At 67.4% G+C, this 45,465-nt stretch carries 37 protein-coding genes, 2 tRNA genes and 8 pseudogenes; 35 read left to right on the top strand and 12 right to left on the bottom strand.

Features of this window, described 5'->3' with window-relative positions:
• The 3 genes and pseudogenes from murJ to TY51_RS08420 form a co-directional block, all read right to left on the bottom strand.
• Positions 1-448 (bottom strand): murein biosynthesis integral membrane protein MurJ (gene murJ / locus TY51_RS08430; RefSeq protein ID WP_304413099.1); only part of this gene is annotated, 448 nt, incomplete at its 3' end.
• Positions 445-3,197, bottom strand: a pseudogene (locus TY51_RS08425) ([protein-PII] uridylyltransferase). The gene murJ and the pseudogene TY51_RS08425, both read right to left, overlap by 4 nt.
• A 22-nt stretch (positions 3,198-3,219) precedes the next feature.
• Positions 3,220-4,425 (bottom strand): penicillin-binding protein activator, encoded by a 1,206-nt coding sequence (locus tag TY51_RS08420; RefSeq protein ID WP_042248281.1) that lies wholly within the window; start codon positions 4,423-4,425, stop codon positions 3,220-3,222.
• 111 nt (positions 4,426-4,536) lie between these two features.
• On the opposite strand from TY51_RS08420, the gene rsmI reads away from it, so the two are divergent.
• Genes rsmI through gshB form a run of 3 tightly spaced genes read left to right on the top strand, consistent with a single transcriptional unit; the run spans position 4,537 to position 6,847 of the window.
• Positions 4,537-5,463: a 16S rRNA (cytidine(1402)-2'-O)-methyltransferase gene (gene rsmI, locus TY51_RS08415; RefSeq protein ID WP_081994810.1), complete on the top strand. Its 927-nt coding sequence runs from the start codon at positions 4,537-4,539 to the stop codon at positions 5,461-5,463.
• 10 nt (positions 5,464-5,473) lie between these two features.
• Complete coding sequence (locus TY51_RS08410; RefSeq protein ID WP_042248278.1) at positions 5,474-5,836, top strand: YraN family protein; 363 nt, start codon at positions 5,474-5,476, stop codon at positions 5,834-5,836.
• Between the two features lie 60 nt (positions 5,837-5,896).
• Positions 5,897-6,847 (top strand): glutathione synthase, encoded by a 951-nt coding sequence (gene gshB, locus TY51_RS08405; RefSeq protein WP_042248275.1) that lies wholly within the window; start codon positions 5,897-5,899, stop codon positions 6,845-6,847.
• On the opposite strand, the pseudogene TY51_RS08400 reads toward gshB, so the two are convergent.
• Positions 6,844-8,354, bottom strand: a pseudogene (locus tag TY51_RS08400) (YifB family Mg chelatase-like AAA ATPase). The gene gshB and the pseudogene TY51_RS08400 overlap by 4 nt on opposite strands.
• A gap of 125 nt (positions 8,355-8,479) precedes the next feature.
• Between TY51_RS08400 and coaBC the strand changes: the two are divergent.
• The 10 genes and pseudogenes from coaBC to uvrB all read left to right on the top strand — a co-directional run bounded on the left by coaBC (position 8,480) and on the right by uvrB (position 20,267).
• Positions 8,480-9,663: pseudogene (coaBC, locus tag TY51_RS08395) on the top strand (bifunctional phosphopantothenoylcysteine decarboxylase/phosphopantothenate--cysteine ligase CoaBC).
• Positions 9,660-10,715, top strand: coding sequence for a cysteine desulfurase family protein (locus TY51_RS08390; RefSeq protein ID WP_042248270.1), 1,056 nt, complete (start codon positions 9,660-9,662; stop codon positions 10,713-10,715). Before coaBC ends, TY51_RS08390 begins: the two are co-directional and overlap by 4 nt.
• 16 nt (positions 10,716-10,731) lie before the next feature.
• A complete protein-coding gene (sufB, locus tag TY51_RS08385) occupies positions 10,732-12,252 on the top strand; it encodes a Fe-S cluster assembly protein SufB (protein WP_042248268.1) in 1,521 nt (506 codons plus the stop codon).
• Positions 12,253-12,328: 76 nt separating this feature from the next.
• Positions 12,329-13,084 (top strand): Fe-S cluster assembly ATPase SufC, encoded by a 756-nt coding sequence (gene sufC / locus TY51_RS08380; protein WP_042248266.1) that lies wholly within the window; start codon positions 12,329-12,331, stop codon positions 13,082-13,084.
• Positions 13,085-13,125: 41 nt separating this feature from the next.
• Positions 13,126-14,417 (top strand): annotated as a pseudogene (locus TY51_RS08375) (SufD family Fe-S cluster assembly protein).
• Positions 14,390-14,908 (top strand): hypothetical protein, encoded by a 519-nt coding sequence (locus TY51_RS08370; RefSeq protein WP_231558971.1) that lies wholly within the window; start codon positions 14,390-14,392, stop codon positions 14,906-14,908. The pseudogene TY51_RS08375 and the gene TY51_RS08370 overlap by 28 nt, the downstream one beginning before the upstream one ends.
• Entirely contained in the window at positions 14,905-15,498 is a 594-nt protein-coding gene (locus TY51_RS08365) for a Yip1 family protein (protein WP_042248264.1), read from the top strand. Before TY51_RS08370 ends, TY51_RS08365 begins: the two co-directional genes overlap by 4 nt.
• Positions 15,495-16,706, top strand: a complete 1,212-nt coding sequence (locus tag TY51_RS08360) for a cysteine desulfurase (RefSeq protein ID WP_042248261.1) — start codon at positions 15,495-15,497, stop codon at positions 16,704-16,706. Before TY51_RS08365 ends, TY51_RS08360 begins: the two co-directional genes overlap by 4 nt.
• Positions 16,707-16,807: 101 nt before the next feature.
• Positions 16,808-18,025 (top strand): FAD-binding oxidoreductase, encoded by a 1,218-nt coding sequence (locus TY51_RS08355; RefSeq protein WP_042248258.1) that lies wholly within the window; start codon positions 16,808-16,810, stop codon positions 18,023-18,025.
• Positions 18,026-18,080: 55 nt separating this feature from the next.
• Positions 18,081-20,267, top strand: coding sequence for an excinuclease ABC subunit UvrB (uvrB, locus tag TY51_RS08350; RefSeq protein WP_042248256.1), 2,187 nt, complete (start codon positions 18,081-18,083; stop codon positions 20,265-20,267).
• On the opposite strand, the gene TY51_RS08345 is transcribed toward uvrB, so the two are convergent.
• The gene (locus TY51_RS08345; protein ID WP_042248252.1) at positions 20,264-20,545 is read right to left on the bottom strand and encodes an I78 family peptidase inhibitor; all 282 of its coding nucleotides are present in this window, start codon (positions 20,543-20,545) and stop codon (positions 20,264-20,266) included. The two genes, uvrB and TY51_RS08345, sit on opposite strands and share 4 nt — an antisense overlap.
• 72 nt (positions 20,546-20,617) lie before the next feature.
• Here TY51_RS08345 and TY51_RS08340 point away from each other — a divergent pair, with 72 nt between their 5' ends.
• The 3 genes and pseudogenes from TY51_RS08340 to TY51_RS08330 all read left to right on the top strand — a co-directional run bounded on the left by TY51_RS08340 (position 20,618) and on the right by TY51_RS08330 (position 22,316).
• Entirely contained in the window at positions 20,618-20,932 is a 315-nt protein-coding gene (locus TY51_RS08340) for a hypothetical protein (RefSeq protein ID WP_042248249.1), read from the top strand.
• Positions 20,933-21,017: 85 nt separating this feature from the next.
• Positions 21,018-21,329, top strand: coding sequence for an ETC complex I subunit (locus tag TY51_RS08335; RefSeq protein WP_042248244.1), 312 nt, complete (start codon positions 21,018-21,020; stop codon positions 21,327-21,329).
• A gap of 73 nt (positions 21,330-21,402) precedes the next feature.
• A pseudogene (locus TY51_RS08330) lies at positions 21,403-22,316 on the top strand (MYG1 family protein).
• Between the two features lie 168 nt (positions 22,317-22,484).
• Here TY51_RS08330 and TY51_RS08325 read toward each other — a convergent pair.
• Both TY51_RS08325 and TY51_RS08320 read right to left on the bottom strand, forming a co-directional pair.
• Positions 22,485-22,559 (bottom strand) — tRNA-Asn (locus TY51_RS08325).
• A gap of 60 nt (positions 22,560-22,619) precedes the next feature.
• Complete coding sequence (locus tag TY51_RS08320; protein WP_042248242.1) at positions 22,620-23,480, bottom strand: MBL fold metallo-hydrolase; 861 nt, start codon at positions 23,478-23,480, stop codon at positions 22,620-22,622.
• Positions 23,481-23,514: 34 nt separating this feature from the next.
• Here TY51_RS08320 and TY51_RS08315 point away from each other — a divergent pair, with 34 nt between their 5' ends.
• The 5 genes from TY51_RS08315 to dusA all read left to right on the top strand — a co-directional run bounded on the left by TY51_RS08315 (position 23,515) and on the right by dusA (position 29,048).
• Positions 23,515-24,870 (top strand): ATP-binding protein, encoded by a 1,356-nt coding sequence (locus TY51_RS08315; protein ID WP_231558970.1) that lies wholly within the window; start codon positions 23,515-23,517, stop codon positions 24,868-24,870.
• Between the two features lie 122 nt (positions 24,871-24,992).
• Positions 24,993-27,410, top strand: a complete 2,418-nt coding sequence (gene lon, locus TY51_RS08310) for an endopeptidase La (RefSeq protein ID WP_042248239.1) — start codon at positions 24,993-24,995, stop codon at positions 27,408-27,410.
• A 123-nt stretch (positions 27,411-27,533) separates the two neighbouring features.
• Positions 27,534-27,851, top strand: a complete 318-nt coding sequence (locus TY51_RS08305) for a hypothetical protein (RefSeq protein WP_042248237.1) — start codon at positions 27,534-27,536, stop codon at positions 27,849-27,851.
• A 59-nt stretch (positions 27,852-27,910) separates the two neighbouring features.
• Positions 27,911-27,985: transfer RNA gene (locus TY51_RS08300), tRNA-Val, on the top strand.
• Between the two features lie 76 nt (positions 27,986-28,061).
• A complete protein-coding gene (gene dusA / locus TY51_RS08295) occupies positions 28,062-29,048 on the top strand; it encodes a tRNA dihydrouridine(20/20a) synthase DusA (RefSeq protein ID WP_042248235.1) in 987 nt (328 codons plus the stop codon).
• Here dusA and mazG read toward each other — a convergent pair.
• Positions 29,045-29,851, bottom strand: coding sequence for a nucleoside triphosphate pyrophosphohydrolase (gene mazG / locus TY51_RS08290; RefSeq protein ID WP_042248233.1), 807 nt, complete (start codon positions 29,849-29,851; stop codon positions 29,045-29,047). The two genes, dusA and mazG, sit on opposite strands and share 4 nt — an antisense overlap.
• Before the next feature lie 64 nt (positions 29,852-29,915).
• On the opposite strand from mazG, the gene TY51_RS08285 reads away from it, so the two are divergent.
• The 11 genes and pseudogenes from TY51_RS08285 to ggt all read left to right on the top strand — a co-directional run bounded on the left by TY51_RS08285 (position 29,916) and on the right by ggt (position 39,183).
• Positions 29,916-31,082 carry a M20 aminoacylase family protein gene (locus TY51_RS08285; protein WP_042248231.1) on the top strand — a complete coding sequence of 389 codons (1,167 nt, stop codon included), beginning with the start codon at positions 29,916-29,918 and terminating at the stop codon, positions 31,080-31,082.
• Between the two features lie 130 nt (positions 31,083-31,212).
• The gene (gene yajC / locus TY51_RS08280) at positions 31,213-31,545 is read left to right on the top strand and encodes a preprotein translocase subunit YajC (RefSeq protein ID WP_042248229.1); all 333 of its coding nucleotides are present in this window, start codon (positions 31,213-31,215) and stop codon (positions 31,543-31,545) included.
• 16 nt (positions 31,546-31,561) lie between these two features.
• Positions 31,562-33,226, top strand: a complete 1,665-nt coding sequence (secD, locus tag TY51_RS08275; RefSeq protein ID WP_042248226.1) for a protein translocase subunit SecD — start codon at positions 31,562-31,564, stop codon at positions 33,224-33,226.
• 13 nt (positions 33,227-33,239) lie between these two features.
• Positions 33,240-34,226, top strand: coding sequence for a protein translocase subunit SecF (secF, locus tag TY51_RS08270; RefSeq protein WP_042248223.1), 987 nt, complete (start codon positions 33,240-33,242; stop codon positions 34,224-34,226).
• 118 nt (positions 34,227-34,344) lie between these two features.
• Positions 34,345-34,581 carry an Mth938-like domain-containing protein gene (locus TY51_RS08265; protein WP_307535625.1) on the top strand — a complete coding sequence of 79 codons (237 nt, stop codon included), beginning with the start codon at positions 34,345-34,347 and terminating at the stop codon, positions 34,579-34,581.
• Positions 34,578-35,209: pseudogene (gene ccmA, locus TY51_RS08260) on the top strand (heme ABC exporter ATP-binding protein CcmA). Before TY51_RS08265 ends, ccmA begins: the two are co-directional and overlap by 4 nt.
• On the top strand, positions 35,206-35,862 hold the full coding sequence (gene ccmB, locus TY51_RS08255; RefSeq protein ID WP_042248221.1) for a heme exporter protein CcmB: 657 nt from the start codon (positions 35,206-35,208) through the stop codon (positions 35,860-35,862). Before ccmA ends, ccmB begins: the two are co-directional and overlap by 4 nt.
• A 43-nt stretch (positions 35,863-35,905) precedes the next feature.
• Positions 35,906-36,631 (top strand): heme ABC transporter permease, encoded by a 726-nt coding sequence (locus TY51_RS08250; RefSeq protein WP_042248218.1) that lies wholly within the window; start codon positions 35,906-35,908, stop codon positions 36,629-36,631.
• On the top strand, positions 36,628-36,771 hold the full coding sequence (gene ccmD / locus TY51_RS08245; RefSeq protein WP_042248216.1) for a heme exporter protein CcmD: 144 nt from the start codon (positions 36,628-36,630) through the stop codon (positions 36,769-36,771). Before TY51_RS08250 ends, ccmD begins: the two co-directional genes overlap by 4 nt.
• Entirely contained in the window at positions 36,764-37,306 is a 543-nt protein-coding gene (locus TY51_RS08240) for a DsbE family thiol:disulfide interchange protein (protein ID WP_231558969.1), read from the top strand. The genes ccmD and TY51_RS08240 overlap by 8 nt, the downstream gene beginning before the upstream one ends.
• 71 nt (positions 37,307-37,377) lie before the next feature.
• Positions 37,378-39,183, top strand: coding sequence for a gamma-glutamyltransferase (gene ggt, locus TY51_RS08235; protein ID WP_042248211.1), 1,806 nt, complete (start codon positions 37,378-37,380; stop codon positions 39,181-39,183).
• Positions 39,184-39,352: 169 nt separating this feature from the next.
• Here ggt and acnA read toward each other — a convergent pair.
• Positions 39,353-42,132, bottom strand: a pseudogene (gene acnA, locus TY51_RS08230) (aconitate hydratase AcnA).
• A gap of 234 nt (positions 42,133-42,366) precedes the next feature.
• Here acnA and TY51_RS08225 point away from each other — a divergent pair.
• Positions 42,367-43,344: a thioredoxin family protein gene (locus TY51_RS08225; protein ID WP_052649959.1), complete on the top strand. Its 978-nt coding sequence runs from the start codon at positions 42,367-42,369 to the stop codon at positions 43,342-43,344.
• Between the two features lie 36 nt (positions 43,345-43,380).
• Here the strand turns inward: TY51_RS08225 and TY51_RS24000 are convergent, their stop codons facing one another.
• Entirely contained in the window at positions 43,381-43,509 is a 129-nt protein-coding gene (locus TY51_RS24000; protein WP_255351395.1) for a hypothetical protein, read from the bottom strand.
• Between TY51_RS24000 and TY51_RS08220 the strand changes: the two are divergent.
• Positions 43,450-44,288 (top strand): annotated as a pseudogene (locus TY51_RS08220) (EamA family transporter). The gene TY51_RS24000 and the pseudogene TY51_RS08220 sit on opposite strands and share 60 nt — an antisense overlap.
• A 26-nt stretch (positions 44,289-44,314) precedes the next feature.
• Positions 44,315-44,920 (top strand): inner membrane-spanning protein YciB, encoded by a 606-nt coding sequence (locus TY51_RS08215; protein ID WP_042248208.1) that lies wholly within the window; start codon positions 44,315-44,317, stop codon positions 44,918-44,920.
• Here TY51_RS08215 and TY51_RS08210 read toward each other — a convergent pair.
• A complete protein-coding gene (locus TY51_RS08210; protein WP_052649957.1) occupies positions 44,917-45,291 on the bottom strand; it encodes a hypothetical protein in 375 nt (124 codons plus the stop codon). The genes TY51_RS08215 and TY51_RS08210 overlap by 4 nt on opposite strands.
• A partial coding sequence (locus TY51_RS20230) for an alpha/beta fold hydrolase (RefSeq protein ID WP_197054696.1) occupies positions 45,285-45,465 on the bottom strand: 181 nt, incomplete at its 5' end. The genes TY51_RS20230 and TY51_RS08210, both read right to left, overlap by 7 nt.

Genomic DNA, 45,465 nt, shown 5'->3' with positions numbered 1-45,465 from the left:
AGACGCCCGAGATCATCGAGGCCATCGAGATCAGCAGGATATAGGGGAACGTGATCCGGCCGTATTCGACCGCCAGGTCGAACCTTTCGTCCCCCGCGAACCCCGACGCCATCAGCCAGACCAGCCCCGGCATGAAGATCATCGCCACCGCCGACAGCGCCAGCACCGTCAGGAACAGCCCCGAGAACGCCTCGCGCGCGAAACGCTGCGCGTCGTCGGGGTCTTCCAGCTTTTTCGAGAACATCGGGATGAAGGCGGTGTTGAACGCGCCCTCGGCGAAGAACCGGCGGAACATGTTGGGCAGGGACAGCGCGATCAGGAACGCTTCGGCCACCGCGCCCGTGCCCAGCCAGGCGGCCATCAGGATGTCGCGCACGAAACCCGACGCGCGCGAGATCAGCGTCCATAGCCCGACGGAGAGAAACCCCCGCACCAATCCGGATTTCATGCCTGTTCAGCCTCGGCCCGTTTCACGCCGTCGGCGATCGCCGTGCGCAGTTTCTTTTCCAGCCCGTCGCGTTTCGCAGGCTGTGCAGCTTCAGGCCGAACATGTCCTTGACATAGAAGCTGTCGACCACCTGCGCCCCATAGGTCGCAATGACGGCGCTGACAATCTGGATGTGGTTCGCGGCCAGCGTCCGCGTCAGGTCGTACAGCAGGCCAGGGCGGTCGCGGGTGTCGACCTCGATGATGGTATAGATGTCGCTGCCTTCGTTGTCGAAGGTGATGTGGGTCGGGAACTTGAATTCGCGGTTGCGCTTTTTCGGCTTGTCGCGGCTGGCGAATGCCTCGCGGGCGACGATTTCCCCCGCCAGCGTGCGCAGGATGGTCTGGCGCAGCTTGGGCAGGCGATCTTCGGCAAAGGGGTGGCCTTCGCTGTCCTGGACCCAGAACACCGCGGTCGCATAGCCGTCGCGCGTGGTATAGGTCCGCGCGTCCACCACGTTCGCCCCGGTCAGCGTCAGCGCCCCGGCCAGCCGCGAAAAGATGCCCGGATGGTCCGACAGGACAAAGGCCGCGCGGGTCGCGTCGCGGTCGGGATCGGCGCGCAGGTCGATGCGGATCTCGTCCGCGCCAAGGCCCGACAGAAGGTCGGCAAAGACGGCTTGGGTCTGAGTCTGCAGGCCCGACCAATAGGCGTCGTAATGGCGCCCCAGTTCGGCACGAATGGTGCGGGCGTCCCAGCTCTTGGCGATCAGCAGATGGCGCAGGGACCGCTTGGCCTCGGTCTGGCGGCGGTCGCGGTTCAGCTCCTCCAGCCCGTTTTCCAGGGCGGCGGCGGTTTCCTGGTGCAACTGGCGCAGCAGGGCGGCCTTCCAGTTGTTCCAGGTGCCGGGGCCGACGCCGCGGATGTCGCAGACAGTCAGCACCAGCAGCATGTCCAGACGCTTGCGCGTCTTCACCGCCTTGGCGAAATCGCGCAGGGTGCGCGGGTCGCTGATATCGCGTTTCTGGGCGACGTCCGACATCAGCAGGTGATGGCGCACCAGCCATTCGACCGTGTCGATGTCGTCCTGCGCAAAGCCGAACCGCGCCGCGATCCGCCGGGCGATTCGGGCGCCCAGGATCGAATGATCCTCGGGGCGGCCCTTGCCGATGTCGTGCAGCAGGGTCGCCAGGTACAGGACGCGCCGGTTCACGCCCGCGTGGATGATCTCGGATGACAGGGGCAGGTCTTCGGGATGCTCGCCGCGTTCGATCTCGGCCAGGGCGGCGACGCATTGGATGGAATGTTCGTCGACGGTATAGTGGTGATACAGGTTGAACTGCATCATCGCCACGACGGGTTCGAATTCCGGGATGAAGGCGGCCAGCACGCCCAATTCGTTCATGCGGCGCAGCGCGCGTTCGGGGTTCCCGTGCCGCAGCAGCAGGTCCATGAAGATGCGGATCGCCTCGGGGTCGGACTGCACCTTGTCGTCGATGCGGTTCAGGTTCGCGGCCACCAGGCGCAGCGCCTCGGGGTGGATCAGCACGCCGGTGCGCAAAGCCTCCTCGAACAGGCGCAGGATGTTCAGCGGGTCGGCCAGGAACGTCGCTTCGGATTCGTAGGAGAGGCGTCCCTGCTGGTCGATGAACCCGTCGCGCATCTTTCGGCGCCTGCGGAAGATGCGGCCCAAGAATGGTGCGGTGCGGACGTGGCGCGTCTCCAGTTCCGTCAGGAACACGCGGGTCAGCTCTCCGACGCGGGTGGCGTGGCGGAAATAGTCCTGCATGAAATACTCGACCGCGCGCCGAGCGGTGGTGTCGACATATCCCATGCGGCGCGCCACCTCGACCTGCATGTCAAAGGACAGCACGTCCGACGGCCGCCCCGCGATCAGGTGCAGGTGGCTGCGCACGGCCCACAGGAAATCCTCGGCCTGCCAGAAGGCCAGATGCTCGTCGCGGGTGAAGACGCCCAGATCGACCAGCTCGACCGCGCGGTCCACGCGGTGGATGTATTTCGCGATCCAGTACAGCGTCTGCAGGTCGCGCAGGCCGCCCTTGCCCTCCTTGACGTTGGGTTCAAGGACATAGCGCTGGCCGCCCTGGCGGGTGTGGCGCGCGGCGCGTTCCTCCAGCTTGGCCTCGATGAATTCGGGGATTGTGCGTTCGAACAGCTCCGCCCACAGGCGGGTGCGCAGCTCTTCGGCCAGGGGGGCGTGGCCGGTGACCAGGCGGTGTTCCACCAGCGAGGTGCGGATCGTCATGTCGGCCGCGCCAAGGCGCAGGCAGTCGTCCACGCTGCGGATCGAATGGCCGATCTTCAGCTTCAGATCCCACATCATGTACAGCATTGATTCGACGACGCTTTCGGCCCAGGGGGTGATCTTCCACGGCGTCAGGAACAGCAGGTCCACGTCGGACGAGGGCGCCATTTCGGCTCGGCCATAGCCGCCGACGGCCAGCACGGCCAGGCGCTGCGTCTCGGACGACGACTGCTGGGGATGCAGGCGGGTGGTGGCGACGTGGTGGACCGCGGTGACCAGCGCGTCGGTCAGCATGGCGATGGCGCGCACCGTCTCGCGCGCGGCGCGGGGATGGGTGGCAAAGGCGGCCTCGATCACCTCCATCGTCACGGACCGCGTCAGGGTCAGCATCGCCACGGTCTGCGCGCGGATCTGACGGGGGTCGGTGGTCCCCGCCAGCTGCCGGTCCAGGCGGGCCAGCAGCTGGTCGGTGTCCAGGTCGGGTCGGGCCGCGACGATGGTCATCTGTCGGTGCGTCCGGCCTCGGTCACGACCCCAGCCCGCGCGAATTGCGCGGCGCGGGGTCCAGAACGACCAGCTGGCCGCCGCGGATGGTGGCGACCGCCAGCCCGCGCTGGACGGTGCCGTCGCGCTGCAGGCGGAAGATGCCGCCGACTCCGGTAAAGCCCGCGCGCTGCGTCAGGCCCGTCGTGGTCAGCGCATTGCGCTGTCCGTTGCGCACCAGAGAGGAGATCGCCGCCACACCGTCATAGGCCAGCGAGGCCAGCTGGTGCGGCGCCTCGCCATAGGCACCGGCATAGCGGGCCTCGAACTGACGCTGCAGGGTCTGGTCGGGGATCGCGAACCACCCCTCGGCCAGCTGCGGCATGCCGAGGCGCGACGACGGCTGGTCCCACCGGGTCAGGCCGATCATTTGCGTGCCGGGCGACCGGACCCCGGCCGCGGCCAGCTGTTCGGTCAGATAGGGCAGCACGGCCTGGTTGTTGGCGGTCATGAACACCGCGTCGATCGACCCCGACGTCGCGGCCTGGGTGATGCGCGGCACCACCCCGTCCACGCCCGAGATCGAGACCGGGTGATCCACCCGGCCCGCCATGCGGGCGCCGTTGCGGGCGATGGCGGCCTCGATCGCGCGGCCGCCCAACTGGCCCGCCACGTCGTTTTCCGCCACGACCAGCACGTTGCGCTTGTTCTGCGTCATGCCGTATCCGACCAGCCGGTCGGCCACGTTCTCGAAGCTGTTGCCCAGGATGAAGACGTTGCCGCCCGCGACCTGGGTGTTGTTGCTGAAGGTCAGCACGTTGATGTTGCGCGCCTTCATGGCATTGCCGACGGCATTGGCGCCTTCGGCGAACAGGGGGCCCAGCACGATCTGCGCGCCTGCGTCTGCGGCGGCATTGGCCTGCGCGACGGCGCTTTCGGTCGATGCGCCGCTGTCATAGACGCGCAGGTCGATGGTCGCGCCCTGCGCGTCGGCCGCGGCCATGCGGGCCGCGTTCTTGAGGCTGCGGGCCAGCCATTCCAGGTCCTGCGACCCGGTCCCGCCCGGCGCCAGCAGCGCCACGCGCACCGGTTCGGACGGGTCGATCAGGGGTCCGGTCTCAGGCCCGCTGGCCTGGTTGGCGCCGCCGGTCGGTTCGCATGCCGCCAGGAACAGGGCCGATGCGATGGTCGCCGCCTTCAGAAGGACATGGCGCAGACCCGCAGGCCGGGTTGTGGCGAAGGCTGACATGTGAAACTTCCCTGCTTTATGTTATGACGCGCGCGGATGGCGGCAGCCTATGTCCTGTCTTTGCGATTGGCAATCAGCGCCGGCCCCGTGCGGGCCGGAACCGGAGGCAGGATGACCGACCGCCGCGACACCCCAAACCCTGGGCCAAACCCCGCGCAGGAACCCGCCCGCCGGCTGACCGCCCATGTCGAGGCCGCGCGCCTGGACCCCGGCCTGTACCTGGTGGCGACCCCCATCGGGGCGGCCCGCGACATCACGCTGCGCGCTTTGGACGTGCTGAACAGCGCCGACATGCTGGCGGCCGAGGATACGCGCGTGCTGCGCCATCTGATGGACATCCACGGGGTGCCGCTGCGCGGGCGGCGGATCCTGTCCTATCACGACCACAACGGCGACCGGGCGCGTCCCGCCCTGCTGGCGGCGTTGTCCGAGGGGGCCAGCGTCGCCTATTGCTCGGACGCGGGCACGCCGCTGGTGGCCGATCCCGGCTATCGACTGGCGCTGGACGCGGCAGAGGCCGGGGCGCGGGTCCATGCGCTGCCGGGTCCGTCGTCGGCGCTGGCGGCACTGTCGCTGGCGGGGCTGCCAAGCGACCGGTTCCTGTTCCTGGGCTTTCCGCCGCCCACCCAGTCCGCCCGCCAGACCTGGCTGCGCCGCTGGATGGCGGTCGATTCGACGCTGATCCTGTTCGAGAGCCCGCGCCGCGTGTCCCGCACGCTGGAGGATCTGGCCCTGATCGACCCTGCCCGCATCACCGTCATCGCCCGCGAGCTGACCAAGAAGTTCGAGGAGGTGATCCGCGGCACCGCAGCCGACCTGTCCGCCGACCCGCGCATGGCCACGCTGAAGGGCGAGGTGGTGATGGTGCTGGACCGCCCATCCCCGGTCGAGATGGACGAGGACCGCGTGCGCGCCGTCCTGACCGCGCATATGCGCACCATGTCCGTCAAGGACGCCGCCCGCGAGGCCGCGCAGGAACTGGGCTTGCCACGCCGCGACGTCTATCAGCTGGCGCTTGGACTGGCCGATCGTGACTGAGCCGGGCGGCATGCGCGTGGGCCGGGGCCGCGTGGCCGACCTGTCCGGCCGCATGGCCGAGGAGGCGGTTCTGCGCCTGTACCTTCAGCGCGGCGTGCAGGTGCTGGCGACCCGCTGGCGCGGGCAGGGGGCCGAGATCGACCTGATCGTGCAGGACGGCCCTGATCTGGTCTTCGTCGAGGTCAAGGCGTCGCGCAGCCATGCTGACGCCGCCCTGCACCTGCTGCCCGCACAGATGCACCGGATCACCCAAGCCGCGCTGGAATACTGCGACCGCCACGGCATCGGAGAGGTCGCGATGCGTTTCGACGTGGCGCTGGTTGACGCCACGGGCCGGGTCGAGCTGATCCCCAACGCCTTCGGCGAGGTCTGACGCAGTCTTGCATCCGGCCCGGCGGCGGGCCACAACATCACCGAAATTCAGGAGGGCCCCATGAGCCTCTACGTCGCCTTGCAGATGGACCCGATCGAGGATGTCTCGATCCACGCCGACAGCACCTTCCGCATCGGCCTGGAGGCCGAGGCCCGCGGCCACCGGCTGTTCCAGTACACCGTCGATCAGCTGCGCTATGACGAGGGTCGCATCGTCGTGCGCGGCCGCCCCGTCACCCTGCGCCGGGCCGAGGGCGACCATGTCACCTTCGGTGACTGGACCGAGGTCGAGGCCGGCGATTTCGACGTGATCTGGCTGCGCCAGGACCCGCCCTTCGACATGGGTTACGTCACCTCGACGCATCTGCTGGACCGGGTGCACCCTGCCACGCTGGTGGTCAACGACCCGTTCTGGGTCAGGAACTGTCCCGAAAAGCTGATGGTGCTGGATTTTCCCGACCTGACGCCGCCCACGATGATTGCCCGCGACCCGGCCGCCTTCAAGGCGTTCCGGGCGCGGCACGGAGAGATCATCGTCAAGCCGCTGTACGGCAATGGCGGCGCGGGGGTGTTCCACCTCAAGCCCGGCGACCCGAACCTGTCGGCGTTGCTGGAGACCTTTGCGGGCATCAACCGTGAACCGATGATCGCGCAGAAATATCTGCCTGCCGTGGTCAAGGGCGACAAGCGCATCATCCTTGTCGACGGCGAACCCGTGGGCGCCATCAACCGCGTCCCGCAGGAGGGCGAGGCCCGGTCGAACATGCATGTCGGCGGGCGCGCCGAACAGATCGGCCTGACCGAGCGCGAATACGAGATCTGCACCCGGATCGCCCCCGTCCTGCGCGAAAAGGGCCTGATCTTCACTGGCATCGACGTCATCGACGGCTGGCTGACCGAGATCAACGTGACCTCTCCCACCGGCATCCAGGAGCTGGAGCGGTTCGACGGCATCAACGCCGCCGAGGCCATCTGGGAGGCGATCGAGCGGCGCGTGGCCGCCAAGGGCTAACCCCCCGCGACGAAGGGCAGGCGATAGCTGATCGCCTCGGCCAGGTGGCGGGTCAGGACGTGGTCCGACCCGTCCAGATCGGCGATGGTGCGCGCGCTGCGCAGGATGCGGTGATAGCCGCGCGCCGTCAGGCCAAGTTTCTCCGACGCTTGAGGATCAGCGCGCGCCCGTCCGCATCGGGCGCCGCGATCACGTCCAGCAGCGGCGGGGGCGCGTCGGCATTGACCGTCACGCCGGGATGGTCGCGAAACCGGTCCGCCTGCACCGCGCGTGCCGCCGCCACGCGGGCGGCGACGGTGGCAGACGTGTCGCCCGCCGGCAGGTCCAGATCATGCAGGCTGACGCCCGGCACCTCCAGCCGCAGGTCGAACCGGTCCATCAGCGGCCCTGATATCTTGCCCAGATAGCTGTCCCCACAGACCGGCGCGCGCGAACAGGCCCGGCCCGGATCGGCCAGATAGCCGCAGCGGCACGGGTTGGCCGCCGCGATCAGCAGGAACCGGCAGGGATAACGGATATGCGCGCTGGCCCGGCTGACGAAGACCTCTCCGGTCTCGACCGGCTGGCGCAGGCTTTCCAGGACCTTGCGGTCGAATTCCGGCAGCTCGTCCAGGAACAGCACGCCGTTATGGGCCAAGCTGATTTCGCCGGGCTTGGCCTTGGGGCCGCCGCCGACGATGGCCGGCGAGGATGCGGTGTGATGCGGGCTTTGGAACGGGGCACGGCGCGAGATCTGGCCGTTCTTCAGCAGGCCCGCCACCGAATGGACCATCGACGTCTCCAGCGCCTCGCGCGCGGTCAGGGGCGGCATCAGGCCGGGCAAGCGTGCCGACAGCATGGACTTCCCCGCGCCGGGCGGGCCGACCATCAGCAGGTGATGGCGCCCCGCTGCGGCGATCTCCAACGCGCGCTTGGCGCGTTCCTGGCCGCGCACGTCGGACAGGCACAGGGGGTGAGGACCGTCGACGACCTGGCCGGGGCGGGCGGGCGCGATGGGGGCGCGGTCGGTCAGGTGATCGACCACGGCGCGCAGGGTGTCGGCGGCCAGCACCGGGACCTGTTCGATCCACGCAGCCTCGGGTCCGCAGGCGCGGGGGCAGATGAGGGCACGGTCGTCATCCGCGGCGGCCACGCCGGCGGGCAGGGCGCCCGCGACCGCGACCAGCCGCCCGTCCAGCGCCAGTTCCCCAAGCGCCACGCAGCGCGCCAGTTCGTCCCGCGGCACGATGTCCAGCGCGGCCAGCACCGCCAGCGCGATGGGCAGGTCGAAATGCGACCCCTCCTTGGGCAGATCGGCGGGCGACAGGTTCACGGTCAGCCGCTTGTTCGGCAGGGCGATGGCCAGCGCGCCAAAGGCCGCGCGGACGCGTTCCTTGGCCTCGCTGACCGCCTTGTCGGGCAGGCCCACGATGGAAAAGCCGGGCAGGCCCGCGGCCACGGCGCATTGCACCTCGACCAGGCGGGCCTCGATGCCTTCGAAGGCCACGGAATAGGCGATGGCGACCATGTTACCCCTCGGTTGTCCCGGAATGGTTAACGGCAGCGGCGTTAAGGAAGGGTTAACGGGCGGGCTTTCCTTGCGGCAGCGGCCCCGCGTCGCTATCTGGGGCGCAGGACCGATGGGGGTGGCGCATGCAGGGCAAGCGGATATTGCTGATCGTGGGCGGCGGAATTGCGGCCTTCAAGGCGCCGGCGCTGATCCGGCTGCTGCGCGCTGCGGGCGCGTCGGTGACGCCCGTGCTGACATCTGCGGGCGCGCAGTTCACGACGCCCATGACCTTGTCCGTGCTGGCCGGAGAGCCGGTGCACGACACGCTGTGGGATCAGGGCGCCGAGGCCGAGATCGGCCATATTCAGCTGTCGCGGCAGGCTGATCTGGTGGTTGTGGCCCCTGCCACCGCTGACCTGATGGCCAAGATGGCCCACGGGCTGGCGGGTGATCTGGCATCGACCCTGCTGCTGGCAACCGACAAACGCGTCCTGATCGCGCCGGCGATGAACGTGCGGATGTGGGACCACCCCGCGACGCAGCGCAACCTGGCCACGCTGCGCGGGGACGGCGTGCTGATCTTGGGTCCGGACGAGGGCGACATGGCCTGCGGCGAATACGGACCCGGTCGGATGGCAGAGCCGGAGGCCATCGTGGCCGCGATCCGCGCTGCGCTGACAGGCGGGCCGTTGACGGGGCGGCATGTGATCGTGACCTCGGGGCCGACGCATGAACCGATCGACCCGGTGCGCTACATCGCCAACCGCTCCAGCGGGGCGCAGGGGGCGGCGATTGCCGCGGCCTTGCGCGACCTGGGGGCGCGGGTCAGCTTTGTCACCGGCCCGGCATCCGTGCCCGCGCCGCAGGGCGTGGACGTGATCGCGGTGGAAACGGCGCAGCAGATGCGGGATGCGGTCGCGGCGGCGCTGCCAGCGGATGCGGCGGTGATGGCGGCGGCGGTGGCCGATTGGCGCGTGCTGAACGGCAGCGACCAGAAGATCAAGAAGACGGGCGACCTGCCCAGCCTTCAGATGGCCGAGAACCCGGACATCCTTGCGTGGATCAGCCGCGACGCGCGCGCCCGCGCCTGGTCGTGGGGTTCGCTGCGGAAACGCAGGACGTGGTGGCGCATGCAACGGTCAAACGGTTGCGCAAGGGCTGCGACTGGATCGTGGCGAACGATGTCAGTCCCGCGACGGGCATCATGGGCGGCAGCCACAATACCGTCACGCTGATCACCGAAGGTGGCGCCGAGGACTGGCCGCGGATGGACAAGCACGCCGTGGCGGCCCTGTTGGCCGCGCGCATCGCAGAGGCACTGGCATGAGAACCTATCTGGACTGGAACGCCACCACGCCGCTGCGCCCCGAGGTCAAGGCCGCGATCACCGAGGCGCTGGAGATTTCGGGCAATCCGTCATCGGTCCATACCGAGGGGCGGGCGGCCAAGATGGCGCTGGAGCGTGCCCGCGAGCAGGTCGCCGTGGCCCTTGGCGCGGACGGGGCGGACGTGGTCTTTACCGCCGGCGCGACCGAGGCTGCGGCGATGGTGCTGGGACAGGGCGGGCATCACTGCGCGCCGGTGGAACACAGCGCCGTCAAGGTCTGGTGCGAGGCCGATCTGGCGGTCGACGGCGATGGCATCGTCACCGTCACCGACCCCGCGCGGACCAGCCTGCAGCTGGCCAACAACGAGACCGGCGTGATGCAGGACCTGCCGCAGGGGCTGCATAGCAGCGACCTGACGCAGGCCTTCGGCAAGGTGCCGATGGCGTTCAATTGGATGGGCGTGACGGCGGGCTTCGTCAGCGCGCACAAGCTGGGCGGGCCCAAGGGCATCGGCGCGCTGATCCTGAGGAAGGGCACCGACCTGCCGCCGCTGATCAAGGGCGGCGGGCAGGAACAGGGCCGCCGTGCGGGGACCGAGAACCTGATCGGCATCTTGGCCTTTGCTGCCGCCGCCACCGCCGCGCAGCGCGATCTGGACGCCGGGTTGTGGGATGCGGTCCGGGAACGGCGCGACGCGCTGGAGGCGCGGATCTGCGACATCGCGCCCGGCGCGGTGATCGTGGGAAAGGCAGCCCGCCGCTTGCCGAACACGACATGCCTTCTTACATCGGGTTGGAAGGGCGAAACCCAGGTCATGCAGATGGATCTGGCAGGCTTTGCGATCTCGGCGGGGTCCGCCTGTTCGTCCGGCAAGGTCCGGGCCAGCGGTGCCCTGCAGGCGATGGGATTTGACGATCAGCTTGCGCAATCGGCGATCCGGATCTCGATAAGCCCCGCTGTTGGGGACGATCAGATCAACCGATTTGCGGATGCCTGGGAAAAGGCGTATTCACGCTGGCGCGACAGGAATGGACCGACCGCGGCCATTTGAGGAAAAGGACTGAAGGATGACGGACATCACCGATCTTGACGTGCGCGAAGGCGTAGACCGGGAAACGGTCGAGACTGTCCAGAACATGGGCAGCTACAAATACGGCTGGAACACAGAGATCGAGATGGATTACGCCCCCAAGGGCGTGAACGAGGATATCGTCCGTCTGATCTCGAAGAAGAACCAGGAACCGGAATGGATGACCGAATGGCGGCTGGAAGCCTATCGCCGTTGGGTCACCATGACCGAGCCGAAATGGGCGATGCTGAATTATCCCGAGATCGACTATCAGGACCAGTATTACTACGCGCGCCCGAAGAGCATGGAAGAAAAGCCCAAGTCGCTGGACGACGTGGACCCCAAGCTGCTGGCGACCTATGACAAGCTGGGCATCCCGCTGCGCGAGCAGATGATCCTGGCCGGTGTCGAGGGCGCCGAGGACGCGCCCGCCGAGGGTCGCCGAGTGGCCGTGGACGCCGTCTTTGACAGCGTCAGCCTGGGCACGACCTTCAAGGACGAACTGGCCAAGGCCGGCGTGATCTTCTGTTCGATCAGCGAGGCGATCCGCGAGCATCCCGAACTGGTGCGCAAGTACCTGGGCTCGGTCGTGCCGCAGTCGGACAACTATTTCGCGACGCTCAATAGCGCCGTGTTCTCGGATGGATCGTTCGTCTACATCCCGCCCGGCGTGAAATGCCCGATGGAACTGTCGACCTATTTCCGCATCAATGCGGAAAACACCGGACAGTTCGAGCGCACCCTGATCATCGCCGACAAGGGCGCGCATGTCAGCTATCTGGAGGGCTGCACCGCCCCCAAGCGCGACACGACGCAGCTGCATGCCGCCGTCGTCGAGTTGGTGATCCTGGAAGACGCCGAGATCAAGTATTCGACCGTCCAGAACTGGTTCCCGGGCGACGAGAACGGCAAGGGCGGCATCTACAACTTCGTCACCAAGCGTGCCGATTGCCGGGGCGACCGGGCCAAGGTGATGTGGACGCAGGTCGAGACCGGATCGGCGATCACCTGGAAATACCCGTCCTGCATCCTGCGTGGGAACGAGAGCCAGGGCGAGTTCTATTCGATCGCCATCGCCAACAACTGGCAGCAGGCCGACACCGGCACCAAGATGATCCACCTGGGCAAGAACACCCGCTCGCGGATCGTGTCCAAGGGCATCTCGGCCGGTCAGGCGCAGAACACCTATCGCGGGCTGGTCACGATGCACCCGCGCGCCACGAACAGCCGCAACTATACCCAGTGCGACAGCCTGCTGATCGGCGACAAGTGCGGGGCGCATACCGTGCCCTATATCGAGGTCAAGAACAGCAGCAGCCGCGTGGAACACGAGGCCACGACCAGCAAGGTCGACGACGACCAGTTGTTCTATTGCCGGTCGCGCGGGATGGACGAGGAAGAGGCCGTGGCACTGGTCGTCAACGGGTTCTGCCGCGAAGTGCTGCAGGCGCTGCCCATGGAATTCGCCATGGAGGCGCAGGCGCTGGTCGCGATCTCGCTTGAAGGCTCGGTGGGCTGATCATTCCGGCCGGGCCAACGGGCCCGGCCACCATAGATGCGGCGCCCCGGTGGCGCCTTTGCCGTTTGAGGGAAATATGCTGAAAATCAACAACCTGCACGTCAAACTTGAAGACGAGGACAAGCAGATCCTGAAGGGTCTGACGCTGGAGGTTCCGGCCGGAGAGGTCCATGCGATCATGGGTCCGAACGGGTCGGGGAAATCCACGCTGTCCTATGTCCTGTCGGGCCGCGACGGCTATGAGGTCACCGACGGCAGCGCCACGCTGGACGGCGAGAGCCTGCTGGACATGGAGCCCGAGGAGCGTGCGGCCGCAGGCCTGTTTCTGGCGTTCCAGTACCCGGTCGAGATTCCGGGCGTCGGCAACATGACCTTCCTGCGCACCGCCGTGAACGCGCAGCGCAAGGCGCGCGGCGAGGCCGAACTGACCGCCGGAGAGTTCCTGAAGGTCGTGCGCGCCAAGGCGGCCGAGCTGCAGATCAGCCCCGACATGCTGAAGCGCCCCGTCAACGTGGGCTTTTCGGGCGGCGAGAAGAAGCGCAACGAGATCCTGCAGATGGCCATGCTGGAACCCCGCATGTGCATCATGGACGAGACCGATTCGGGTCTGGACGTGGACGCCATGCGCCTGGTGTCCGAGGGCGTGAACGCACTGCGCAGCGAGGGCCGCAGCTTTCTGGTCATCACCCACTATCAGCGCCTGCTGAACCACATCAAGCCGGACGTGGTCCATATCATGTCCAACGGCCGCATCATCAAGTCGGGCGGCCCGGAACTGGCGCTGGAAGTCGAAGAGAACGGCTATGGCGACCTGTTGGCGGAGGCCGGCTGATGTCCGAATCTGCCGTTCAGGAAATCCAGACCCCGCAGGTCATGGGCGCACCCAAGCCCGCCAACGCGCTGGACGCGCGGCTGGCCGCGCTTGACCTGCCCGCGGGCGGGTTCACCGCCGCCGCACGCGCCGATGCGCTGTCGCGGCTGCGGTCCACGGGCCTGCCTGGCCCCCGCGACGAATACTGGCGCTATACCGACCCGCGGCCGTTCAATGCGCCCGAGCCGCAGGCGCTGGCCATCGATGCCGGGGTGGAATCGCCCCTGTTCGCCGCACGCGACAAGCTGACGCTCGTCTTTGTCGACGGCGCGTTCGACGCTGCCGCATCGGACGACCTGTCGCTGGAGGGGATCGAGATCGCCACCCTCGCGCAGGCCGATCGCGCGGGCGACCATTGGGCCGCCGATCTGTACGGCACGCTGGAACTGGCGGGCCAGACCCCGGTCAAGCGTCCCTTCGCGGCGCTGAACACGGCCGTCGCGGCCGACGGCCTGCTGATCCGCGTGACCGGCAAGCCCTCGCGTCCGGTGCATGTGCTGCACCGTCGCGGGTCGGACAGCGCGGATGCCATCTGGCATCACGTCATCCGGATCGAATCGGGGGCCGAACTGACGCTTTTGGAAAGCGGCATGGTCGGCGCACGGTCCAACGGCATGATCGAGGTCGATCTGCTGCCGGGCGCCACGCTGCACCATATCACCGCCAAGCGCGCGATCGACCCCAAGGTCGGCCTGTCGCACCTGTTCGCCCGCGTGGGCGAGGGCGCGGTGCTGAAAAGCTTTGCGCTGGTCGTGAATGGCACCACCATGCGCCACGAGGCGATCGTGGACATGGTCGGCGACGACGCCGTGGCGCATGTCGCGGCGGCGGTTCTGGGCGACGGCAATGTCGGCCCGTTCCACCATGACGACACCGTCTTCGTGACCCATGGCGCGCTGCGCGGCGAAAGCGTCAGGTGTTCAAGAAGGTCCTGAAGAACGGCGCCACCGGTGTGTTCCAAGGTAAGATCCTGGTCAAGAACGGCGCGCAGAAGACCGACGGCTATCAGATCAGTCAGGCCTTGCTGCTGGACGAGGCCAGCCAGTTTCTGGCCAAGCCCGAGCTTGAGATCTATGCCGACGACGTCAAGTGTTCGCACGGGTCCACGACGGGCGCGATCGACGAGGGGGCGTTGTTCTATCTGCGTTCGCGCGGGGTGCCCTATGACCGGGCCATCGTGTTCCTGGTTCTGTCCTTCCTGGCCGACGCCCTGTCCGAGGTCGAGGACGAGAGCCTGCGCGAAGAGATCAACGAACGGCTGGATGCGTGGCTGACCGACCGCCCGAACGGATGACCGGTCCGCGCGGCGGGATGGTGCTGCGCGTGCTGGAAAGCTGGTGGGCCCCGCGCCGCGTGGTGCGGGGCCTGTCGGCCATGCCCGACAGCACGCTGCTGGTCGTGCTGATGCTGGCCATGCTGATCACGCTGGTCGGTCAGGCGCCGGGCCTGTCGCGTGCGGCGCAGCTGGACCCGTCGATCCCGCTGGACGCGCGGATCGGGGGTGCGGCCCTTGGCACCATGTTCATGATGCCGCTCGTGGCCTATGCCGTGGCAGGGTTGACCGGGCTTCTCAGCCGGGCGACCCCGTGGCGGCTGGACCCGCGCCATGCGCGGCTGGCGCTGTTCTGGGCGCTGCTGGCGGTGGCGCCCGCGACGCTGCTGGGCGGGATGGTGGCAGGGCTGATCGGCCCGTCCCCCGCGCTGACCCTGACCCGCACCGTGGCGGGCGCGGGATTCCTGTTCATCTGGGGCGCCGGGATCGCGGCGCTGGCGAGACGCAAATGACCTTCGACGACTTCAAGGCGCTGACGCGCCAGACCCTGCGCAATCCCGAACAGGCGGCCCGCTGGTTGATCGACCAGGGTTGGCCGATGCAGGTGCGCTGGATGGCGCTGGTGCTGGCGGTGTCGCTGTCGGGGCTGCTGGCCTATGCCTCGACCCTGCTGTTCCCGCTGCCCGCGGACGAGGGTGCGGCGGTCTTTTCGATCAGCCGACAGCCGCTGGTCCTGGCCGGGATGCAGCTGGTCGCGATCGTGGTTGGCGCGGGCCTGATGGCCGGCGTCGGGCGCATGTTCGGCGGCCATGGGCGGTTCGAGGACGCGCTGCTGCTGACGGTCTGGATCGAGGTGATGCTGCTGATCGTGCAGTTGGCACAGATCGTGCTGTCGCTGGCCCTGCCGGCACTGGCGGGGATCCTGGGGATCATCGCGGTCGCGCTGTTCCTGTGGCTGACGGTGCAGTTCACCAAGGCCCTGCACGGCTTCACCAGCGGCCCCAAGGTGCTGCTGGTCATGTTCGGCACGCTGCTGGTCATGGGATTCGTGCTGTCGTTCTTCATGGCCGCGCTTGGCCTCATGCCGGAGATGCCGCAATGACCTTTGACGTCAACGTCGTCCGCGCCGATTTCCCGATTTTGTCCACGACGGTGAACGGGCGGCCGCTGGTCTATCTGGACAACGGCGCCAGTGCGCAGAAACCCCGCGTCGTGATCGACGCAATCAGCCGCGCGTACGAGGGCGAATACGCCAACGTCCATCGCGGCCTGCATTACCTGTCGAACCTTGCGACCGACAATTACGAACGCGTCCGCGGCATCATCGCGCGGTTCCTGAACGCGCCCGCGGTCGACGAGGTGATCTTTACCAGCGGCTCGACCGAGGCGCTGAACCTGGTCAGCTATGGCTGGGCCGCGCCGCGCCTGCAGGCGGGCGACGAAATCGTGCTGTCCCTGCTGGAACACCACGCCAACATCGTGCCGTGGCATTTTCTGCGCGAACGCCAGGGCGTGGTGCTGAAATGGGTCGAACCCGATGCCGACGGCAGCCTGCCGCCGGAAAAGGTGCTGGCCGCGATCACGCCGCGCACGCGGATGCTGGCGCTGACGCATATGTCGAACGTGACCGGAACGGTCGTGGACATCGCCGCGATCCGTCGCGGCACCGATCTGCCGATGGTCGTGGACGGATCGCAGGCCGCGGTCCACATGCCGGTGGACCTGTCCACGCTTGGCGCCGATTTCTACTGCATCACCGGGCACAAGCTGTACGGCCCCTCCGGGTCGGGCGCGATCTGGATCCGCGCCGACCGTCAGGCCGAGATGCGGCCCTTCCTGGGCGGCGGCGACATGATCCGCACCGTCAGCCGCGACACCGTCACGTATAACGACCCGCCCCTGCGGTTCGAGGCGGGCACGCCCGGCATCGTCAACCAGATCGGCCTGGGCGTCGCGCTGGAATACATGATGGGCCTGGGGATGGAGAACATCGCCGCCCATGAACGTGCCCTGCGCGACCACGCCCGCGACCGCCTGCGCGAGTTGAACTGGCTGCAGGTGCAGGGCGATGCGCCGGGCAAGGGCGCGATCTTTTCCATGACGATGGACGGGGCGCATGCGCATGACATGTCGACCATCCTGGACAAGAAGGGGATCGCGGTCCGCGCCGGCAGCCATTGCGCCATGCCCCTGATGGAGCATCTGGGAATCAACGCCAGCGCCCGCGCCAGCTTTGCGATGTACAACACGCAGGCAGATGTGGACGCGCTGGTCGAAGGATTGATCTTCTGCCGCGAGCTTTTCGGCTGATTCTTGCAAAGATTTCCAAGGTGTCGAAGAATGCCCGATAAATCTTGCCGGACGCCGGGAATGTCTGCATCCCTGACCCATCATCAGCGATGGGGGCAGCAATGGCCGAGGTTCTGGTTCTGGGTGCGGGTATGGTGGGTGTCAGCACCGGGCTGGCCCTGCAGGCGCGCGGGCATGACGTCACCATCATCGAACGCGGCGTGCCGGGGCGGGAAACCAGCTATGGCAATGCAGGCCTGATCCAGACCGAGGCGGTCGAGCCCTATGCCATGCCTCTGTCGCCCGGCGCGCTGTTCCAGATCGCCCTGGGGCGCGGCTATGACGTGAAATGGACGCCGCAGGGGCTGTTGTCGCAGCTGGGCGCGGTGGCGACCTATGCGTTGAATTCGCGGCCAGCCGCACACAGGCGCGCATCGGTGACGTGGGGCAAGCTGATCCGCCAGTCGACAGACCGCCACGGCCCGCTGATCGCGGCCTCGGGCGCCGACAACATCATCCGCCGCAACGGCTATATCGAGATTCACCGCACCCCCGCCAAGATGGAGGTTGCCCGCAAGACCGCAGACCGTTTCGCGACCGAATTCGGCGTGCAGGCCCGCCTGATGACCGGCGCGGAGCTGCGCGCGATGGAGCCGTCCATCCGCATCGAGGTCGAGGGTGCGACCCATTGGTCAGACAGCTGGAACTGTGCCGATCCGGGCGGCCTGGTGGCCAGCTATGCCGCGCTGTTCCAGAAGAATGGCGGGCGCATCGTCAACGGCGACGCGGGCGATCTGCACCGTCACGGCGCGGGTTGGCGCGCGGACGAGGCCACGGGCGAACACGCGGTGATCGCGCTTGGGCCCTGGTCGCCGATGCTGACGCAGCGGTTCGGCCTCAAGGTGCCGATGGTGTTCAAGCGCGGCTATCACAAGCATTACCACATGGAGCTGCCGCCCCATCACCCGATCGCCGATTTCGGCAATTCGGTCGTGATGTCGCCCATGCGTCGCGGCCTGCGCATCGCCACCGCTGCCGAGCTGACCCCCCATCCGCGCCTGTCGCCGCCGCAGCTGCGCCACGGCGAAAAGGCCGCGCGCGAGCTGTTCGACATCGGCGCCGCGGTCGAGGCCGAGCCCTGGACCGGCCGCCGCCCCTGCATGCCCGACATGCTGCCCGTCGTGGGTCGCGTGCCGGACCAGCCGAACCTGTGGGCGCATTTCGGCCACGGGCACCAGGGCTTCACCCTCGGGCCCGTCACGGCGGAAATCCTGGCGGATGAGCTCTCGGGCGGCGAGGGCTGGGCGGAACTTCAGCCGGCGCGTCTCAAACGCGGTTGAAACCGGGGGGCTGCCATCACATCTTGAGGGCAACTCCGAACGGATCAGGAACCTCATGGGTCACAACAACACCAACGCGCCCGTGATGCGCGTTCCCGAAGTGACCCGCCCCAAGCTGGAGGGCGGGAAGCGCTTTGTGCTGAAAAGCGAATTTGAACCGGCGGGCGATCAGCCCACGGCCATTGCCGAACTGGTGGCCGGCGTCGGCGCGGGCGAACGCGACCAGGTGCTGTTGGGGGCCACGGGGACGGGCAAGACCTTCACCATGGCCAAGATCATCGAGGCGACGCAGCGCCCGGCGATCATCCTGGCGCCCAACAAGACGCTGGCGGCGCAGTTGTACGGCGAGTTCAAGGGGTTTTTTCCCGACAACGCGGTCGAATACTTCGTCAGCTACTACGATTACTATCAGCCCGAAGCCTATGTGGCCCGCAGCGATACCTATATCGAGAAGGAATCGCAGATCAACGAGGCCATCGACCGGATGCGCCACAGCGCCACGCGGGCGCTGCTGGAGCGCGATGACGTGATCATCGTGGCATCGGTCAGCTGCATCTATGGCATCGGCTCGGTCGAGACCTATTCGGCGATGACCCAGGACATGGTCGTGGGCGACAGCTATGACCAGCGCGAGTTCCTGGGCCAGCTGGTGGCGCAGCAATACAAGCGGCTGGATACCAGTTTCCAGCGCGGTGCCTTCCGCGTGCGCGGCGATCTGGTCGAGGTCTGGCCTGCCCACCTTGAGGACCGGGCCTGGCGGTTCGATTTCTTTGGCAACGAGCTGGAGGCGATCACCGAGTTCGATCCGCTGACCGGGGTCAAGACCGACAGCTTCAAGCAGATCCGCATCTATGCCAGCAGCCACTATGTGACGCCGCGCCCGACGCTGCAGCAGGCCATCAAGGGCATCAAGCAGGAACTGGCCATGCGCCTGAAGCAGCTGACCGAGGAGGGCAAGCTGCTGGAGGCGCAACGTCTGGAGCAGCGCACCGCATTCGACATCGAGATGCTGGAGGCCACCGGCGTCTGCAACGGCATCGAAAACTACAGCCGCTATCTGACCGGGCGCGCGCCGGGCGAACCACCCCCCACGCTGTTCGAGTTCATTCCGGACACCGCCATCGTCTTTGCCGACGAATCGCACGTGTCCGTGCCGCAGATCGGCGGCATGTATCGGGGCGACTTTCGGCGCAAGTTCACGCTGGCGGAACACGGGTTCCGCCTGCCGTCCTGCATGGACAACCGACCCCTCAAGTTCGAGGAATGGGACGCCATGCGGCCCCAGTCGGTGTTCGTGTCGGCCACGCCCGCGCAATGGGAGATGGACCAGACCGGCGGCGTCTTTGCCGAACAGATCATCCGTCCCACCGGCCTTCTGGACCCCAAGATCGAGATCCGGCCCGTCGAGATGCAGGTCGACGACCTGTTGGACGAGGTGCGCCGCGTCACCGCCGCCGGATACCGCACGCTGGTCACCACCCTGACCAAGCGCATGGCCGAGGATTTGACCGAATACCTGCACGAACAGGGCATCAAGATCCGCTATATGCACAGCGACATCGACACGATCGAGCGGATCGAGATCCTGCGCGATCTGCGCCTTGGCGCCTTCGACGTGCTGGTGGGCATCAACCTGCTGCGCGAGGGGTTGGACATTCCCGAATGCGGGCTGGTGGCGATTCTGGACGCCGACAAGGAGGGCTTCCTGCGGTCCGAGACGTCGCTGATCCAGACCATCGGCCGCGCCGCCCGGAACGAGGATGGCCGCGTCATCATGTATGCCGACCGCATCACGGGCAGCATGGAACGCGCGATGGCGGAAACGGAACGTCGTCGCGAAAAGCAGATCGCCTATAACGAGCTGCACGGTATCACCCCCCAGACCGTCCGCAAGAACGTCGAGGATGTGCTGGCCGGCCTGTGGCAGGGCGATACCGACCAGTCGCGCGTCACCACCCGCGTGGACAAGCCGATGGTGGGCGCGAATCTGGCCGCCCATCTGGACGCGATGCGGACCCAGATGCGCAAGGCCGCCGAGAACCTGGAGTTCGAGGAGGCCGCCCGCCTGCGCGACGAGGTCAAGCGGCTGGAGGCGGTGGACCTGGCGATCTCGGACGATCCGATGGCGCGGCAATCGGTGATCGAGGAGGCGGCCGAGGCCGCCGTCAAGTCATCGGGACGCTCGACCGCCGGGCGCGCGGGTCAGCGAGGCGGCAACAAGCGGTCCAAGCGCGGCCGCTAGCTGCATTCCACCCGGGCGATCCAGCCCTTGGCGTCCAGGAACATGGTCAGGCGCGCGGGATTGAAATCGCGCGTCATGACGCCTTGGGTATGCACCTCGCGCTTGCGCAGGTTCGGGGGCAGCAGCACTTCGCCGATGTTGCGCCCGACCAGGGCCTGGTGCTGGGACAGGTCGCACTGACGGGCGTCGACGTCATAGGGGCTGCCGGCGCAGGCCCCCAAGGCCAGCATCAGCAGCGACGCGCGAAGGGCCGGGTGGCGAAAGGGGGTCATGATCACGTCTCTCTCATGTGACAACGGCGTGTTGGAATGCCAACGTGGACCATGTTCAGTTGTTCCGGTGGCAAGAAAATGAAACATACGGTTCTGGTGGCGATGGTGGCATTCTGGCCGGCCATGGCGCAATCCTCGACGGACGAGGCATGGGCCGAATTACGTGACCGCACGGTTGCGGAATGCACGCGCGTTGCACAACATGCCGCGCCTGATGCCGATCTGTCCGTGACGCCGAACGAATACGGCACGGAAACCCACGCGCTGGCGCTGGTCGTCACGACGCTGCCGGACCTGCCTGCAGAGCTGTCGGTCTGCCTGCTGGACAAGCAAAGCGGCGCGGCCCAGCTGAGCGTGCCGTTTTCCGATCTGCCCGACGCCCTGCAGCCGTGAGCTGCGTCGGCGTGACCGGGGCAGGGGGCTTGATCCGCCGCCCGGATTTCGCGATACAGCGGACAGTCAATCCGAAGGATATTCCATGCCCGTGCGCATCTATCAGCCCGCCCGCACCGCGATGCAGTCCGGTACCGCCAAGACCAAGGGCTGGGTGCTGGAGTTTCCGCCCGCCGACGCGCGCGAGGTCGATCCGTTGATGGGCTGGACCAGCAGCGGCGACACGCAAAGCCAGGTGCGCCTGCGGTTCGACACCCGCAAGCAGGCCGAGGATTACGCCCGCGATCACGGCCTGGAATTCGTGGTGCAGGAACCGCACCGCCGCGGCACCAACATCCGCCCCCGCGGCTATGGCGAAAACTTCGCCACCGACCGCCGCGAGCCTTGGAGCCACTGAGGCCGCACCCGTCATCGACACGCATTTCCTGCTGACCGCCCCCGGGCGGTCATCTGCATTTGAGGGACATCCCATGACCGTCACGCATCTTGTCACCCATTCCGGCGGCTTCCACGCGACGAGGTCCTGTCCTCTGTCATCCTGACCCGGCTGCATCCGCAGGCGCGGATCCTGCGCACGCGCGACGCCGACTGGATCACGCCTGCGGAAGGGCGGATCATCTATGACGTGGGCCGCGATTTCGATGCCGCGCGGATGATCTTTGACCACCACCAGAAATCGCCGCCGCTGCGCGATGACGGCCAGCCTTACAGTTCGTTCGGGCTGATCTGGCGGCAGTTCGGGCGCGACTATCTGGCCGCGCTGCAGGTGCCCGCGTCGGATGTCGACGCGATCCATGCCGGTATCGACGCCGACCTGGTGCTGCCCATCGACCTGGTCGACAACGGCGCGCTGTCGCCGACCGGGCCGCTGGCCGACCTGTCCCTGCCGATGCTGCTGGAGAGCCTCAAGCCCGTCTTCGACGACCGTAGCGCTGATGCGGATGACCGTGCCTTTGCCGGCGCGGTGACCATCGCGCGCGCCTTTGTCGAGGCCGCGGTGGCCCGCAAGGCCGCCAAGCACCGTGCCGAGGCCGTGGTGATGGCCGCCATCGCCGCCGCCGGCGACGGCCGCGTGCTTGAGCTGCCGATGGGAATGCCGTTCCGATCGGCGATCACCGCGGCCGGTGCCGACCATCTGCTGTTCGTGATCCATCCCCGCGAGACGGACTGGGCCCTGACCGGCATCCGCCGCGACGCCGACGGCTTCACCCTGCGCGCTGATCTGCCCGAGGCCTGGGCCGGTCTGACCGACGCCGCGTTCGAGGCCGCATCCGGCGTCCCCGGCGCGCGCTTTTGCCACAATGCCCGCTTCATCGCCGTCGCCGCCGATCGCGAAGCGGCTTTGCGGCTGGCGGACCTTGCGGTGACGGCAAGCGCCGTGTGACTTTCAGGCGATACCTCGTCACCCTGCAGTTCGGTCACTGCGGGGTGGCGGGCGGCACGCAAAGCTGAAGAATGTCGCCTGCATGCGAATATCGAGTGGGGAGAATGGCGCGCCGTCTGTCCGGCGCCTGTGTGTTTATCCAAACCCCAGCAACGTCTTAGCTGGGTCTGGCTCCGGCGGTAGGGATCGAACCTACGACCAATTGATTAACAGTCAACTGCTCTACCGCTGAGCTACGCCGGAACACGGGGCGGATATAGCAACCTCGGTCAGGGGCGTCCAGTGGCGTTCTGGGGTTTTTTGTCATGCGGTCGAAAAAACCGTCTCGGCCGACAAAATACCGGGAAAATCAACGGCTCCGATCTGGGACAGGGCGATCAGATGGGCCAGGACGTTGCGCGTGGCGATGGGAAGGACCTGTTCCGGCACCGCATAGATGCGACGCGCCAAGCCCGCTGCGGAATCGGGGCGGGTGCGCAGGGCGGCCAGGATCTGGGCCGTGCGGTCGCGGCGGTGGCGTGCCAGTTCGTCGATGCGCTGCAGCGGCGCGGCGATCGCCGGCCCGTGGGTGGGCAGCAGGACACGCGGTGCCAGCGCGGCCAGCCGGTCCAGCGAGCGGAAATAGGCGCTCAGGTCCCCGTCGGGCGGAGAGATCAGCGTCGAAGACCACCCCATCACCAGATCGCCGCAAAAGATCCGGTCGCCCCATTGGAACGACAGGTGCCCCGCCGCATGGCCGGGCGTGTGCAGCGCGGTCAGCGTCCAGTCGGGCGTGGCGATGACCTGTCCGTCGCGCAGGTGCTGATCGGGAGCAAAGGCGTGGTCCAGACCCTCTCCCCCGCCAAGACCGTCATCGGCCAGGCGGGCCATCAGGGCCGACCGCCCGGCATGCGCGTCGCCGAATGCCAGAACCGGTGCGCCGGTCAGGCGGGACAGGCGAGCGGCCCCGGCGCTGTGGTCGCGATGCGCGTGGGTGATCAGGATATGGCCGATGCGATCGCGTCCGGCACGGGCGATGGCCTCGATATGGGCGGGATCGTCGGGGCCGGGGTCGATCACCGCGACATGGGCGTCGCCCAGCAGGAATGTCGTCGTGCCCGGCCCGGTCAGGGGGGACGGATTCGGGGCCAGGATCTGCAGCGGCTCTTTCGCAGGCGGGGTCATGGGGCTAGCCTAGCGCGCAACGCAGGAGGCCGCCATGTCGAACAATGCCGACGCCACGCAGATGCGAAAGCTGGTCCCGCGGGGCCTGTATGCGCGGGCGGCGCTGATCCTGTTCCTGCCGGTGGTGGTGGTCACGACCGTCGTCAGCGTGATGTTCCTGCAGCGCCATTTCGAGGGCGTCACCCGGCAGATGACCGCCAGCATGTCGCACGAGCTGACCTTTGTCGCGCGGCTGATCGACAGTGCCGCCACGCCCGATGCCGCGCGCCGCGCCGGGGTTTCGGTGGCTCGCCCTCTGGAATTGGAGCTGGCCCTGCCGGTCGATGCGCCGGCTGAGGATCAGCGGCTGTTCTATGATTTCTCGGGGCGGGTGGTGACGGAAGTGCTGCGCGACGCGCTGCCGCAGGTGATCTCGGTCGATCTGGCCAGCAACGACCGCCGGGTTTCGGTGGCGCTGGACGGGCCGCACGGCCCCTATGCGCTGAGCTTCGAGCGGCGGCGGGTCAGCGCGTCGAACCCGCACCAATTGCTGGTGCTGATGGTGTTCACGTCGTTGCTGATGACGGGGATCGCGATGATCTTTCTGCGCAACCAGCTGCGCCCGATCCGGCGGCTGGCCTATGCGGCCGAGGAATACGGCAAGGGGCGCATCGTGCCCTATCGCCCGTCAGGCGCGGTCGAGCTGCGCAGCGCAGGCACCGCGTTTCTGGACATGCGCAACCGGCTGGAACGCCAGAACGATCAGCGCAAGCTGATGATGTCGGGGATCAGCCACGACCTGCGCACGCCGCTGACGCGGATGCGGTTGGGCCTGTCGATGATCGGCCCCGACATGCCCCCCGAACCCGGCGACATCAGCGCGATGGAGGCCGACATTGCCGAGATGAACCGCATGGTCGACGGGTTTCTGGACTATGCCCGCGACGACGCACAGGAAAGCGCGCCTCAGCCCGTCGCCGCCGCCGGGTTCCTGGAGGGGCTGGTCGCGGATGCGCAGCGGGCGGGCCAGCAGGCCAGCCTGGTCCAGTTCGAGGGCGATCCCCAAGGGCTGGCGACCTTTCGCCCCGACATGTTGCGCCGCGCGCTGGAGAACCTGATCGGCAACGCCGTCCGCTATGGCAGCCGGGCCGAGATGGACGCGTCTCTTGGCCCGCGCAGCCTGCGGATCGGGATCGAGGATGACGGTCCGGGCATCCCCGAGGACAGCCTGGACGCGGCGATGCGCCCCTTTACCCGGCTGGACCCGTCGCGGCGCCGCAACAGCGCGCAGGGGGCGGGGCTGGGCCTGGCCATCGCCGCCGACGTGGCGCGCGCGCATGGCGGGCAATTGCGCCTTGGCCGAGGGCCCCGTCTGGGCGGTCTGCGGGCAGAGATCGTCATTCCGCGCTGATGAAATAGATGGCATTGTTGCGGTCATATTGAACGTGGGGGGCGACACCCCTAGATTGATCGCATGCAGAGGCCGCGCGTCGCCATGACGGGGCCGCGGCTTCGGGCAGAAAGGACAATACCATGACGGAATTCACCACCCAGACCTATCCGGTGCTGCCCCTGCGGGATATCGTCGTCTTCCCTCACATGATCGTTCCCCTGTTCGTCGGACGCGAGAAATCGGTTCGCGCGCTGGAGGCCGTGATGGAATCGGACAGCCCGATCCTGCTGGCTGCCCAGAAGGATGCGGCCATCGACGAGCCGACCGAGGACGGGATTTTCCGCGCCGGCGTTCTGGCCAACGTGCTGCAGCTGCTCAAGCTGCCGGACGGCACCGTGAAGGTGCTGGTCGAGGGCCGCGAGCGTGTCGAGATCACCGATTTCGTGCCCCATGACGACCATTTCATGGCCGAGGCACGCGTCCTGGACGAGACGATGGGCGACGAGGCCACGGTGGCTGCCCTTGTGCGCACCGTGACCGAGGAGTTCGAGCGTTACGTCAAGGTCCGCAAGAACATCCCCGAAGAGGTCGTGACCGCCGTGTCCGAGGCGTCCGAGCCCGGCAAGCTGGCCGATCTGGTCGCCGGCCACATGGGCATCGACCTGGAGCGCAAGCAGGACCTGCTGGACACGCTGGAAATCGCCGCGCGTCTGGAGAAGATCTATGGCCACATGCAGGGAGAGATGTCTGTCCTGCAGGTCGAGAAGAAGATCAAGTCGCGCGTCAAGACCCAGATGGAGAAGACGCAGCGCGAGTACTATCTGAACGAACAGATGAAGGCGATCCAGAAGGAACTGGGCGACGGCGAGGACGGCCAGAACGAGTTGGCCGAACTGGAGCAGAAGATCGCCGCCACCAAGTTCAGCAAGGAAGCCCGTGACAAGGCCGACAGCGAGCTGAAGAAGCTGAAGTCGATGTCGCCGATGTCGGCCGAGGCGACCGTCAGCCGCAACTATCTGGACTGGCTGCTGTCGCTTCCCTGGGGCGTCAAGTCGCGCACCCGCAAGGACCTTGGCCGCGCCGAGGCGATCCTGGACGCCGACCACTATGGTCTGGACAAGGTCAAGGAGCGCATCGTCGAGTATCTGGCCGTGCAGGCCCGCAGCCAGAAGCTGAAGGGCCCGATCCTGACGTTGGTCGGTCCTCCGGGCGTGGGAAAGACCTCGTTGGGGCGGTCGATCGCCAAGGCGACGGGACGCGAGTTCATCCGCATCAGCCTGGGCGGCGTGCGCGACGAATCCGAGATCCGCGGTCACCGTCGGACCTATATCGGGTCGATGCCCGGCAAGATCATCCAGGCGCTGAAGAAGGCCAAGACCACGAACCCGCTGATCCTGCTGGATGAGATCGACAAGATGGGCCAGGATTTCCGGGGCGATCCGGCATCCGCCATGCTGGAGGTGCTGGACCCGGAACAGAACTCGACCTTCGTGGACCACTATCTTGAGGTGGAGTACGATCTGTCGAACGTGATGTTCGTGACCACGGCCAACAGCTACAACATGCCGGGCCCGCTTTTGGACCGGATGGAGATCATCAGCCTGTCGGGCTATACCGAGGATGAAAAGCGCGAGATCGCCAAGGGCCACCTGCTGTCCAAGCAGATCGCCGCGAACGGTCTGCGCAAGGGAGAGTTCAGCGTCTCGGACGAGGCGCTGACCCACATGATCCGGTATTACACCCGCGAGGCCGGTGTCCGTTCGCTGGAGCGCGAGATCGCCAAGCTGGCCCGCAAGGCCGTGACCGAGATCCTCAAGGGCAAGGTCAAGTCGGTCGACGTGACCCCCGAGAAGGTCGAGGAATACCTGGGCGTGCGCCGCCATCGCTATGGCCTGGCCGAGAAGGAGGATCAGGTTGGCGTGGTGACGGGTCTTGCCTGGACATCGGTCGGCGGCGACCTGCTGCAGATCGAGGCGTTGCGCCTGCCGGGCAAGGGCCGGATGAAGACGACGGGGAAACTGGGCGACGTGATGAAGGAATCGATCGACGCGGCCTCCAGCTTCGTTCGATCGGTCGCGCCGGAGATCGGGGTCAGGCCCCCGGAATTCGACAAGCGCGACATCCACGTCCACGTCCCCGAGGGTGCGACACCCAAGGACGGTCCGTCCGCGGGCATCGCCATGGTGACATCGGTGGTGTCGGTGATGACCGGCATTCCGGTCCGCAAGGACATCGCCATGACCGGCGAGGTGACGCTGCGCGGCAACGTGCTGGCCATCGGCGGGCTCAAGGAAAAGCTGCTGGCGGCGCTGCGCGGGGGCATCAAGACGGTGCTGATCCCGCAGGACAATGAAAAGGATCTGGTCGAGATCCCGGACAACGTCAAACAGGGCCTGACCATCATTCCGGTCAGCAATGTCCGCGAGGTTCTGCGCCACGCCTTGGTGCGCCAGCCCAAGCCCATCGAATGGGACGAGGCTGCCGAAGAGGCCGCCGAGGCCGCCCGCCTTGCCAACCACCGCGGCAGCGATGGGCAGGGCAGCACGGTCGCACACTGACAGGAAAAGGGCCGGGGCGATCCCCGGCCCTTTTTCCATGGCGCCTGCCGGTCTTAACAAAGATTGACGCAACGTCAAATCGCGCTAGGCTGATCCCATCATTGCCAGACGGGGGGAACAGCAATGCCAACCGGAATCATCGGGGCCGACAGCCCGACGCCTGTCCTTCACGACCCGCATGTCGCGATCGTGGTTCAAAAGCGCGACTTCATCGACCGCGTTGTGGCCGCCACCGGAGCCCGGCGCACCGACGCCCGCCCGATCATCGAGGCGACGCTGGCGCAGTTGGGGCTGGTCCTGTCCGCGGGGCACACGCTGGCCGTCCCGCCCTTGGGTCGCGCGCGAATCAATCTGGAGCGTGATGCCCGCGGGGGCGACGTCATCACCCTGCGCCTGCGCCGCCGCGCGCCCCACCGCCCCGAGGCCGTGGAAAACAGCTAGACGAAACGCGCATCGCCCTCTTGCAACCGGCCGCGGCTGGCGGTAATGACCAGCCCGACGGGTGATTAGCTCAGTGGTAGAGCGCTTCGTTCACATCGAAGATGTCAGGGGTTCAAATCCCTTATCACCCACCATCCCTCCCTTGCCGGTTTGCGCTTTTTGCTGCGGGCGCCTATATCGGCGGCCTTGACCCGCAATCCCGGACTGCCCATGCCCGACCCGATCAGTGATGCCGCGCGCCTTTCGGTCGCGCCGATGATGGACTGGACCGACCGCAACTGTCGGCGGTTCCACCGTCTGATGTCGCGCCGCGCGCTGCTGTACACCGAGATGGTGACCGCGCCGGCGATCATTCATGGCGACCGGCCGCGATTGCTGGATTATGACGCCGTCGAACATCCGCTGGCGCTGCAGCTGGGCGGGTCGGATCCGGCCGAATTGGCGCAGGCCACGCGGATCGCCGCCCCCTGGGGCTATGATGAGATCAATCTGAACTGCGGCTGCCCAAGCGACCGCGTGCAGTCGGGGGCATTCGGCGCGATCCTGATGACCACGCCGCAGGTGGTGGCCGATTGCGTGTCGGCCATGCAGGACGCCAGCGCCGTGCCCGTCACCGTCAAGTGCCGCATCGGCGTGGACGACCAGCAGGCCGATCAGGTCCTGCCCGAATTTCTGGACATGCTGCAGCGCGCGGGCATCCGCCGCGTGACCGTGCACGCCCGCAAGGCCTGGCTGAAGGGTCTCAGCCCCAAGGAAAACCGCGAGATCCCGCCGCTGGACTATCCGCTGGTCCATGCGATGAAGGCGCAGTTTCCGGCGTTGCACCTGTCGATCAACGGCGGCATCGCCACGCTGGATCAGGCCCGCGACCAGTTGTCGGTGATGGACGGCGCGATGATCGGCCGGGCAGCCTATCACGAACCGTGGAACATCCTGGGCGCGGCCGATGGGCTGTGGGGCGACGTGCCGCCCTTTGCCGACCCCGCGGATGTTGCCGTGGCGATGCGCCCGATGATCGTCGAACACATCACCCAAGGTGGCAGGCTGCACCAGTTCACGCGGCACATGCTGGGCCTGTTCCACGGGCTGCCCGGCGCCCGCGCCTGGAAGCGCACTCTGTCCGAGGGCGCATCCAAGGGCGGGATCGAGGTCTATGACGCCGCCCTGGCGCAGGTGACCGAGGCCGCGCTTAGCTAGCCCGCCGCCTTCTCCGCGACCTTGGCGGCGTCCCACAGGCGGTCCATCTCGGCCAGGTCGCTGTCCTCGGGGCGGCGACCGTCGGCGGCCAGCGCGGCCTCGATCGCGGCAAAGCGTCGCGTGAACTTGGCGTTGGCGCGGCGCAGGGCCAGTTCGGGGTCGATCTTCAGGTGCCGGCCCAGATTGGCCATCACGAACAGCAGGTCGCCGAACTCGTCCTCCATCGCGTCCGGGCCCAAGGTGTCGCGGGCCTCGACCAGTTCGGCGGTTTCCTCGGTGATCTTGTCCAGCACGTCGGCGGGGCCGGGCCAGTCGAAGCCCACGCGCGCCGCACGGTTCTGCAGCTTCAGCGCCCGCGTCAGCGCGGGCAGGCCCAAGGCCACCCCGTCCAGGGTGCCGCGTTCCGCCTTGCCCGCACGTTCGACGGCCTTGATCGCCTCCCAGTCCTTGACCTGCTGTTCGGCAGACTTGTCGCGGGATTCGTCGCCAAAGACATGCGGATGGCGGAAGATCAGCTTGTCGCTGATCGCGGCGGCGCAGTCGGCGAAATCGAACATCCCGGCCTCACGGGCCATCTGGGCGTGGAACACCACTTGCAGCAGCAGATCGCCCAGCTCTCCGGGCAGCTCGTCCCAAGCCTGGCGCTGAATTGCATCCTCGACCTCGTGGGCCTCCTCGATCGTGTAGGGCGCGATCGAGGCGAAGTCCTGTTCGATGTCCCAGGGGCAGCCGGTCTTGGGGTCGCGCAGGGCGGCCATGATGTCCAGCAGGCGCGTGATCTGCGCGGCAGGGTCGAGGGTCATTGCAATTCCCTTCGTCAGGCGGAAGATGGCCCACCGACTGCCACAGCATAAGGCTCAAGTCCACATGCCCGTCCTGAACCGCATCGCCGATTTCGCAGATCAGATGACCGAATGGCGCCGCCATCTGCACCAGCACCCGGAACTGGGCTTTGACTGCGGCCAGACGGCCGCATTCGTCGCGGCGCGGCTGCGCGAGTTCGGCGTCGACGAGGTTCACGAGGGGATCGGCCGCACCGGGATCGTGGCGATCATCCGGGGCCAGGGGGACGGCCCGACCATCGGCCTGCGTGCCGACATGGACGCCCTGCCCATGACCGAGGTGACGGGCCTGCCTTGGGCCTCGACCGTGGCGGGGCGGATGCATGCCTGCGGGCATGACGGGCATACGACGATGCTGCTGGGGGCCGCGAAGTACCTGGCCGAAACGCGCAATTTCACCGGCCGCGCCGCGCTGATCTTCCAGCCCGCCGAAGAGAACGGCGGCGGCGGCGACGCGATGGTCCAGGACGGGATGATGGACCGCTTTGCCATCGAACGCGTCTTTGCGATGCACAACAATCCCGGCCAGCAGACCGGCAGCTTTCAGACGACCCCCGGCCCGATCATGGCCGCCGTCGACACGTTCGAGATCGACGTGCAGGGCCGCGGCGGGCATGGCGCGATGCCGCACCTGACCGCCGATCCGATCGTTGCCGCCGTGGCGGTGGTCAGCGCGATCCAGACGATCAGCAGCCGCAACCACCACACCGCCGACGACCTTGCCCTGTCGGTCACCCAGATCCACACCGGTAGCGCCGACAACATCGTGCCGGACACGGCCTATATCTGCGGGACGGTGCGGACGTTTGCCCCGCATGTCCGCGACATGGTGCGCCGCCGCATGACCCAGATCTGCGACGGCCAAGCCGAGGCCTATGACGTGGAGATCCGGCTGAACTATCAGGAGGGTTACCCGGCGACCGTCAACGACCCCGAACAAACCGCCTTTGCCGTGCGCGTCGCCAAGGAGATCGCCGGCCCCGCCAATGTCGATCCCGACGCGGGCCGCGAGATGGGGGCCGAGGATTTCAGCTATATGCTGAACGCCCGGCCCGGCTGCTATCTGTTCCTGGGGCAGGGGGACGGGGCGGGGGTCCACCACCCGGCCTATGACTTCAACGACGCGATTTCTCCGGTCGGGGCCAGCTTCTTCGCGCGGCTGGTCGAACGCGCGCAGCCGGCGCAACCCTGATCACAAGGACGTTCGCCGCCCTTGCCCACGGGGCGGCGGGCGCTTTCTTGCCAAGGACGGACAGCGCGGCTAGGTTGCGCGCCAATCCTGACGCGGCCCCGGTCGCGCCCCCAGACCGAAAGGACCCTTGATGTTCGTGACCCCCGCCTATGCCCAAGCCGCCGGCGGCGCCGGTGCCGGTGCTGCATTCGCGCAGTTCATCCCGTTGATCCTGATCTTTGCGATCATGTATTTCCTGATGATCCGCCCCCAGCAGAAGCGCCTGAAGGCGCATCGCGCGATGGTCGAGAACGTCAAGAAGGGCGACCGCGTCGTCACCCAGGGCGGCATCCTTGCCAAGGTCGTGTCGGTGGGCGAGGACGAGCTGGAGGTCGAGATCGCGACCGGCGTGCGCGTCCGCGTGATCCGCAGCACCCTGGCCCAGGTCGTCACCAAGACAGAACCTGTCGCCGCAAACACCTGAAAAGGCCCTAGCCAAGATGCTTCAGATCGACCGATGGAAGCGCGTCCTGATTTTCGGGATCTGCCTTCTGGGCCTGCTTTACGCACTGCCCAACGCCTTCTACGCCCGCGTCGAGGCGCATAACGATGCCGTGGCCCAGATCGAGGCCACCGGCGTCGAGACGCCCGAACTGGTGGCGGCGCGGGACGGCTGGCCCTCGTGGATGCCGTCGCATCTGGTCAATCTGGGGCTGGACCTGCGCGGAGGTGCCCATCTGCTGGGCGAGGTGCAGGTCGATCAGGTCTACAAGTCGCGCATGGACGCGTTGTGGCCGGAGCTGCGGCGCGCGCTGTCGGATGCCCGCGACACCGTCGGATCGGTCCGCCGCGTCGCTGCCCCCGACGGCGTCCTGTCGATCGAGATCGGAAATGCCGACCAGATGCCGGCCGCGACCGAAATCGTGCGCGGCTTTTCCACGCCCGTCACCACCCTGACCGGCGCGGGCCAGCAGTCGCTGGCCATCAGCACCCAGGGGTCGACCCTGACGATCCAGCTGTCGGACGCCGAAAAGGCCGTGACCGATGACCGCACCATCCAGCAGTCGCTGGAGATCGTGCGCCGTCGCGTCGACGAGGTCGGCACCCGCGAACCCACCATCACCCGCCAGGGCGAGGATCGCATCCTGATCCAGGTTCCCGGCATCGGGTCCGCCGCGGAACTCAAGGAGCTGATCGGCACCACCGCGCAGCTGACCTTCAACCCGGTCGTGGGCACCACCGCCGACCCGCAGGCCCAGCCTGGAGTCGGCCAGACCATCGCGCCGTCGATCGACCAGCCGAACCTGTTCTATATCCTGGAACAAAGCCCCGTCGTCACCGGCGAGGACTTGGTGGACGCCATGCCCGCCAGCGACGAGAACGGCCTGCCGTCCGTCAACTTTCGCTTCAACCCCACGGGTGCGAGGGCGTTCGGATCCTATACGTCGCAGAATATCGGTCAGCCCTTCGCGATCGTTCTGGACAACGAGGTCATCTCGGCCCCGGTCATCCGCTCGGCGATCACCGGCGGGTCGGGCCAGATTTCCGGCTCGATGGATTTCGACCAGGCAAACCAGCTGTCGATCCTGCTGCGCGCCGGCGCCCTTCCGGCCGAACTGATCTTCCTCGAGGAACGCACCATCGGTCCCGAACTGGGCCAGGACAGCATCGAGGCCGGCCGAATTTCGGCCATTGCCGCCACCGGGCTGGTCGCCGCCTATCTGATCGCCAGCTATGGCCTGTTCGGGGTGTTCGCCTCGATCGCGGTCACGGTCAACGTGATCCTCGTGCTGGCGATCATGGGCATGATGGGGGCCACGCTGACCCTTCCGGGCATCGCCGGGATCGTGCTGACGGTCGGCACCGCGGTCGATGCCAACGTCATCATCTTCGAACGCATCCGCGAGGAACTGCGCCGCGCCAAGCGCCCGTTCCGCGCCATCGAGGACGGTTTCCGAGAGGCGATGAGCGCGATCATGGACGCCAACGTCACCAGCTTCATCGCGGCGGCCGTGATGTTCTATCTGGGCTCGGGCCCGGTCAAGGGCTTTGCCGTGACGCTGACCATCGGTCTGGTCACCTCGGTCTTTACGGCGATCTTCCTGACGCGCCTGATGATTCTCACCTGGCTGGAATGGCGCAAGCCGGCCCAGTTGATCCTGTAAGGGGGACGCACGCATGGCTTTCCGTCTGAAACTGGTCCCCGACGTCACCCGGTACGACTTTTTCCGCTGGCAATGGCTGACCGTCGGGGCCTCCGCCCTTGCGGTGGTCGTGTCCATCCTGGCCACGATCTTCATGGGTCTGAACTACGGCATCGACTTCCGGGGCGGCACGACGATCCGCACCGAAAGCACGACCGCCTTCGACATCGGCGAATACCGCCAGGCGCTGGACGGCATGGGCTTCAGCGACGTGTCCATCACCGAGGTGTTCGACCCCTCGTTCGGAGCCGAACGCCACGTGGCCATGGTCCGCATCGGCACCACGGACGAGACCGGCTCGGTCTCGCCCGAGCAGTTGGCCGAGGTGCAGACCGCATTGCAGCAGGTCGACCCCCAGGTCACCTTCGCATCGGTCGAATCCGTCGGACCCAAGGTGTCGGCAGAACTGATCCGGACCGCCATCATGGCGGTCGCGGCGGCCACCCTGGGCATCCTTCTGTACATCTGGCTGCGATTCGAATGGCAATTCGCCATCGGGGCGGTGGTGTCGCTGCTGCACGACATCATCCTGACAGTCGGCATCTTTGCGGTGTTCCAGCTGAAATTCGACCTGACGACCATCGCGGCGCTGCTGACCACGCTTGGCTTTTCGGTCAACGACACGGTCGTGGTCTTTGACCGGCTGAGGGAGAACCTGATCAAGTTCAAGTCGATGAAGCTGATCGACGTGATGAACCTGACCGTGAACGAGACGTTGTCGCGGACCGTCATGACCGCCGTGACCACCGGGATCGCGCTGACCGCGATGCTGGTTCTGGGCGGTGACGTGGTGCGCGGGTTCGTCTTCGCGATGCTGTGGGGCGTGTTCGTGGGCACCTATTCCACCGTCTACGTCGCCAAAAGCGTCGTTCTGTGGCTGGGCGTCAAACGCGACTGGTCCAAGAACGGCGACGGCCCCAAGAAGAACGTGTCCCCGTTCGAGGGCGCAGAGGAGGTCTGATGCCCGCGCTGGTGCCCACGGATTTCTCTGGCCAGAACGCGGTCGACGGCTATGGCCCCGGATTTTCCGCATCGGCGGAAAGGTCCATCAGGGGGCTCAGGTCGTCGAGGCGGCCCGCGTGACCCCTTGGGGCGGGCTGGACGATCCCGGTCCGCTGCTTGCGCTGGCCGGGCGGGTGGACGTGCTGTTCCTGGGCCTTGGCGCCCAGGTCGCCTATGCCCCGCGCGAACTGGCGGCGCAGTTGGACGCGCTTGGCGTCCGGGTCGAGGCGATGGCCTCTGCCACCGCGGCGCGCACCTACAACGTCACCCTGTCCGAGGGGCGGCGCGTCGCCTGCGCCCTGATCCCCGTGTGAGCCTGCTGGCCGTCCACGACCTTGCCGTCGCGCGCGGGGGTCTGCGGACGGTCGAAGGCGTCAGCTTTACACTCGAATCCGGTCAGGCGCTGATCCTGCGCGGGCCGAACGGTCTGGGCAAGACCACGCTGCTGCGCACCATCGCGGGGCTGCAATCCCCCGTCGCGGGGCGGATCGACATGGCCGACGACGCCGTCGCCTATGCCGCCCATGCCGACGGGCTGAAACCGGCGCTGACGGCGCGGGAGAACCTGACATTCTGGGCGCAGGTCTTTGGCGGGCAGGGCGTGGACCGCGCGCTGGCCGCAATGGACCTGACGTCCTTGGCCGCGCGCCCCGCCGCGGCGCTGTCGGCGGGCCAGAAACGCAGGCTGGGCCTTGCCCGGCTGCTGGTCACGGGCCGCCCGCTGTGGGTGCTGGACGAGCCGACGGTGTCGCTGGACGCCGCATCTGTCGCGCGCTTGTGCAGGTGGTGGCCGACCACCTGGGGCAGGGCGGGGCCGCCCTGATCGCCACGCATATCGACCTGGACCTGCCGCAGGCGCGCGTGCTGGACCTGACCCCGTTCCGCGCCCGCCCCGGCGCGCCCGTCGCGCGGCCGTCGGGCTTCAACGAGGCGTTCGGATGATCGCGCTGCTGATCCGCGACATGCGTCTGGCCACGCGGGCGGGCGGCGGCTTCGGCCTGGGTGTCGCGTTCTTCCTGATCCTGTCGGCGCTGGTGCCCTTTGGTGTCGGTCCGGACCGCGCGACGCTGGCCCCCGTGGCGCCGGGCATCCTGTGGGTCGGCGCGCTGTTGGCCTGTCTTCTGTCGCTGGACCGCATCTTTGCGCTGGACCACGAGGATGGCAGCCTGGATCTGCTGGCCACCGCGCCCCTGCCGCTGGAGGGTGCGGTCGCGATCAAGGCCCTGGCACACTGGATCACCACCGGCCTGCCGCTGGTGCTGGCCGCGCCGCTGTTCGGGGTGCTGCTGCACCTGCCGATGCAGGCGGTGCCGGCGCTGGTCCTGTCGCTGGCCCTGGGCACGCCGGCGCTGTCGATGCTGGGCGCGTTCGGGGCGGCGATCACCGTCGGCCTGCGCCGGGGGGGGCTGCTTTTGTCGCTGTTGGTCCTGCCGCTGTATATCCCCACACTGATCTTTGGCGCCGAGATCACCCGCCGCGGGGTCGAGGGGCAGGCCATCACCACGCCGCTGGTGTTTCTGGCCGGCATCACGCTGGCGGTGCTGGCGCTGATCCCGCTGGCGGCGGCGGCGGCGCTGCGGGTCAATCTGCGGTGAGATGCCCTTGAGGGCGCGGGGAAAACAGGGAATACACGGACACATGTCGATCTGGGAATACGCAAACCCCGCCAAGTTCATGCGCACCACCGAAGGGGCCTTGCCCTGGCTGGTCGGCAGCGCCGCGATCTGCTGCGTGGGCGGGGTGGTCTGGGGGTTCCTGACGCCTGAAGATTTCCGGCAGGGATCGACGGTCAAGATCGTCTTCCTGCATGTCCCCGCCGCGATGATGGCCATCAACATCTGGGTGATGATGCTGGTCGCGTCGCTGATCTGGATCATCCGCCGCCATCACGTGAGCGCATTGGCGGCCCGCGCCGCAGCCCCCATCGGGGCGGTGATGACGCTGATCGCGTTGGCGACCGGGGCCATCTGGGGCCAGCCGATGTGGGGGACGTGGTGGGAATGGGATCCGCGGCTGACCTCGTTCCTGATCCTGTTCCTGTTCTATATCGGCTATATCGCGCTGTGGTCCTCGGTCGAGGATCCGGACAGCGCCGCCGACCTGACGGGCGTGCTGTGCCTTGTGGGGTCCGTCTTTGCGCTGCTGTCGCGCTATGCCGTGCTGTTCTGGAACCAGGGCCTGCACCAGGGGGCCAGCCTGTCGGTTGCGCCGGGGGAACGCATGTCTGCCGTCTATCGCTACCCGTTGTATCTGTCGATGCTGGGGTTCCTCCTGCTGACGCTGGCGCTGATCCTGATCCGCACCCGAACCGAAATCCGCAAGCGCCGCCTGGCCGCGCTGCAAGCCAGGGACATGCGCGCATGATCGATCTTGGACAATATGCCGGCACCGTGCTGGCCGCCTATGGCGTCAGCCTGGCGCTGATCGCGGGGCTGGTCTGGCACACCGTTGCGGCCAACGCTCGCGCCCGCCGCGCCCTGCAGGAGTTCGAACGCAATGGCTAGGATCGCGCCCCTGATGCTGCTGCCGCCGCTGGCCTTCGCGGCACTCGCCGCGACGTTCCTGTGGGGCATGAACCGCGATGATCCGGGGTCGGTCCCGTCGGCCATGATCGGCCGTCAGGCGCCGCCGGTGCCCGCCACGACCCTTCCGGGCAAGGTGCAGCTGACCGATGCGATGCTGCGCGAACCGGGCGTCAAGCTGGTCAATTTCTGGGCCAGCTGGTGCCCGCCCTGCCGGATCGAACACCCGACCCTGATGGCCCTGTCCGATCAGCTGCCCGTCTATGGCGTCGATCTGCGCGACATCGATTCCAATGCGCTGGAGTTTCTGTCCGCCGACGGCGACCCCTTTGCCGCGCAGGCGACCGATCCGCGCGGGCGCACCGCGATCGATTGGGGCGTGACCGCCCCGCCCGAAACCTTCATCGTCGATGGCGACGGGACGGTTCTGTATCGGTTCGCCGGGCCACTGGTCGATGCCGACTATCAGGCCCGCTTCCTGCCCGAACTGGAACGCGCGCTGGCCGATCAGGACTAGGCCGCGCTTGCACCCCGGCCCCTTGCGCGACATGCTGACCCAAAGGCACGCACAAATAGGGGAGACGGCAGATGACGCGGACAGGTCTGGCACTGGCGCTGCTGATGGGCAGCACGACGTGGGGCATTGCCCAGCAGGCGACCGATGCGATCGCGCCCGAGGGCGCGTCCGGCACGCAGGTCGCAACCGACGGCTTTGGTGATCTGACGCAGGCCGCACGCGACGGGCTGGCCGCCAAGGCCGAAGGTCGCCCCGTCACCGCCCCCGACTGGATGATCAGCGCGGCCCATCCGCTGGCCGTGCAGGCTGGCGCCCGCGTTCTGGAACAGGGCGGCAGTGCGGCGGACGCGATGGTTGCGGTCCAGGTCGTACTGGGCCTGGTGGAGCCGCAAAGTTCCGGCTTGGGCGGCGGCGCGTTCCTGGTCTGGTACGACGCCGCGACGGGCGAGGTGACGACGCTGGACGGCCGCGAGACCGCACCGATGGCCGCCACGCCCACGCTGTTTCAGGACGATGACGGCCAGCCGCTGGACTTCATGGAGGCGGTCGTGGGCGGCCGGTCCGTCGGCACCCCCGGCACGCCGCGCCTGCTGGAGGTCGCGCATCGCAAATGGGGCCGCGCAAACTGGGCCGGGCTGTTCCAGGACGGCATCGACCTGGCCCAGGACGGGTTCACGGTGTCGCCGCGGCTGGCCTCGCTGGTCGCGTCCGAAGGCGATGCGCTGGCCCGCTATCCGGCCACGACCGACTATTTCTTTCCGGGCGGCCAGCCCGTCGCGCAGGGGGCGAGCCTGACCAACCTTGCCTATGCGGACACGCTGCGGGCGATGGCCCGCGATGGGGCGGATGCAATCTATGAGGGGCCCATCGCGGACCAGATCGTTGCCGCCGTGCGCGGGGCCGAGGACAATCCGGGCCTGCTGACGCAGGCCGATCTGGCCGCCTATCGCGTCGTGGAACGCCCGGCGGTCTGCGTCGAATACCGGGATCACGACGTCTGCGGCATGGGCCCGCCCTCGTCCGGGGGGCTGACGGTGGGGCAGATCCTGGGAATGCTTGGCGGCTATGACCTGGCCAGCCTGGGTGCCGAAAGCCCCGAGGCGTGGCGGCTGATCGGCGATGCCTCGCGCCTGGCCTTCGCGGATCGCGGCCGCTACATGGCGGATGCCGATCACGTGCCGATGCCGACCGAGGGGCTGATTGACCAGGCCTATCTGGACGAACGCGCGGCCCTGCTGCAGGGGGACGACAGTCTGCCCGAGGTCACCGCCGGCCAGCCCGGCTGGAGCCATGCCGCCCTGTGGGGTCAGGACAGTGCGCTGGAACTGCCCTCGACCACGCATATCTCCATCGTGGACGGCGACGGCAACGCCCTGTCGATGACCACCACCATCGAGAACGGTTTCGGATCGCGGGTGATGGCCGCAGGCTTTCTGCTGAACAACGAACTGACCGATTTCAGCTTTGAGACGCATGATGCCGACGGCTGGCCCGTCGCCAATGCCATCGCGCCGGGCAAGCGGCCGCGGTCGTCGATGGCGCCGACCATCGTGCTGCGCGACGGGGCGCCCGCGATGGTGATCGGATCGCCGGGGGGCAGCCGCATCATCGGCTATGTCGCCCGCGCCATCGTGGCGCATCTGGACTGGGGGCTGGACATCCAGGCCGCCGTGGCCGGGCCGAACCTGGTGAACCGTTTCGGTCCGATGGATGTCGAGGCGGGGCTGCCCGCGGCGCTGGCCGATGGCTTGACCGCAATGGGGTTCGAGCTGAACGAGACGGAACTGACTTCGGGCCTGCAGGGGATCGTCATGACGCCCGACGGGTTGGAGGGCGGCGCCGATCCGCGCCGGGAGGGGGTCGCCATCGGCGGCTGATCCGCGGGCCGGGCAGGGGGATGCCGCCCCCGTCCGCTGCGCGGCTACCCCCGCGGGTATTTGGACAACGGAGATGCCGTTCTTGCCGTGACCCGATGCCCGCCTTGGCCTTGGCCACAAAAAAACCCCCGGCGCGGTGCCGGGGGTTTTCGTTTGCGTTGTAGGCCGATCAGGCGGCGGCGAGGTTGCGCAGCACGTAGTGCAGCACGCCGCCGTTCTTCAGATAGTCGATCTCCACCTCGGTATCGACGCGGGCCTTCAGCTGGATCGTCTTATCCGTGCCGTCGGCATACGTGATCGTGCAGGGCACCATCGACAGCGGCTTGAAGTCGCCTGCCAGCCCCTCGATCGTCACGACCTCGTCGCCGGTCAGGTTCAGCGAATGGCGGGTGTCGCCATTGGTGAACTCGAACGGGATGACGCCCATGCCGACCAGGTTCGACCGGTGGATACGTTCGAAGGATTCCGCGACCACGGCCTTGACGCCCAGCAGGTTGGTACCCTTGGCCGCCCAGTCACGCGACGAACCCGCGCCGTATTCCTTGCCGCCGAAGATCACCAGCGGGGTGTCCTGTTCGACATAGGACATCGCGGCGTCATAGATCGCCGCCTGATTGCCCGACGCGTCCTTGGAATAGCCGCCCTCGACCCCGTCCAGCATCTCGTTCTTGATGCGGATGTTGGCGAAGGTGCCGCGCATCATGATCTCGTGGTTGCCGCGGCGCGAGCCGTAGCTGTTGAAATCGCGCGGCGCGACCTGGCGTTCCGTCAGGTACTGGCCCGCCGGGGTGCCCGGCTTGAACGAACCCGCGGGGCTGATGTGGTCGGTGGTGATCATGTCGCCCAGCAGCGCCAGGACGCGGGCGCCCTTGACGTCGCTGATCGTGCCCGCACCCTTGGACATGCCCTGGAAATAGGGCGGGTTCTGGATGTAGGTCGACGATGCGGGCCAGTCATAGGTCTCGCTGTCGGTGACCTCGACGCCCTGCCAGCGCTCGTCGCCCTTGAAGACGTCGGCGTATTTGGCCTGGAACATCTCGCGGGTGACGATGGTGTCGACCAGTTCTGCCACTTCCTTGGAGGTCGGCCAGATGTCCTTGAGGTACACGGGCTTGCCGTCGGGCGTGTGGGCCAGCGGGTCCTTGGTCACGTCGATGTTCATGTCGCCTGCGATGGCATAGGCCACCACCAGCGGGGGCGATGCCAGATAGTTCGCGCGCACGTCGGGCGAGATGCGCCCTTCGAAGTTGCGGTTGCCCGACAGGACCGACACGGCGACCAGGTCGTTGTCGTTCACGGCCTTGGAGATTTCGGGCTGCAGCGGACCCGAGTTGCCGATGCAGGTGGTGCAGCCGAAACCGACCAGGTTGAAGCCCAGGGCGTCCAGGTCTTCCTGCAGGTTCGCGGCCTTGAGGTATTCCTCGACCACCTGCGATCCGGGTGCCAGCGAGGTTTTCACCCAGGGCTTGCGGGTCAGGCCCAGGCGCGGGCCTTGCGTGCCACCAGACCGGCGGCCATCAGCACATAGGGGTTCGACGTGTTGGTGCAGGACGTGATCGACGCGATCACGACCGAACCGTCGCGCAGCGTGTAATCCTCGCCCTCGACCGGGGCGCTGTTCAGGTGGCCATGGCTGGCGCCGGGGATGTCCTGCGGTGCCGGATCGGGCGATCCTGCCTCGGCGGTCATCTTGGCCTTCTGGTCTGCGGGAACGGAGGCCGCGGGACGCAGGCCCTTGATATAGTCGCCGAACGCCGTGGACGCCTCGGTCAGCGGCACGTGATCCTGCGGACGCTTGGGGCCCGAGATCGCCGGGACGACGGTGCTCTGGTCCAACGACAGGGTCGAGGAATAGACCGGCGCATAGTCCGGCGTGCGCCAGAAACCATTTTCCTTGGCATAGGCCTCGACCAGGGCGATGCGGTCCTCTTCGCGGCCGGTCTGACGCAGATAGCGCAGCGTCTCGTCGTCGATCGGGAAGAAGCCGCAGGTGGCGCCGTATTCGGGCGCCATGTTGGCGATGGTCGCGCGGTCGGCCAGCGGCATGTGGTCCAGCCCCTCGCCATAGAACTCGACGAACTTGCTGACGACGCCGTGGGCGCGCAGCATCTGCACGACCTTCAGCACCAGGTCGGTGGCGGTCACGCCTTCCTGCAGGGCGCCGGTCACCTCGAAGCCGACCACTTCGGGGATCAGCATCGAGATCGGCTGACCCAGCATCGCGGCCTCGGCCTCGATGCCGCCCACGCCCCAGCCCAGCACGGCCAGACCGTTGACCATGGTGGTGTGGCTGTCGGTGCCGACCAGCGTGTCAGGATATGCAACGGTCGCGCCGGTCTGATCGGTGTCGGTCCAGACGGTCTGGGCCAGATATTCCAGGTTCACCTGGTGGCAGATGCCGGTGCCGGGCGGGACCACGCGGAAGTTGTTGAACGCCTTCTGGCCCCATTTCAGGAACGTGTAACGCTCCATGTTGCGCTCATATTCCAGCTCGACGTTGCGCTGGAAGGCGCGGGGGGTGCCGAATTCGTCGATCATGACCGAGTGGTCGATGACCAGGTCGACCGGGTTCAGCGGGTTGATCTGCTGCGGGTCGCCGCCAAGCGCCTTGATGCCGTCGCGCATCGCCGCCAGGTCGACCACGGCGGGTACGCCGGTGAAGTCCTGCATCAGCACACGGGCGGGGCGGTACGCGATCTCGCGGCTGGACTTGCCGCCATCGGTCGCCCATTGCGCGAAGGCCTTGATGTCGTCGACGGACACGGTCCGACCGCCATCCTCAAAGCGCAGCATGTTTTCCAGCACGACCTTCAGCGCGGCCGGCAGTTTCGAGAAATCGCCAAGCCCCGCCTCGGTGGCGGCGGCGATCGAGAAATAATCGACGCTCTGCGCGCCCGCGCTCAGCGTGCGGCGCGTCTTGGCGGTGTCGGTTCCGGTCTGGATGGGCATCAAGGCCTCCCTGTCTGCAAGAATGGATGGGTCCGGCGTGTGCCTTGCTTTGCCCCATCGGGGGGCATCGCGCAAGGGTTGCGTCGCGAATTGTATGCGATTGCATACCATATCCTTCGCTGTTGCTCAAGAGGCACGCACCCCACCGATGCGCGTGGTGACGAAGCCTTGATTTGGTCTTTCGCCCCGCCACCCGCTAACACCCTGTGTGTGAGACATGACGGGAAAAATCCGATGGCCCTGTGGCCCCGATCTGCGTTGCGGCCGCGCCGCGGGATGGGCCGGGCCGCGCTGTTGGTGGCGATGCTGGCCGCGGTGCCGGGATTGGCACAGGACGCGGGCCATGCCGACATCACCTCGCGCAGCGCGCCCGGTCCCGGCCCGGACCGCACGGACAGGGCAGAGGCGCCGCTGATCCTGGCCCCCGACGATGCGGGTCGACAGATCCCCTCGGCGCTGTCGCTGACGGAATCGGGGGGCGTGAACGGCTTTGCGCCGACGGACGCCGCGCCGCCGGTGACCGCCGATCTGCCCTCGGCCAACCTGCCGGTGGTGGTCGAGCTGTTCACCTCGCAGGGGTGTTCATCCTGTCCGCCGGCCGATGCGATGCTGACCATGCTGTCGGGGCAGCACGATGTCCTGCCGCTGTCCTATCACGTCGATTACTGGGACTATCTGGGCTGGGCCGACAGTTTCGCCCGGCCCGAATTCACCGAACGCCAAAGCGCCTATGCCCATGCGGTGGGCGAACGGTCGGTCTATACCCCGCAGATGATCGTGGACGGACAGGACACCTCGGTCGCGCCGGGTCCTGCGCAGCTGATGGGCCTGATCGACGCGCACCGCTTTGCCCCCGCGCAGGTCACCATCCAACGCGACCGCACCGACGCCGGAGAGACGATAGAACTGCAGCCCCTGTCCGATCTGGGCGGCAAGGTCGACGTGCTGCTGATCCGATATGCCTCCGAACGCCCCGTCGACGTCACCGCCGGAGAGAACCGCGGCAAGACCGTCGTCTATACCAACGTCGTGTTGAACATGCAGCACCTGACCCGGTGGGACGGCCTGCAGCCGCTGCGCCTGACGGTGCGCGCCGATCTGGTGGGGGACGAGTCCTTTCCCGACGACACCCGCCATGCCCTGCTGGTGCAGCAGATGATGGGCAAGCGCGCCTTGCCCGGACCGATCGTGGCGGCGATCCGGCTGGACTGACCCGTCACGCCTTGCACATCCTGCAAGTACGGGCCATCAGTCGGCATGGGCGATTTCATCATCCAGATTGCGGGAACCGAACAGGGTGCGCGGCTGGCGTCGATCCTGGCGATCAGCGCGGCATTCCTGCACGCGGTCTTCGGCGCGCTGCAAAAGGGGCGTCACGATCCTTGGATCAGCCGTGCCGCGATCGACCTGTCCTATCTGCTGCTGGCGCTGCCTGTCGCGTTGTTCCTGGTGCTTGGCCGGAACCGCATCTGTGGCCGGTGCTGGCGGGCGCGATGGGCATCCACATCGCCTACAAGGTCGCGCAGGCGAAGACCTATCAGCGCGGGGCGTTCACGGTCGTCTATCCGGTCGTGCGCGGGTCCGCGCCGCTGGTCGTGGTGCTGGTCGCGATGGTGGTCTTTGACGAACGCTTCAACGCGGTGCAGTGGGTGGGGCTGGGCCTGCTGGTCGGCGGCATCTTCGGGCTGGCGCTGAACAGCCTGCGCAAGCTGCAGGTAGGCCGCGACACGCTGGTCCCGGCGCTGGCCTGGGCGCTGATCACCGGGGTGACGGTCGCGGCCTATACCACCTATGACGCCTGGGGCATCCGGCTGGCCGCGAACCCGTTCACGTTTCTGGCATGGTTCTTCGTGCTGGACGGCATCTTCATGCCGCTGTGGAGCTGGCGCCGCCTGGTCGCCCTGCCGCGTGCGGAAATCGCACCGCTGGCTGCGCGCGGGATGATCGGCGCGGTCGTGGCATTCGCCAGTTTCGGGTCGGTTATGCTGGCCACCCGCATCGACGACGTAGGCCGCGCCGCCGTGCTGAGAGAGACCTCGACCGTGTTCGCCGCCCTTGTGGGCTGGGTCATCCTGGGTGAAAAGGTGGGGCCGCGGCGCGTCGCGCTGATGGCACTGATCGCGCTTGGCGCGGTGATCGTGGAATTTGCCGCCTGACGGGCGGCCACAGGAAGGCAGTCGGGATGGAAAACACGAAACCCTGGGTCAAGCCGGCGCTGGAGTTCGGCCCCCTGATCCTGTTCTTTGCGGTGTTCATGCTGTATCGCAACGACACCGTGACCATCGCGGGCCAAAGCTATGGCGGGTTCATCCTGGCCACGCTGGCCTTCATCCCCGCGCTGATCCTGACCACCGCGATTCAGTGGCGCATCACCGGCAAGCTGGCGCCGATGCAGGTGGCCACGCTGGTGCTGGTCATCGTCTTTGGCGGGTTGTCGATCTGGCTGAACGACCCGCGCTTTTTCAAGCTGAAGCCCACGATCATCTATCTGCTGTTCGCGGCCATCCTGGGCGTGGGTCTGATGCTGCGCCGCAACTGGCTGGGCGCCGTCCTGTTCGAGGCGCTGCCCATGGACGCCGAAGGCTGGCGCAAGCTGACCCTGCGCATGGCGCTGTTCTTCGTGGCGCTGGCCATCGCCAACGAGGTGGTCTGGCGCAACCTGTCGGACAGCACCTGGGTCTGGTTCAAGACCTTCGGCCTGCCGGTGCTGCTGTTCGCGTTCCTGCTGGGCAATGCCAAGCTGTATCGTGACCACGCCCTGCCCACCAAGGACGACGGCCAGGCCTAGGCCCGCATGCCGCCCAGGGCCGCCGGTCCCGCCCGCAGCCGCGACCATCGCGGCTGTGGCCGCAGCGGCAGGTGGTGGCGCAACAGTCCCAGGGGCAGGGCCCAAGGGTGGCACAGCGCCGCGCGATAGAACGCGAACAGCCCCTGTCGCTGATAGGGCGTCCAATGCGACATCAGCCGGGCCGCGCGGGCGGTGGGAAAGCCCAAGGTCTCCAGCGCCTCCAACGTGGCGGCATCGTCGATCTGCAGGTCCACCCAGTTGGCGCGCGCCTGTGCCAGCCCCGCGCCAAGCGCCCGCCTGCGCCCCCGCGACAGCAGCTGTTCCAGCCCGAAATCGAACAGGTCGTTTTCGCGCGCGGTGACGTTCAGCACCTCGCCGCCCGGCCTGCGGGGCTGTCCAGCGCGGTCTGGGCGGCGTCCTGGAACTCGGCGGCGTTCAGCAGGACGATCCGGCCGATGCTGCCCGGCGCGGCATGGGACAGCGCCTGCAGGGCCACGCGGCCGCCAAGCGAATGCCCGATCAGCCCGACGGGCCGCCCCGCCAAG

The sequence above is a fragment of the Paracoccus sp. PAMC 22219 genome (genome assembly GCF_000787695.1).
GTDB lineage: Bacteria > Pseudomonadota > Alphaproteobacteria > Rhodobacterales > Rhodobacteraceae > Paracoccus.
The sequence above is the reverse complement of the archived record's forward strand: the minus strand, read 5'-3'. Positions and strand labels throughout refer to the sequence as shown.

Coding starts and splice junctions, on each gene's coding strand:
- TY51_RS08420 (WP_042248281.1), bottom strand. CDS start 4,425: ATGTCAGCCTTCGCCACAACCCGGCCTGCGGGTCTGCGCCATGTCCTT.
- rsmI (WP_081994810.1), top strand. CDS start 4,537: ATGACCGACCGCCGCGACACCCCAAACCCTGGGCCAAACCCCGCGCAG.
- TY51_RS08410 (WP_042248278.1), top strand. CDS start 5,474: ATGCGCGTGGGCCGGGGCCGCGTGGCCGACCTGTCCGGCCGCATGGCC.
- gshB (WP_042248275.1), top strand. CDS start 5,897: ATGAGCCTCTACGTCGCCTTGCAGATGGACCCGATCGAGGATGTCTCG.
- TY51_RS08390 (WP_042248270.1), top strand. CDS start 9,660: ATGAGAACCTATCTGGACTGGAACGCCACCACGCCGCTGCGCCCCGAG.
- sufB (WP_042248268.1), top strand. CDS start 10,732: ATGACGGACATCACCGATCTTGACGTGCGCGAAGGCGTAGACCGGGAA.
- sufC (WP_042248266.1), top strand. CDS start 12,329: ATGCTGAAAATCAACAACCTGCACGTCAAACTTGAAGACGAGGACAAG.
- TY51_RS08365 (WP_042248264.1), top strand. CDS start 14,905: ATGACCTTCGACGACTTCAAGGCGCTGACGCGCCAGACCCTGCGCAAT.
- TY51_RS08360 (WP_042248261.1), top strand. CDS start 15,495: ATGACCTTTGACGTCAACGTCGTCCGCGCCGATTTCCCGATTTTGTCC.
- TY51_RS08355 (WP_042248258.1), top strand. CDS start 16,808: ATGGCCGAGGTTCTGGTTCTGGGTGCGGGTATGGTGGGTGTCAGCACC.
- uvrB (WP_042248256.1), top strand. CDS start 18,081: ATGGGTCACAACAACACCAACGCGCCCGTGATGCGCGTTCCCGAAGTG.
- TY51_RS08340 (WP_042248249.1), top strand. CDS start 20,618: ATGAAACATACGGTTCTGGTGGCGATGGTGGCATTCTGGCCGGCCATG.
- TY51_RS08335 (WP_042248244.1), top strand. CDS start 21,018: ATGCCCGTGCGCATCTATCAGCCCGCCCGCACCGCGATGCAGTCCGGT.
- TY51_RS08320 (WP_042248242.1), bottom strand. CDS start 23,480: ATGACCCCGCCTGCGAAAGAGCCGCTGCAGATCCTGGCCCCGAATCCG.
- TY51_RS08315 (WP_231558970.1), top strand. CDS start 23,515: ATGTCGAACAATGCCGACGCCACGCAGATGCGAAAGCTGGTCCCGCGG.
- lon (WP_042248239.1), top strand. CDS start 24,993: ATGACGGAATTCACCACCCAGACCTATCCGGTGCTGCCCCTGCGGGAT.
- TY51_RS08305 (WP_042248237.1), top strand. CDS start 27,534: ATGCCAACCGGAATCATCGGGGCCGACAGCCCGACGCCTGTCCTTCAC.
- dusA (WP_042248235.1), top strand. CDS start 28,062: ATGCCCGACCCGATCAGTGATGCCGCGCGCCTTTCGGTCGCGCCGATG.
- mazG (WP_042248233.1), bottom strand. CDS start 29,851: ATGACCCTCGACCCTGCCGCGCAGATCACGCGCCTGCTGGACATCATG.
- TY51_RS08285 (WP_042248231.1), top strand. CDS start 29,916: ATGCCCGTCCTGAACCGCATCGCCGATTTCGCAGATCAGATGACCGAA.
- yajC (WP_042248229.1), top strand. CDS start 31,213: ATGTTCGTGACCCCCGCCTATGCCCAAGCCGCCGGCGGCGCCGGTGCC.
- secD (WP_042248226.1), top strand. CDS start 31,562: ATGCTTCAGATCGACCGATGGAAGCGCGTCCTGATTTTCGGGATCTGC.
- secF (WP_042248223.1), top strand. CDS start 33,240: ATGGCTTTCCGTCTGAAACTGGTCCCCGACGTCACCCGGTACGACTTT.
- ccmB (WP_042248221.1), top strand. CDS start 35,206: ATGATCGCGCTGCTGATCCGCGACATGCGTCTGGCCACGCGGGCGGGC.
- TY51_RS08250 (WP_042248218.1), top strand. CDS start 35,906: ATGTCGATCTGGGAATACGCAAACCCCGCCAAGTTCATGCGCACCACC.
- ccmD (WP_042248216.1), top strand. CDS start 36,628: ATGATCGATCTTGGACAATATGCCGGCACCGTGCTGGCCGCCTATGGC.
- TY51_RS08240 (WP_231558969.1), top strand. CDS start 36,764: ATGGCTAGGATCGCGCCCCTGATGCTGCTGCCGCCGCTGGCCTTCGCG.
- ggt (WP_042248211.1), top strand. CDS start 37,378: ATGACGCGGACAGGTCTGGCACTGGCGCTGCTGATGGGCAGCACGACG.
- TY51_RS08225 (WP_052649959.1), top strand. CDS start 42,367: ATGGCCCTGTGGCCCCGATCTGCGTTGCGGCCGCGCCGCGGGATGGGC.
- TY51_RS08215 (WP_042248208.1), top strand. CDS start 44,315: ATGGAAAACACGAAACCCTGGGTCAAGCCGGCGCTGGAGTTCGGCCCC.